This is a genomic window from Ensifer sp. PDNC004 (assembly GCF_016919405.1).
Taxonomy (GTDB): domain Bacteria; phylum Pseudomonadota; class Alphaproteobacteria; order Rhizobiales; family Rhizobiaceae; genus Ensifer.
This window is the reverse complement of sequence record NZ_CP070353.1, coordinates 283600-338382: the sequence shown is the minus strand read 5'-3', so window position 1 is coordinate 338382 and position 54783 is coordinate 283600. Positions and strand designations below refer to the sequence as shown.

At 64.4% G+C, this 54783-nt stretch carries 62 protein-coding genes and 1 pseudogene (2 of these 63 cut by a window edge); 30 read left to right on the top strand and 33 right to left on the bottom strand.

All coding sequences use genetic code 11. The features are described 5' to 3' along the window. The 10 genes from JVX98_RS09540 to JVX98_RS09500 form a co-directional block, all read right to left on the bottom strand. Positions 1–25: the start of a glycine betaine ABC transporter substrate-binding protein gene (locus tag JVX98_RS09540; RefSeq protein ID WP_371826559.1), read on the bottom strand. 911 nt of this gene lie to the left of the window's left edge; the window shows 25 of its 936 coding nt (coding positions 1–25); the start codon lies at positions 23–25; its stop codon lies beyond the left edge, outside the window. Positions 26–560: 535 nt separating this feature from the next. Next, positions 561–2294 (bottom strand): PAS domain-containing methyl-accepting chemotaxis protein, encoded by a 1734-nt coding sequence (locus JVX98_RS09535; RefSeq protein WP_205238426.1) that lies wholly within the window; start codon positions 2292–2294, stop codon positions 561–563. A 118-nt stretch (positions 2295–2412) separates the two neighbouring features. Further along, a complete protein-coding gene (locus JVX98_RS32275) occupies positions 2413–2628 on the bottom strand; it encodes a hypothetical protein (protein WP_246764988.1) in 216 nt (71 codons plus the stop codon). A gap of 97 nt (positions 2629–2725) precedes the next feature. Beyond that, on the bottom strand, positions 2726–2962 hold the full coding sequence (locus JVX98_RS32270) for a hypothetical protein (protein WP_246764987.1): 237 nt from the start codon (positions 2960–2962) through the stop codon (positions 2726–2728). Positions 2963–3053: 91 nt separating this feature from the next. Then, positions 3054–3269, bottom strand: a complete 216-nt coding sequence (locus JVX98_RS09525; RefSeq protein ID WP_205238425.1) for a hypothetical protein — start codon at positions 3267–3269, stop codon at positions 3054–3056. A gap of 138 nt (positions 3270–3407) precedes the next feature. Then, complete coding sequence (ubiA, locus tag JVX98_RS09520) at positions 3408–4322, bottom strand: 4-hydroxybenzoate octaprenyltransferase (protein ID WP_205238424.1); 915 nt, start codon at positions 4320–4322, stop codon at positions 3408–3410. Between the two features lie 450 nt (positions 4323–4772). Then, entirely contained in the window at positions 4773–5435 is a 663-nt protein-coding gene (locus tag JVX98_RS09515; RefSeq protein WP_205238423.1) for a peroxiredoxin, read from the bottom strand. 337 nt (positions 5436–5772) lie between these two features. Beyond that, a complete protein-coding gene (locus JVX98_RS09510; RefSeq protein ID WP_205238422.1) occupies positions 5773–6756 on the bottom strand; it encodes a threo-3-hydroxy-L-aspartate ammonia-lyase in 984 nt (327 codons plus the stop codon). Positions 6757–6819: 63 nt separating this feature from the next. Beyond that, a complete protein-coding gene (locus tag JVX98_RS09505; protein WP_205238421.1) occupies positions 6820–7407 on the bottom strand; it encodes a hypothetical protein in 588 nt (195 codons plus the stop codon). 125 nt (positions 7408–7532) lie between these two features. Further along, on the bottom strand, positions 7533–9062 hold the full coding sequence (locus tag JVX98_RS09500) for a PLP-dependent aminotransferase family protein (RefSeq protein WP_246764986.1): 1530 nt from the start codon (positions 9060–9062) through the stop codon (positions 7533–7535). A gap of 75 nt (positions 9063–9137) precedes the next feature. Between JVX98_RS09500 and JVX98_RS09495 the strand changes: the two genes are divergently transcribed. The 9 genes from JVX98_RS09495 to JVX98_RS09460 all read left to right on the top strand — a co-directional run bounded on the left by JVX98_RS09495 (position 9138) and on the right by JVX98_RS09460 (position 15509). Continuing rightward, positions 9138–9761, top strand: a complete 624-nt coding sequence (locus JVX98_RS09495; protein ID WP_205238420.1) for an FMN-binding negative transcriptional regulator — start codon at positions 9138–9140, stop codon at positions 9759–9761. Positions 9762–9883: 122 nt separating this feature from the next. After that, positions 9884–10516 carry a LysE family translocator gene (locus JVX98_RS09490; RefSeq protein WP_205238419.1) on the top strand — a complete coding sequence of 211 codons (633 nt, stop codon included), beginning with the start codon at positions 9884–9886 and terminating at the stop codon, positions 10514–10516. Positions 10517–10670: 154 nt separating this feature from the next. After that, positions 10671–12257 (top strand): acetolactate synthase large subunit, encoded by a 1587-nt coding sequence (locus JVX98_RS09485; RefSeq protein ID WP_205238418.1) that lies wholly within the window; start codon positions 10671–10673, stop codon positions 12255–12257. A gap of 272 nt (positions 12258–12529) precedes the next feature. Beyond that, positions 12530–12766: a helix-turn-helix domain-containing protein gene (locus tag JVX98_RS09480; RefSeq protein ID WP_043612659.1), complete on the top strand. Its 237-nt coding sequence runs from the start codon at positions 12530–12532 to the stop codon at positions 12764–12766. Positions 12767–13219: 453 nt separating this feature from the next. Then, a complete protein-coding gene (locus JVX98_RS09475; RefSeq protein ID WP_043612661.1) occupies positions 13220–13429 on the top strand; it encodes a cold-shock protein in 210 nt (69 codons plus the stop codon). Between the two features lie 176 nt (positions 13430–13605). Next, positions 13606–13842 carry a 30S ribosomal protein S21 gene (gene rpsU / locus JVX98_RS09470; protein WP_043612663.1) on the top strand — a complete coding sequence of 79 codons (237 nt, stop codon included), beginning with the start codon at positions 13606–13608 and terminating at the stop codon, positions 13840–13842. 41 nt (positions 13843–13883) lie between these two features. Continuing rightward, positions 13884–14105: a hypothetical protein gene (locus JVX98_RS09465; RefSeq protein ID WP_043612665.1), complete on the top strand. Its 222-nt coding sequence runs from the start codon at positions 13884–13886 to the stop codon at positions 14103–14105. A 107-nt stretch (positions 14106–14212) separates the two neighbouring features. Then, positions 14213–14335: a hypothetical protein gene (locus tag JVX98_RS32525; protein ID WP_256364274.1), complete on the top strand. Its 123-nt coding sequence runs from the start codon at positions 14213–14215 to the stop codon at positions 14333–14335. Positions 14336–14594: 259 nt separating this feature from the next. Then, the gene (locus JVX98_RS09460; RefSeq protein ID WP_205238417.1) at positions 14595–15509 is read left to right on the top strand and encodes a pyridoxal-phosphate dependent enzyme; all 915 of its coding nucleotides are present in this window, start codon (positions 14595–14597) and stop codon (positions 15507–15509) included. Between the two features lie 99 nt (positions 15510–15608). On the opposite strand, the gene JVX98_RS09455 is transcribed toward JVX98_RS09460, so the two are convergent. The 3 genes from JVX98_RS09455 to JVX98_RS09445 form a co-directional block, all read right to left on the bottom strand. Beyond that, the gene (locus JVX98_RS09455; RefSeq protein ID WP_205238416.1) at positions 15609–18059 is read right to left on the bottom strand and encodes an arylsulfatase; all 2451 of its coding nucleotides are present in this window, start codon (positions 18057–18059) and stop codon (positions 15609–15611) included. A 223-nt stretch (positions 18060–18282) separates the two neighbouring features. After that, positions 18283–19302: a ketol-acid reductoisomerase gene (ilvC, locus tag JVX98_RS09450; RefSeq protein ID WP_034792899.1), complete on the bottom strand. Its 1020-nt coding sequence runs from the start codon at positions 19300–19302 to the stop codon at positions 18283–18285. Between the two features lie 54 nt (positions 19303–19356). Beyond that, positions 19357–20004, bottom strand: coding sequence for a TetR/AcrR family transcriptional regulator C-terminal domain-containing protein (locus JVX98_RS09445; protein WP_192446633.1), 648 nt, complete (start codon positions 20002–20004; stop codon positions 19357–19359). Positions 20005–20536: 532 nt separating this feature from the next. Here JVX98_RS09445 and JVX98_RS09440 point away from each other — a divergent pair. Then, positions 20537–21115 (top strand): AAA family ATPase, encoded by a 579-nt coding sequence (locus JVX98_RS09440; RefSeq protein ID WP_205238415.1) that lies wholly within the window; start codon positions 20537–20539, stop codon positions 21113–21115. Positions 21116–21139: 24 nt separating this feature from the next. On the opposite strand, the gene argS is transcribed toward JVX98_RS09440, so the two are convergent. Together argS and JVX98_RS09430 are read right to left on the bottom strand one after the other, a co-directional pair. Next, positions 21140–22843, bottom strand: a complete 1704-nt coding sequence (gene argS / locus JVX98_RS09435) for an arginine--tRNA ligase (RefSeq protein WP_205238414.1) — start codon at positions 22841–22843, stop codon at positions 21140–21142. A gap of 158 nt (positions 22844–23001) precedes the next feature. Next, positions 23002–23850 (bottom strand): LysR family transcriptional regulator, encoded by an 849-nt coding sequence (locus JVX98_RS09430; RefSeq protein WP_205238413.1) that lies wholly within the window; start codon positions 23848–23850, stop codon positions 23002–23004. 198 nt (positions 23851–24048) lie between these two features. Between JVX98_RS09430 and JVX98_RS09425 the strand changes: the two genes are divergently transcribed. The 8 genes from JVX98_RS09425 (at position 24049) to JVX98_RS09390 (ending at position 30936) form a co-directional block, all read left to right on the top strand. Next, positions 24049–24657 carry a cysteine hydrolase family protein gene (locus JVX98_RS09425; RefSeq protein ID WP_205238412.1) on the top strand — a complete coding sequence of 203 codons (609 nt, stop codon included), beginning with the start codon at positions 24049–24051 and terminating at the stop codon, positions 24655–24657. Between the two features lie 179 nt (positions 24658–24836). Beyond that, positions 24837–26174 (top strand): efflux RND transporter periplasmic adaptor subunit, encoded by a 1338-nt coding sequence (locus JVX98_RS09420; RefSeq protein WP_205238411.1) that lies wholly within the window; start codon positions 24837–24839, stop codon positions 26172–26174. Between the two features lie 20 nt (positions 26175–26194). Further along, complete coding sequence (locus JVX98_RS09415; RefSeq protein WP_205238410.1) at positions 26195–28138, top strand: MacB family efflux pump subunit; 1944 nt, start codon at positions 26195–26197, stop codon at positions 28136–28138. 92 nt (positions 28139–28230) lie between these two features. Further along, entirely contained in the window at positions 28231–28653 is a 423-nt protein-coding gene (locus JVX98_RS09410; RefSeq protein WP_192446640.1) for a hypothetical protein, read from the top strand. Positions 28654–28954: 301 nt separating this feature from the next. After that, a complete protein-coding gene (locus JVX98_RS09405) occupies positions 28955–29176 on the top strand; it encodes a hypothetical protein (RefSeq protein WP_205238409.1) in 222 nt (73 codons plus the stop codon). A 109-nt stretch (positions 29177–29285) separates the two neighbouring features. Beyond that, positions 29286–29684 (top strand): hypothetical protein, encoded by a 399-nt coding sequence (locus JVX98_RS09400; protein WP_205238408.1) that lies wholly within the window; start codon positions 29286–29288, stop codon positions 29682–29684. Between the two features lie 41 nt (positions 29685–29725). Next, a complete protein-coding gene (locus JVX98_RS09395; protein WP_205238407.1) occupies positions 29726–30427 on the top strand; it encodes a Type 1 glutamine amidotransferase-like domain-containing protein in 702 nt (233 codons plus the stop codon). Beyond that, complete coding sequence (locus JVX98_RS09390; protein ID WP_205238406.1) at positions 30424–30936, top strand: nucleotidyltransferase family protein; 513 nt, start codon at positions 30424–30426, stop codon at positions 30934–30936. Before JVX98_RS09395 ends, JVX98_RS09390 begins: the two co-directional genes overlap by 4 nt. A 120-nt stretch (positions 30937–31056) precedes the next feature. Here the strand turns inward: JVX98_RS09390 and JVX98_RS09385 are convergent, their stop codons facing one another. Then, positions 31057–31281, bottom strand: a complete 225-nt coding sequence (locus tag JVX98_RS09385; protein WP_192446645.1) for a DUF1127 domain-containing protein — start codon at positions 31279–31281, stop codon at positions 31057–31059. A 114-nt stretch (positions 31282–31395) separates the two neighbouring features. Here JVX98_RS09385 and JVX98_RS09380 point away from each other — a divergent pair, with 114 nt between their 5' ends. Then, positions 31396–32301, top strand: a complete 906-nt coding sequence (locus tag JVX98_RS09380; protein ID WP_205238405.1) for a LysR family transcriptional regulator — start codon at positions 31396–31398, stop codon at positions 32299–32301. On the opposite strand, the pseudogene JVX98_RS32660 reads toward JVX98_RS09380, so the two are convergent. Continuing rightward, a pseudogene (locus JVX98_RS32660) lies at positions 32284–32400 on the bottom strand (DUF2280 domain-containing protein); the annotation flags it as partial. The gene JVX98_RS09380 and the pseudogene JVX98_RS32660 sit on opposite strands and share 18 nt — an antisense overlap. A gap of 32 nt (positions 32401–32432) precedes the next feature. Between JVX98_RS32660 and JVX98_RS09370 the strand changes: the two are divergent. Beyond that, the gene (locus tag JVX98_RS09370; protein WP_156134222.1) at positions 32433–32624 is read left to right on the top strand and encodes a hypothetical protein; all 192 of its coding nucleotides are present in this window, start codon (positions 32433–32435) and stop codon (positions 32622–32624) included. Positions 32625–33275: 651 nt separating this feature from the next. Here the strand turns inward: JVX98_RS09370 and JVX98_RS09365 are convergent. Continuing rightward, the gene (locus JVX98_RS09365; protein ID WP_205238404.1) at positions 33276–33503 is read right to left on the bottom strand and encodes a hypothetical protein; all 228 of its coding nucleotides are present in this window, start codon (positions 33501–33503) and stop codon (positions 33276–33278) included. Between the two features lie 145 nt (positions 33504–33648). Between JVX98_RS09365 and JVX98_RS09360 the strand changes: the two genes are divergently transcribed. Next, positions 33649–34398, top strand: a complete 750-nt coding sequence (locus JVX98_RS09360) for an SDR family oxidoreductase (RefSeq protein WP_205238403.1) — start codon at positions 33649–33651, stop codon at positions 34396–34398. Between the two features lie 96 nt (positions 34399–34494). On the opposite strand, the gene JVX98_RS09355 is transcribed toward JVX98_RS09360, so the two are convergent. Continuing rightward, positions 34495–34947, bottom strand: coding sequence for an Lrp/AsnC family transcriptional regulator (locus JVX98_RS09355; RefSeq protein WP_205238402.1), 453 nt, complete (start codon positions 34945–34947; stop codon positions 34495–34497). A 114-nt stretch (positions 34948–35061) separates the two neighbouring features. On the opposite strand from JVX98_RS09355, the gene JVX98_RS09350 reads away from it, so the two are divergent. Beyond that, positions 35062–36045, top strand: a complete 984-nt coding sequence (locus JVX98_RS09350; protein ID WP_205238401.1) for a nucleoside recognition protein — start codon at positions 35062–35064, stop codon at positions 36043–36045. Positions 36046–36070: 25 nt separating this feature from the next. Here the strand turns inward: JVX98_RS09350 and ftrA are convergent, their stop codons facing one another. Beyond that, positions 36071–37105, bottom strand: coding sequence for a transcriptional regulator FtrA (gene ftrA / locus JVX98_RS09345; protein WP_205239416.1), 1035 nt, complete (start codon positions 37103–37105; stop codon positions 36071–36073). 84 nt (positions 37106–37189) lie between these two features. Between ftrA and JVX98_RS09340 the strand changes: the two genes are divergently transcribed. The 3 genes from JVX98_RS09340 (at position 37190) to JVX98_RS09330 (ending at position 39294) form a co-directional block, all read left to right on the top strand. Further along, positions 37190–37621, top strand: a complete 432-nt coding sequence (locus JVX98_RS09340; RefSeq protein WP_205238400.1) for a rhodanese-like domain-containing protein — start codon at positions 37190–37192, stop codon at positions 37619–37621. A 191-nt stretch (positions 37622–37812) separates the two neighbouring features. Further along, positions 37813–38289 (top strand): GNAT family N-acetyltransferase, encoded by a 477-nt coding sequence (locus tag JVX98_RS09335; RefSeq protein WP_205238399.1) that lies wholly within the window; start codon positions 37813–37815, stop codon positions 38287–38289. A gap of 420 nt (positions 38290–38709) precedes the next feature. After that, on the top strand, positions 38710–39294 hold the full coding sequence (locus JVX98_RS09330) for a hypothetical protein (RefSeq protein WP_205238398.1): 585 nt from the start codon (positions 38710–38712) through the stop codon (positions 39292–39294). A gap of 43 nt (positions 39295–39337) precedes the next feature. Here the strand turns inward: JVX98_RS09330 and JVX98_RS09325 are convergent, their stop codons facing one another. Both JVX98_RS09325 and JVX98_RS09320 read right to left on the bottom strand, forming a co-directional pair. Further along, entirely contained in the window at positions 39338–40570 is a 1233-nt protein-coding gene (locus JVX98_RS09325; RefSeq protein WP_192446655.1) for an HlyD family secretion protein, read from the bottom strand. 3 nt (positions 40571–40573) lie between these two features. Next, positions 40574–41032, bottom strand: coding sequence for a hypothetical protein (locus JVX98_RS09320; protein ID WP_192446656.1), 459 nt, complete (start codon positions 41030–41032; stop codon positions 40574–40576). Between the two features lie 270 nt (positions 41033–41302). On the opposite strand from JVX98_RS09320, the gene JVX98_RS09315 reads away from it, so the two are divergent. Beyond that, a complete protein-coding gene (locus JVX98_RS09315) occupies positions 41303–42028 on the top strand; it encodes a bifunctional 2-polyprenyl-6-hydroxyphenol methylase/3-demethylubiquinol 3-O-methyltransferase UbiG (protein ID WP_192446657.1) in 726 nt (241 codons plus the stop codon). 38 nt (positions 42029–42066) lie between these two features. Here JVX98_RS09315 and JVX98_RS09310 read toward each other — a convergent pair whose 3' ends face one another. Together JVX98_RS09310 and JVX98_RS09305 are read right to left on the bottom strand one after the other, a co-directional pair. Next, a complete protein-coding gene (locus JVX98_RS09310; protein ID WP_205238397.1) occupies positions 42067–43335 on the bottom strand; it encodes an NAD(P)/FAD-dependent oxidoreductase in 1269 nt (422 codons plus the stop codon). A gap of 138 nt (positions 43336–43473) precedes the next feature. Beyond that, positions 43474–43788: a DUF1272 domain-containing protein gene (locus JVX98_RS09305; protein WP_205238396.1), complete on the bottom strand. Its 315-nt coding sequence runs from the start codon at positions 43786–43788 to the stop codon at positions 43474–43476. Between the two features lie 70 nt (positions 43789–43858). On the opposite strand from JVX98_RS09305, the gene JVX98_RS09300 reads away from it, so the two are divergent. Then, on the top strand, positions 43859–44893 hold the full coding sequence (locus tag JVX98_RS09300) for a GlxA family transcriptional regulator (RefSeq protein ID WP_246764985.1): 1035 nt from the start codon (positions 43859–43861) through the stop codon (positions 44891–44893). 8 nt (positions 44894–44901) lie between these two features. Here the strand turns inward: JVX98_RS09300 and JVX98_RS09295 are convergent, their stop codons facing one another. Beyond that, positions 44902–45471: an isochorismatase family protein gene (locus tag JVX98_RS09295; RefSeq protein WP_246764984.1), complete on the bottom strand. Its 570-nt coding sequence runs from the start codon at positions 45469–45471 to the stop codon at positions 44902–44904. A 21-nt stretch (positions 45472–45492) separates the two neighbouring features. Further along, on the bottom strand, positions 45493–45957 hold the full coding sequence (locus JVX98_RS09290) for an Lrp/AsnC family transcriptional regulator (RefSeq protein ID WP_043622517.1): 465 nt from the start codon (positions 45955–45957) through the stop codon (positions 45493–45495). A gap of 189 nt (positions 45958–46146) precedes the next feature. On the opposite strand from JVX98_RS09290, the gene JVX98_RS09285 reads away from it, so the two are divergent. Further along, complete coding sequence (locus JVX98_RS09285) at positions 46147–46866, top strand: aspartate/glutamate racemase family protein (protein ID WP_205238394.1); 720 nt, start codon at positions 46147–46149, stop codon at positions 46864–46866. A 66-nt stretch (positions 46867–46932) separates the two neighbouring features. Here the strand turns inward: JVX98_RS09285 and JVX98_RS32655 are convergent, their stop codons facing one another. The 4 genes from JVX98_RS32655 to JVX98_RS09265 all read right to left on the bottom strand — a co-directional run bounded on the left by JVX98_RS32655 (position 46933) and on the right by JVX98_RS09265 (position 50347). After that, positions 46933–47823, bottom strand: a complete 891-nt coding sequence (locus tag JVX98_RS32655) for a GrpB family protein (protein WP_205238393.1) — start codon at positions 47821–47823, stop codon at positions 46933–46935. Position 47824: 1 nt separating this feature from the next. Then, positions 47825–48217 (bottom strand): glyoxalase/bleomycin resistance/dioxygenase family protein, encoded by a 393-nt coding sequence (locus tag JVX98_RS09275; RefSeq protein WP_192446665.1) that lies wholly within the window; start codon positions 48215–48217, stop codon positions 47825–47827. A gap of 52 nt (positions 48218–48269) precedes the next feature. Beyond that, positions 48270–49550, bottom strand: a complete 1281-nt coding sequence (locus JVX98_RS09270; RefSeq protein ID WP_205238392.1) for an NAD(P)/FAD-dependent oxidoreductase — start codon at positions 49548–49550, stop codon at positions 48270–48272. 392 nt (positions 49551–49942) lie between these two features. Then, the gene (locus JVX98_RS09265) at positions 49943–50347 is read right to left on the bottom strand and encodes a helix-turn-helix domain-containing protein (RefSeq protein WP_060605391.1); all 405 of its coding nucleotides are present in this window, start codon (positions 50345–50347) and stop codon (positions 49943–49945) included. A 202-nt stretch (positions 50348–50549) separates the two neighbouring features. Between JVX98_RS09265 and JVX98_RS09260 the strand changes: the two genes are divergently transcribed. Together JVX98_RS09260 and JVX98_RS09255 are read left to right on the top strand one after the other, a co-directional pair. Continuing rightward, positions 50550–51434, top strand: a complete 885-nt coding sequence (locus JVX98_RS09260; protein WP_205238391.1) for an NmrA family NAD(P)-binding protein — start codon at positions 50550–50552, stop codon at positions 51432–51434. A 205-nt stretch (positions 51435–51639) separates the two neighbouring features. Then, positions 51640–52023, top strand: coding sequence for a VOC family protein (locus tag JVX98_RS09255; RefSeq protein WP_192446668.1), 384 nt, complete (start codon positions 51640–51642; stop codon positions 52021–52023). 105 nt (positions 52024–52128) lie between these two features. Here JVX98_RS09255 and JVX98_RS09250 read toward each other — a convergent pair whose 3' ends face one another. The 3 genes from JVX98_RS09250 to JVX98_RS09240 all read right to left on the bottom strand — a co-directional run. Beyond that, complete coding sequence (locus JVX98_RS09250; protein WP_205238390.1) at positions 52129–53343, bottom strand: multidrug effflux MFS transporter; 1215 nt, start codon at positions 53341–53343, stop codon at positions 52129–52131. A 166-nt stretch (positions 53344–53509) separates the two neighbouring features. Then, complete coding sequence (locus tag JVX98_RS09245; protein ID WP_205238389.1) at positions 53510–54304, bottom strand: class I SAM-dependent methyltransferase; 795 nt, start codon at positions 54302–54304, stop codon at positions 53510–53512. 97 nt (positions 54305–54401) lie between these two features. Further along, positions 54402–54783, bottom strand: partial view of a histidine phosphatase family protein gene (locus JVX98_RS09240; RefSeq protein WP_205238388.1) — the 3' portion only. Its footprint extends 275 nt past the window's final position; only the last 382 of its 657 coding nucleotides appear in the window; its start codon lies beyond the right edge, outside the window; the stop codon is at positions 54402–54404.

Genomic DNA, 54783 nt, shown 5'->3' with positions numbered 1-54783 from the left:
ATATGGCAGCCAGCGCCGCTGGCAGAAACCTCGACTTTTCCTTCACAATCCCCTCCGGCCTCGAGCAATCGATGCGAATGACGTCGTGAATGCGTATGTCGTGCTTTTGTGACGCCGAAGCGCGCCGCAACTCTGCTGGTTTCCCTTGATGACGAGACCCTGCAGCTCTTCAGAATGCCATGGCGACCTTGCGAAACGCGCGATCACTGTGGGCGAATGCGAAGCTTATCAATGCCTTGGGCCTTGGGCCTTGGGCCTTTGGCCCTGCTCTTCCCCGTGCCGTATCCGGCATCTTCGTTCGTTGGCCGGCAGGATGCATAGAACCGCGGGCTTCGTCAACGTATCAGCGATACCACACGTTGCACGGACACGTCTGCCGATCGTCAATCACCCGGCAATGCCACGCCCGACTTTGGAGACGACAGTGCCGGAATTCATCGTGGCGTTCGAGCTCGCGTGCACGGACGGTTGCCGTGAAAGGGATGAGGCGGGCCGCACCCCCGGCCCGCCTGCCCGCGAACGGCAGGGCGTGATCGCCCCGCACGTCCCGCTTTGTCGCCTCAGGCGGCGCGCGCGTCGGTCGCGCGGCGACGATCGCCGATGCCGCCCGCAGCCGCTGCCGTTCCCGCCTCGCGCCGCTCGGCACGGCGGTTGAGCTGGAAGCGGTTGACGAGTTCCGTCAGCCGCTGCGCGCCCTCGGCCAGCCGGACGCTGACGTCGGCGGTGCGCTCCACCATGCCCGCATTCTTCTGCGTCATGACGTCGATGTTGTTGACCGCGGCATTGATTTCGCCGAGGCCTGCCGTCTGCTCGGTCGCAGCCGTCGCGATCGCCGCAATCCGCGTGTCGATCGCCGCGACGAAGTCCTCGATCTCCTTCAGAGCGTTGCCGGTATCGCCGACGAGGCGCACGCCTTCAGCGACCTCGGCAACCGAGTTGTGGATCAGCGCCTTGATCTCCTTGGCGGCCTTGGCCGAGCGCTGGGCAAGCTCGCGCACCTCCGAGGCGACGACCGCGAAGCCCTTGCCGGCATCGCCGGCGCGCGCCGCCTCGACCCCGGCATTGAGCGCCAAGAGGTTGGTCTGGAAAGCGATCTCGTCGATCACGCCGATGATCTGGCTGATCTCCTCGGACGCCGCCTTGATGCGCTGCATCGCCGTCACCGCATCGCGCACGACGCCGGAAGAGCTGTGCGCCGATTGCCGCGCATTCTGCACCAACTCGCGGGTCTGCTGGGTGTTTTCGGTCGAGGTGCGCACCGTCGCCGTCGCCTGTTCCAGCGCCGCCGAGGTCTGCTCCAGCGCTGCCGCCTGCTGGCGGGTGCGGTCGGAAAGATGCTCGGCCGCATCCTTCATCTCGTGGCTGTTGCTGTTGAGGTCGCGGGTCTGGCTGAGCACCGCCGACAGCGTCTCCTGGAACATGCCGATCGAGGTATTGAAGTCGCGCCGGAGCATTTCGAGCTCGCCGACGAAGGGCTCGTCCAGTGTCATGCGGATGTTGCACTCGGCAAGGCGGCCGAGCCCGGCGCCGATCTCCTGGACCGCAAGCACGCGATCGGAAACGTCGACGGCGAATTTCACCACCTTCGACACCCGGCCGGCATCGTCGAGGATCGGGTTGTAGGACGCCTGGATGAAGACCGTCTTGCCACCCTTGCCGATGCGCTTGAACTGGTCGGTGACGAAGCGCCCGGCCGCAAGATCGCGCCAGAATCCGGCATAGGCGGGCGAATGGACATCGTCCGGTTCGCAGAACATGGAATGGTGCCGGCCGACGATCTCGGGAAGCGCGTAGCCCATGGCCGAAAGGAAGTTTTCGTTGGCGGTGATGATCTCGCCCGAAGGCGTGAATTCGATGATCGCCTGGGCCCGCGACAGGGCGTCGATCTTGCCCTGGTCGTCGGTGCTCTTTGCCTTCGTCGCGGTGATGTCGGTCGCGAACTTCACCACCTTGTAGGGCTTGCGGCCGCGGAACACCGGATTGTAGGAGGCCTCGATCCAGATCTCCCGCCCGCCCTTGCCGATGCGCCGGTACTGCTGGCTGTCGTATTGGCCGCGGGCAAGGCGTGCCCAGAAATCGGCATAGGCAGCGGACGCCGCCTCCTCCGGCTGCACGAACATGCGGTGATGCCGGCCGACAATCTCGTGGAGATCGTAACCCATCGCGCGGCAGAAATTCTCGTTGGCGGTCAGGATCGTGCCGGAAAGATCGAATTCGATGATCGCCTGCGACCGGTTGATCGCATCGAGCATGGCTTTGGCATCGGACGAAAAAAGAAACGGCAGGCCAGTCATGAGGGCGGGACCTATAGCTAACAAATCGAAAAGGGATACATGCGAATTGTAGCTATTCGTATGATAAATTTCTTAAGCGATTCTTTTCGCGCCCCCTAGAATTGCCCTGCTTTTGCTCTCATGCGGCCTCGGCCCCGATCGTGCGCCGCGCTCGCAAATCGTGCAAAGCGAAATGGCCGGCAAGCAGCCAGAGCAAAACTTCGAGCGCAAAGGTCCAGTGCAAGAGGAAGTTCTGGTACCAGGGTTTGTAGACCGCCTGCACATGCACAAGGTTCACCCTGAGATCGGCGAAGGGAAAGAACCAGCGAATATCGGCCGCGATCGAGTCCATCACGCAGGAGCACGTTCAAAAGCCCGACCCTGACAAGGACGAGCTGCTTGCGCCGCCCGGTGGCGATGAGAAGAAGCGCGATTGCCGCCGCCAGCGCCAGCTAGAAGATCGGCGTGTGCAACCAGTAGTCGTGATGCGGCGTGCGGCGCTGGTCGATCAGGTAGAAATAGGCGAGATCGAAATCCGGCAGAACGGAACAGAGAAGTCCGACACCGAAGATGGCGCGGGCCTGCGACGGGTTGCGACGCGTAAAGGGGCGGCTCAGCAGATAGCCGGCCGGCAGATGGGCAATGAACAGGTGGGCTTCCTCCCGAAGCGCGGCGACAGCTGCGCCCAACAGGCGCAGCGTTGACGCGAACGCCGGAGGATTTGCAACCGAACATGTCGCTTTGATGGCTTCCGCCCACAGCCGTTACAGCCGGCAGACGTTACCAGTTGCCGGGATCGGCGGTGTGGTCGACGCTGGCGAATTCGTCCGCCTTGTCGCGCTCGAGCGTCAGCCTGGTGATGTTCTTCGCCTCGTCGGTGACGGCGTAGGAAAGCGGCGCCGGCTCGCGGGTCAGATACTGGTACATCAGAAGGGCCGCCTCCTCGGCGCTATCGGCCTCGAATTCCTTGGCGACGCTGACGAAGAACCCTTGCATGGCCTGCCCCTGCCCGTTTGACTGCGCTGAACACCTGGATTTGATGTCTCGATATGACATGGAGCGCGCGCGCCGGGCGTCAATGCGTCACCGGCCTGCTTGTCGACTTCCTATGGCGAGCCGGACGCTCGGCGTCCGTCAAAACGTTCCGGCGAAAGCGGCGGCAGCCAAAAGCACGCCGGTCAGGATATTCGCCAGGAACAGACGATAGCTGATCTCGGGGCGATCGAGGTCGAAACGCCAGGCCTGCCACGCGAGATGGGCCGCGATCACCACCATGCCGACGGCATAGAGGCTCGACATGCCGAGCATCCAGCCGCCGAGAGACCAGGCGGCGAGCGTCAGGCCGTAGAACAGGGCGATACAGGCCTTGCCGCGAGCCCCGAACAGGATCGCAGTGGACTTGAGACCGAGGCGCGTGTCGTCGCGCACATCGACATAGGCGTAGGCCGTGTCGTAGCCGATCTGCCACGCAACGGCACCGGCCCACATCAGCACGGCGCCCGCCGGAACATGTCCGGCAACCTGCGACCAGGCCATCAGCATGCCCCAGTTGAAGGCAGCGCCCAGGACCGCTTGCGGCCAGTGGGTGAACCGCTTGCAGAAGGGGTAGAGGAACACGAGCGGCACGACGCACACCGCAAGCACGCGGGTCGCGGGGCTCAGGAACACAAGCAGCGAGGCGGCGAGCGCAAGCTGGGCGATCAGGAAGAGAACGGCGCGGGACATGCCGATCTCGCCATTTGCAAGCGGACGGAACCGCGTCCGCTCGACATGCCCGTCGAAATTGCGGTCGGCCATGTCATTGATGGTGGAGCCGGCGCTGCGCATCAGAAGCGCGCCGAGCGTGAACACCAGAATATCGCGGATTTCGGAAAGGCCGTGCGCCGCCTGGAAAAGCGCCGCCCAGCACGGAAAGAGCGTCAGCCAGATACCGACCGGCCGGTCGAGCCGCGCAAGACGGGTATAGGGCCGCATCGCCCGCGGCAGCCGGCGATCCACCCAGTCACCCCGGTGAATGTCTGTCAGGTCGGGTCGGCTTGCTGCGGTCATGGGGCGGATCATCCAGTCAGTGTACGGCGCGCTCCGGCTACGACCGCAAACAGCGGCACTATAGGCGTGGGCGTGTTCAGATAAAGGAGGGATTCTGTCGCAGAGGAAACAGGCCTCCGGCGCGAGGTTCACGGCTCCACAGCACCGTGGGTGGGGGAACGGTCCCCATCCAAACGACCCGCTTCCCGCAGACAAAGAGAAGCAAACCCGGAGGGCGCGGCAACGTCCCTTCTCCCCGCATGCGGGGAGAAGGTGCCGGCAGGCGGATGAGGGGTAGTCCCCTCACCGCGGGATGAGGGGTAGTCCCCTCACCGCGGGATGAGGGACAGTCCCCTCGCCGCGAGATGATAGCCCCCTCACCGCGGAGTGCGAAGAAACCCTCACCCCAGCGACGAAGGACGAACCTTCAGCGCAGGCGCTTCCGCGCCCTGGCGAAACCTCATCCCCGCCTCAGCCCTTCGGCTGCGGCACGATGCGGATATAGGGCTTCGGGGCCTTCCAGCCCTCGGGATAGACCTTGCGGGCATCCTCGTCGCTGACCGAGCCGGCGATGATGACGTCTTCGCCCTGCTGCCAGTTCACCGGCGTCGCTACCTTGTGCTTGGCCGTCAGTTGCAGCGAGTCGATGACGCGCAGCACCTCGTCGAAGTTGCGGCCCGTCGTCATCGGATAGATGAGGATCAGCTTGATCTTCTTGTCCGGACCGACGACGAAGACGTTGCGCACCGTCTGGTTGTCAGCGGGCGTGCGCTTCGTCGGATCGCCGGAAACCGGCGCCGGCAGCATGCCGTAGAGCTTCGAGACGGTGTAGTCGACGTCGGCGATCATCGGGAAGTTCGGCGCGTGGCCCTGTGTTTCCTCGATGTCGGCTGCCCAGCCGGCATGGCGGTCGAGCGGATCGACCGAAAGGCCGATGATCTTGACGCCGCGCCGGTCGAATTCCGGCTTTATGCGCGCCATGTAGCCGAGCTCCGTGGTGCAGACGGGCGTAAAGTCCTTCGGGTGCGAAAACAGCACCGCCCAGGAGTCGCCGATCCAGTCGTGAAACCGGATCGTGCCGTCGGTCGTCTCGACCTCGAAGTCCGGTGCGAGGTCATTGATTGCAAGCGTCACGATACCCTCCAGTTGTGTATGCACCGCGCCCATCCGGAGCGGTGGCAGCGCTTAGATTTTTGGCAACGCGGCGCGTCCGCCGGGGCGTTGGCCGGTCCGCTGTAAGTCTCCGGTTTCTTCCATTTCCACGCTCCGCCCTGAAATGGCAGGAGGAAATATTTATTGGAATATCAAATTGTTACAGTAACCGTTGCAAGCCCGTTCGGATGCCCGTCGCAATTGGCGCGACGCCCAGTTTGCCACTTTTGCCGTTTAAGGCAACCGGAAAGACGGGCAATTGCAACGCCCCGCCCATGACACCGCTTGGTTGATCGTCGGCCGTCTATGCACGGGGGATCTACCGCAGCAGCGCCCCATAGGTCGCCAGATCGACATTGCCGCCGCTGAGGACGATGCCGACGCGCTTGCCGGCGCAGGCAAGCACCCCTTCGAGCACGGCGGCCGCCGCAAGGCAGCCGGTCGGCTCGACCACGATCTTCATGCGCTCGCCGAAGAAACGCATGGTTTCGACCAGCTGTGCGTCGCTCACCGTAACGATGTCGGCGACCGCGCGCTGGATGATCGGAAAGTTTTGGACGCCGATGCTGGGGGTCAGCGCGCCGTCGGCGATCGACTTCGGGATGGCGATTTCGACGATCCGGCCCTGGCGCAGCGACTGCTGGCCGTCGTTGCCGGCCTCGGGCTCGACGCCGACGATGGTCGCGCCGGGCGAGCGCTCCCGGGCGGCGAGTGCGGTGCCGCCAAGCAGCCCGCCGCCGCCAAGCGGCGTGACGATCAGGTCGAGTTCGCCCACTTCCTCGATCAGTTCGAGAACCGCCGTCCCCTGGCCCGAGATCACATCGGGATGGTCGAAGGGCGGGATCAGCACGGCGCCGCGCTCGGCCGCCAGCTTCGCGCTGATCGCCGAGCGGTCTTCCTTGTAACGGTCGTAGAAGACGACGTCGGCGCCATAGCCGCGCGTGGCCGCCACCTTCATGTCGGGCGCATCGGCGGGCATGACAATCGTCGCTGCCACACCCTGCAGGCGCGCGGTATAGGCGATCGCCTGGGCATGGTTGCCGGAGGAAAAGGCGACGACGCCCTGCCTCGATCCCTTTTCCCTGAGTGCAGCAATGGCGTTATAGGCGCCGCGGAACTTGAAGGCGCCGCCGCGCTGGAAGTTTTCCGCCTTGAAGAACAGCCGGGCGCCGGTGGCGGCGTCCGCCGTGCGCGAGGTCAGGACCGGCGTGCGGTGCGCGACGCCGGCGATGCGATTTCGGGCCAGTTGCACGTCGTCGAATGTCGGAATACGCACTGCCTCGTCCGCCGCTGAAACTGCCATCGAGTCTCTCCCCTGAGCCTGCTTTCCGAAGGCTAGTAAAGACCGCCATGCAAGGCAAGGACGTCAGCCGCGTCGCCCATTTTTGGACACCTGCCCATCGTGGGCCGGGACCGTGCGGTAGTGGTCGACGGCGAAGCTGAAGAGCACCTTGAGCACGAATAGGCCCGAGACCGCCGTCATCGCCGGCGTCAGACCGGGCAGAAGCGGCAGGCCGGTAAGGCCGACCGCAAGCAGCAATCCGCCGACGAAGGTCTGCGCGTGGCGCCCCGCCAGCCGGTTGACGAGCGCGGCCGCTGCGATCGTATAGGCCCAGACGATGGCCGCCGCCGCGATCCCGCTGCCAAGAAGCAGCGCGACGAGAACGATGTGGAAATGGATGGCGATGAAGACCCAGCGGTTGCGCGGCCGGGCGGCGTAGAAATCATTGGTCGACGGCGTGAAATTGGCGACGCAGCCGGCGGCGATGTCGAGCACGAGAACAAGCGCCAGCGCCGCCCGCCACCAGGCAAGATCGGCAAGCATCGACCCCGCCGACAGCGTAAAGACGGCGGCAACGCCGGCTCCGAACAGGAGTATGGCGGCGAGATAGGCGAGTGGTTGCTCTTCACCGAAAACGTCGTGCAGGTGGGGATGGATGCGAAGAGATTTCATGGAAATCGCCTGGGCCAACGCGGAATGGCCGCCACTATGAACGGACGTTGGCCGGGCGCAAGCGGCTAACCGTAACGTACCGCCGCGATGCCAACCCTCACGGGCTCGACATCGCCCGCTCCAGCCTATGATGGCTTCGCGTCCGCGTTCTCGTTGTCCCAGGACCGCAACACCTGTGCAACGGCCGCCACCCCCTTGCCGATCTCCACCGCCTCGAGGCTCGCATAGCCCATGACGATGCCGGCCCGGTCCGGCCGGTGGCCGGCCTCACCCGCCGCATAGAGCGGCGAAACCGGATAAAGGCCGACGCCAGCCGCCCGTGCCCGCGCGATCAGCGCGTCTTCCTGCGCCTTTTCCAGCTGCTCGAACCAGACGACCACATGCAGGCCGGCATCGGCGCCGGATATGCGCACCGCGTCGCCGAGTTCCGCCTTGAGCGCCGCCAACAGCGCCTCGCGCCGGCGGCCATTGTTGCGCCGGCTCCGGCGGATGTGGCGCTCATAGGCGCCGCCTGCAATCATCGCCGCCAGCGCATCCTGCTCGAGGCTTGGCGAATGGCGGTCGATCAGCTGTTTGGCGGCGGCAAAGGCCGGGACAAGCGCCGGCGGCACGACGAGATAGCCAAGCCGCAGCATCGGCGACAGGCTCTTGGAAATCGTGCCGAGATAAAGCACGTTTTCCGCCTGCGCCATGGTCTGAAGCGGCGGTATCGGCCGGATGTCGTAGCGATACTCGCCATCGTAATCGTCTTCGAGCACGTAGGCTCCGGTCCGCCTCGACCACGCCAGAAGCTCCTGCCGCCGCCGCGCCGACAGCACGCTGCCGAGCGGGAACTGATGCGAGGGCGTGACATAGGCGAGCCTTACATCCGCCGATTGTTCGAGGATATCGGTCCGCAGCCCCTCCGCGTCGACGGCGACGGGAACCACCTGCGCGCCGGCAGCCGCAAAGACCCGGCGCGCCATCACATAGCCCGGATCCTCCATCGCCACCCGGTCGCCGGCATCGACAAGCACGCGCACCGCAAGGTCCAGCCCCTGCTGCGAGCCGTTGACGACGATAATCTGATCCGGATCGCAAGTGAGCCCGCGCGCCCGCCAGAGATAGGCCTGCAGCTCTGTGCGCAGGGCAGACGAGCCGGCGGGATGATCATAGGCAAGTCGCGGCTTTCGCCGGCGGAGCGCGGCGTTGACCGCCTGCCGCCACGCCTCCTGCGGAAAATCCGCGGCCGACAGGTCGCCATAGCGAAAATCGGCAATCAGCCTCGAAGAAGCCGGCGGCATCCAGGTCGGCCCGTCGCAAAGGGCTGCCCCCAGTCGCGACAGGCGAACAACCGCCGCCCGATGCTCACGATACCCCTGGCTTGGGAGCCGCCCGGGGGTGCCCGCCGGGCCGGGCCCCTGCCGGGCCGCAAGCAAGGCAACCCGCGAACGCGCGCCCTGCCGGCTTTCCAGATACCCCTCGGACAGAAGCTGCTCGTAGGCGGCCGTCACCGTCGTGCGCGAAACGCCGAGCTCGGCGGCGAGCGTCCGCGTCGATGGCAAAAGCGCTCCGGCGCCATAGGTGCCGTCGAGGATCTGCGCCCTCAGCGCCTCATAGATCCGCCGGGTGATCCCGACCGTCGCTTCGTCCTTCACCGTCACAAACTGGCCCACGCATTTATACGGAAACTGGATGCTTTGGTCCGTCCAGTTTGCCTCTATCACGGGACGAGCACAAGGAGCGAGATCATGTACACACCGCCCGCCTTCAAGGAAGAAACGCTGAGCGTGTTGCACGACATCATCGAGGCCGCTTCGCTCTCGACCCTCGTCACCGCCACGGCCGATGGGCTGCTTGCGACCCCGCTGCCGCTGCTGCTTGTCCGCGACGAGGGGCCGAACGGCACGCTCTACGGCCACGTCGCCCGCGCCAATCCGCAGGGAACCACGCCGGCGATCGGCGCGGCCATGGCGACCTTCATGGGACCGGAGGCCTATGTCACCCCCTCCTGGTACGCGTCCAAGCGCGAACACGGCAAGGTCGTGCCCACCTGGAACTATGTCGCGGTGCACGCCTATGGCGCGGCTGAGTTCTTCACCGACGAGGACCGGCTGCTCGACATCGTCACGCGGCTGACCAACCGGCATGAGGCCGGACGCGCCGAGCGCTGGCAGGTCGGCGACGCGCCCGCCGCTTTCGTCAAGGCGCAGCTTCGCGGCATCATCGGCCTCAGGCTGCCGATCGAGCGTCTCGACGGCAAGCGCAAGCTGAGCCAGAACCGGAGTGCCGAGGACCGCGCCGGCGTCGCAGCCGGGCTTGCGGCCAGCGCCCGCCCCGAGGATCGCCTCGTCGCGGAGGAGATACCGGTCTGACGACGGACCGCCGGCGTCCGACCCGGCTGCCCAGGCACATGTGATTTTCCTTCAACTTTCCCGCGCAAGCCCTTACAACGACTCCCGCAAGGGGCCACGCAGCAGCAGACGAGGTATACCGCATGCCATCGCTCGACATCCTCCTCACCTTCTTCGTCACCACGGCAATCTTCGCCTATATTCCGGGCCCGGCCATGCTCTACGCCGCCGCGCAGACCGTGGCGCGTGGCCGCTCCGCCGGGCTGATGGCTTCGCTCGGCATCCATCTCGGCTGCTACGTGCACGTCATTGCCGCCGCTGCCGGCCTTTCGATCCTGTTTCATGCGGTGCCGACGCTCTATCTGGCGGTAAAGCTTGCAGGGGCCGCCTATCTCGTCTGGCTGGGCTTCACGCTGATGCGCACCAAGGCGACGGGCGACGGCCGCCTGCCCCTGACTGAAGCGAAATCGGCGCGCCGTGCCTTCTTCGAGAGCGTCACTGTCGAAGTGCTGAACCCGAAGACTGCGATCTTCTTCGTCGCCTTCCTGCCGCAGTTCACCGATGCGTCTGCCGCCTTCCCGATCTGGGTGCAATTCCTGCTGCTCGGCGCCCTCGCCAACCTGATGTTTTCCTCGGCCGATATCGTCTGCGTGTTCCTCGCCGGCGCCGTCGTCTCGCGGATGCGCCGCTCCGGCAGGGCGCAGCGCCTGATGCAGCGCGCCGGTGGCACGGTGCTGATCGGGCTTGGCGCCCACCTCGCCTGGCAGCGGACCTGATACCCGACAGGTAAACCGGCCGTGCGCTAACCGAATTGCATTGGCCGGCCGACGTTTGGCCGACTGGTCCTGCGCCGGGCGGCTCGCCATGCCCCGGTTGCACCGGCGCAACTTGCCGCTATCATGCCCTTGAGGGTGATCGAGGGACACGCGCATGGGAGAAGGCAGCCAGGGAATTCGCACCACCGGCGCGGATGTGCTTGTCGATACGCTGCTTGCAAACGGCGTCGACGTCTGCTTCGCCAATCCCGGCACCTCGGAAATGCACTTCGTCGCGGCGCTCGACCGCAAGCCGGAGCTGCGCTGCATCCTGGGCCTCAGCGAAGGCCTCGTCACTGGCGCTGCCGACGGCTATGCGCGCATGACCGGACGCCCAGCGGCGACCCTTCTGCACACCGGCCCTGGCCTTTCCAACGGCCTTGCCAACCTGCACAACGCTCGCCGCGCCAGGGCTGCTGTCGTCAACATCGTCGGCGACCACGCCTCCCATCACCTCCCGCTCGACGCGCCGCTGACGACCGATATCGAAAGCTTGGCCGCGCCGATGTCGAACTGGGTCCGGCGCGTGAAGGATCCGCCCGATGTCGGCCCCACCGTTGCCGCCGCCGTTCAGGCCGCACTGACGCCGCCGGGCGTCGCCACCATGATCCTGCCCGCTGACGCCGCCTGGGGAACGCTTGTCCTTGCCACTCCGCCACAAAAGGCGATCATCGAAGTCCCGCGCCCGGCCAGCACCGAAACCGTGCGCGAAGTGGCGCGTCTGATACGTTCGAATCCTCAAGGGGTTGCCATGGTCGTCAGCGGCGCTGCGGCGCAGGCCGATGGCCTTGCCGTCGCCGGGCGGATCGCGGCTGCGTGCGGCATCCAGCTTTTCAACGAGGTTCTGGTCGCCCACACCCAGCGCGGCCGCGGACGGGTCGCGCCCGCGCGCATCCCCTACCCGATCGACATGGCGCTCGCCACGCTCAAGGACATCCGCGTTCTCATCCTTGTCGGCGCGCCGGAGCCGGTCGCCTTCTTCGCCTATCCCGGCATGCCGGGCCGGCTGGTGCCGGAGGGCTGCACGGTCGCGACCCTTGCCCGCCACGGCGAAGACCTGAAGGCGACGCTGGAGGCGCTTGGCGACGAACTCGGCGTCAGCCCGACCGCCCCGCTGCCGGTGGCAGGCGCTCCCACCGACACCGGCGAGCCCTCGGGGACGCTGACCGAAGACGCGATCGCCGTCATCGTCGCCCACAAGGTACCGGAGGACGCAATCGTCTGCGACGAAGGGGTGACCTCGGCGCGGCGCTTCTTTGCCCTGTCCGCCTTCTCCGCACCGCACGACCTCATCATGCAGACTGGTGGCGCGATCGGCGACGGCATTCCGCTTGCAACCGGCGCGGCCATCGCCTGCCCCGATCGGAAAGTGATCTGCCTGCAGGCCGACGGCAGCGCCATGTACAACATTCAAGGCTTGTGGACCCAGGCGCGCGAAAATCTCGACATCGTCACCGTCATCTTCTCCAACCGCACCTATGCCATCCTGCATGCCGAGATGCGCAATGTCGGCGTCGGGGAGATCGGCACCAATGCGCGGCAGATGCTGAACCTCGACAACCCCGCGCTCGACTGGGTGTCGCTCGCCCGCGGCCTTGGCGTCGAAGCCGCCGTCGCCACCTCCTGCGAAGCCTTCGCCGCGCTCTTTTCCGCAGCCCTGTCGCGACGCGGACCGTTCCTGATCGAGGCGCGCCTGGCGTGAGTTTTCGCGCCCGTTTCGATGGCGATCGGCGCACGAGCTCGGCACGTCAGATTGCCCGGAAACGGACTGCCCCGCACCCGATAATCACAGGGTAAAATATTGATATAAATAGCATTTTTACAAAAATTCGGGCGCAAACTTGCGCCTGCGGACTTCTCGCTTATATTAGCGACGCCCTAGGTTCGCACTCATCTGCCCGAGTCGCATTTCAGTTTTGGGCCCCCTTCAACCGGCAGCGTTCTTTGCCGGTGGACCAACGAAGGAGACACTTCATGTCCTTTAAGAAAGACCTAACCAAGGCTCCAGGCGCATCTCTGTCCCGCGTCAAAATCGGAGCCGCTATCAAGCTTTCGCGTGAAACCGCCGGTTATTCGGTTGACGATCTGTCGGTCACCACAGGCCTGACGGAAATTGAAATATCCAAGATCGAGCTCGGCGCCGATACCGATCCCGCCAAGCTGCAGCGCATCGCCGCCGCATTGCAGGTCTCGCCGCAGACCTTCACCTGAAAAGCGGGGGCGGTGCGCGACAGACATGCGTACCGCCGCCTCACCTTATCTTTGGCCGCGTCGAACCGCCCCGGTTGCGTGACACGGCCAAAGGCCAGGCCAACTTTCCTCAATGAAGATGCCCCGATGTTCGACCTGTGGCCGCTGCTTCGCGCTGCCGGCATCGACAGCATTTCGGCGGCCATTCCGGGGACAATGACATAGAATAGAGGGAAAATTGAAGGCACGAAAAGCCCGCTGTTTCAGGGCTTTGACGAGGTTTTCGCGGATGCCCCAAACTGAATAATTCAATATCTTCATTGAGTTTTGAGGCGTATCGTCTATATATCAGCTCGTCGGATATTGCTTGTGACCTTTGACAGCGCGCTTTCGCGTGGCCAGATCTCCTCTCAAATATCGATCAATTCCAGAGAAATATTTCCTGGAAAACGCAGTGATTGAAAGGAAATCACCATGGCTTCAGGCACGGTAAAATGGTTCAACGGCACCAAGGGCTTCGGCTTCATTCAGCCGGATGACGGCAGCACCGATGTGTTCGTTCACATCTCCGCAGTCGAACGCGCCGGCATGCGCTCGCTCGCCGAAGGTCAGAAGGTTACCTTCGACGTCGTCAGCGACCGCAAGACGGGCAAGAGCTCGGCCGACAATCTGAGGTCGGCATAATTTGTCATTCGCCCTTCTCTGACCACGGATATACCGGCAGGAAGGCGCTTGAATGACAGGAAGAGGTCGGGACAACACCCCGACCTTTTTGCGTCTTTGGACCCCACGTTTCTCGATACGGGAGATAGGCATGTCGGCGCTCAAATTTGCGTCGGCCAACAACAGGAGAACAAGTTTTGCAGGTACTCGTCAGGGACAATAACGTCGATCAGGCATTGCGCGTGCTGAAGAAGAAGATGCAGCGCGAAGGCCTGTTCCGCGAATTCAAGGCGCGCACGAGCTACGAAAAGCCGTCGGAAAAGCGCGCTCGCGAAAAGGCGGAAGCCATTCGTCGCCAGCGCAAGCTGGCGCGCAAGAAGCTGCAGCGCGAAGGCCTGCTGCCCGCACCCAAGCGAGCAGCGCGCACACGCTAACGATCGGGGCCGGCAGACCCGGCCCCTGAAGGAGACAGAACATGACTCCACACCAGGGCGCCAATTCCAAGCCGGCCAAGACCTCCGCAAGTGACAGGGCGGCAGCAACCGACCACACGGCAAGGGCGATCGTCGCCGCCGAGAAACTCGCGCGCGACAGGAAGACCGAAAAGCTCAAGGCACAGCGCCTTGAGCGCGCCGCGGCCGAACCGGCCGTGGATGCGGCGCCATCCAAGCCGCCGCGAAAATCGCAACGCGTGTAATCGCAAGCGCCCGGCAACGTAGGGCGCCAGGGTCGGTTCTTCCGAAACGGAAGAGATCCGCCCGCCGCGGCCAGTCGCTCATGCGAACAATCAAGACGGACGACCACATGCTTCATACCTTCGCACGCAGGATCCGACGCTATGACTATGCGCCGGTAGCCATCAGGCTATCGCTTGCCTTTTCCCTGCTCTTCGTCGTGCTGATGATCCTGAACGGACTTCTTTGGTAGACGGCGCTGCGCCGTCTTCGGCCGCGGCCATCACGCCGCCACGGAGCGCTTCCATTGTTGCGTCGACGCGGCGACCGGAGGCAGACTGCGGGCAGATTCGCGGGCTCCGGCTTTTCGCCGGCCGCCTGCCAACCTCTCACCCTCAGCGCCGCGCGTCTCTTGTCAGTCACGCAAAGATCGCTGTAACACTTTGATTTTTTGCATGCCTTTCTCCTGTATCGAGGACGATCCAGGGAGACAGGCACGGACGGGGCGCCCCATGCCACTTCATATCGAAACGCCGCTCATTCAATCCCTTCCGCTCGGCCTTGCCGTAGGGCAAGACGTCTGGCTGAAGATGGAGGCGCTGCAGCCGCCGGGTTCGTTCAAGATCCGTGGCGTCGGTGCAGCCTGCGAACACCACGCGCGCGCCGGCAAACGGCGCTTCGTCTCCTCCTCCGGCGGCAATGCCGGCATGGCGGTCGCCTATGCCGGGCGCCAGCTTTCGATCCCGGTTTCGGTCTATGTTCCGGAAACGACCACGGAAAGGGCGAAGGCGCTGATCCGCCAGGAGGGCGCCGACGTCATCGTGCATGGCGCCGCCTGGGATGAAGCCAACGCCAAGGCCCTTGCCTCCCTCGACGAGGACTCCGCCTTCATCCATCCCTTCGACGATCCGCTGCTTTGGACCGGTCACGCGACCATGATCGACGAGGCCGTCAAAGCCGGCCTCACCTTCGATGCGGTGGTGCTGTCGGTCGGTGGCGGCGGGCTCTTTGCCGGCGTTGCCGAGGGGCTTCAGCGCAACGGGCTCGGCGACGTGCCGATCCTTGCCGTCGAGACCGAAGGAACCGCCTCACTCGCCGCCTCCATCGAAGCGCGGCAACTGGTGGCGCTTCAGGCCGTCAACGGCATCGCCACTTCGCTCGGCGCAAGGCAGGTGAGCCAGCACGCCTTCGAACTCAGCCAGACGCGCCCTGTCGAGAGCGTCGTCGTCAGCGACGCGGAGGCCGCCCAAGCCTGCATCCGCTTCCTCGACGACCACCGCGTGCTGGTCGAGCCCGCCTGCGGCGCCGCTCTGGCCGTCGCCTACGCCCACGCCAACCGGCTGGCACGCTTCAAGCGCATCCTCATGATCGTCTGCGGCGGCGCGACGACAACGGTCGAGCGGCTGCAGGCCTGGCAGGAATTCTGATCGGGCGGCCCTATCGATGGGATCTGAAAAGGACGGAAGCCGGGGCGGATACCCCGACTTCGGCACCCGCAGATCCCGGCAGAAGCAAGCTTCACACCTTTACTGCCGCGACAGATACACCTTCATGCGCGCCGCCATGTCCTCGACCGCCTCGCCGCTGACGTCGACCAGTGCTTTCTTCACAGTGCCGGTGAACGGGTACGGCGCCCTGTAGGCGGTATCCATGGTCGGCGATCCGGAATCCGCGCCGACGCACACGCCTGCAGCGAGCCCCAGCGAAATCGGGATCGTCACGGGTAAGTCACCGGTGCCCGTCTGCTTGCCGTCGACGAACAGCTTGATGTTGGCCGGCACGCCCTTGCCCTTGGCGACGTCGGCCTTGCCCGTCGGCGTGAATTCGAAGCTGAAGATGTGGTCGCCCTCGGGAATGGCCGTATCCGACTGCACCTTGAAGCGCTGGTCGGCGACATAGTTGTAGCCATAGATTAGCTTGCCATCCTGCACGTAGAACGAAAAGCCGCCATCGACGCCGCCCATGGAGATAAGCACGCCCTCGGCGCCGCCTTTCGGCACGCTTGCCTCCACCGAAATCGAATGGGCGACATTAACGAGATAGGGCGCCGCACTGCCGGGCACGACCTGGGTATCCGGGTAGTAGATGTATTTTTTCCGGCGGGCGGAGATCTGCGGCCGCTCGTCGGCGAAACGCGCGGTGCCACGGCTGTCGATCGGCAGCACGTTGTACTTACCCGCCTCGACATACCACATGCCGATCATCGCGATCAGCCGGTCACGCTCCGTATCGGCGAGGTTCTTCGTCTCGGAAAAATCCTCCTTGAGGTTGTAAAGTTCCCATCCCTTGGCATCGAGCTCGATCAGCTTGTCGTAGGAGATCGGCGCACCGAAAGTCAGGCCCGATTCCGTGAAAGATGTTCCGGGCCAGGGGCACACTGCCCGCCATCCGTCGTGATAGAGCGAGCGGTGGCCGAACATTTCGAAATACTGGGTGATGTGCAGCGACGGTGCATTGGCGTCGTCGAACGAGGATTTGAGGCTGAAGCCCTGGATCGGCGACTGGGTGACGCCGCGGATTTGCGTCGGCGGATCGATGCCGAGCGCATCGAGTACGGTCGGCACCATGTCGATCGCGTGGCAGTACTGGCTGCGGATTTCGCCTTTTGCCTTGATGCCCTTCGGCCAGGTGATCATGAACGGATCGGAGACCCCGCCGCGGTAGGTTTCGCGCTTCCAGCGCCGGAAAGGCGTATTGCCGGCATGTGTCCAGCCGAAGGCGTAGTGGTTGAAATATTTCGGCCCGCCGAGATCGTCGATCGCGGCCAGGTTCTGCTTGATGTCGTCGGGCACGTTGTTGAAGAACTTGCCCTCGTTGACCGAGCCGTTCGGCCCGCCTTCGGCACTGGCGCCATTGTCCGAGACCACCATGATCAGCGTGTTCTCGTATTCGCCCATGTCCTTCAGGAAGGCGATCAGTTCGCCGATGTAATGGTCGGTATGCTCAAGAAAGCCGGCAAACACCTCCATCATCCGCGCAAACAGCCGCCGCTCGTCGGCCGAAAGCTTCTGCCAGTCCTGCACATCTGGATCATGTCGCGACAGCACGGTATTGGCCGGAATGATGCCGATCTCCTTCTGTTTGGCGAAGACCTTCTCGCGATAGGCGTCCCAGCCGTCGTCGAACTGGCCCTTGTACTTGTCGGCCCATTCCTTCGGCACGTGATGCGGCGCGTGCATGGCACCCGGCGCGAAATACATGAAGAACGGCTTGTTGGGCGCGACCTGCTTCGAGTCCGCGATCATCGCCTTGGCTCTCGCCAACAGGTCCGGCGTCAGGTGGTAGCCCTCCTCCGGCGTTTTGTCCGGTTCCGTCTGGCTGTTGTCGCGCACGAGCTCCGGATAATACTGGTGGGTATCGCCGCCGAGGAAGCCGAAGTAGCGCTCGAAGCCGCGCCCCAGCGGCCAGCGGTCATAGGGCCCGGCAGCCGATGTCTGCTCGGCCGGCGTCAGGTGCCATTTTCCAAGAGCATAGGAATTGTAACCGTTCTGCTGCAGGATTTCCGAGAGAAAGCCGTTCTCGAACGGGATCTGGCCGTTCGCCCCCGGAAAGCCCTCCGATCCCTCGGTGATGCAGGCCATGCCGTTGGAATGGTGGTTTCGCCCGGTGAGGAAGCAGGAGCGCGACGGCGAGCAGAGCGCTGTCGTGTGCATGTTGCTGTAGCGCAGGCCGTCGGCGGCCAGCGCATCCAGGTTGGGCGTGCGGATCGGGCTGCCATAGCAGCCGAGCTGGCCGAATCCGGTGTCGTCGAGGACGATGAAAAGCACGTTCGCCGCCCCTTCCCGCGCCCGCACGGGTGCCGGCCAGGCCGGCTGCGACACGTCGAACGTGCGCCCGATGACGCCGGAGAACGCCTGCCCCGGCGGGTATTCCTTCAGCTCCGCCGATGCCGGCGAAGCGCTCAGTCCTGCGGTTGCGGCAATCGCCGTACTGCCGAGCAAAACGCCACGACGCGTGAGTTTGATATCGTCACTCATCAGCTTTCCTCCGGGTCCGGTCATGCTTGAACGAAGCGTATGGGGAATGCGAAAGACTGCGCGCGCGATGGGCGTCGACGCCGAGTGTTGTTTAGCACAGACTAAACTTTTGATCTATGCCGAGCCCGTCCGTGGCCATGCAGGTCCACGCGCCGAGCCCGTCGCCAAACGAAAAAAGCCGGGGCACTGCCCCGGCTCTCTTCATTCGACCATTCGATAAGGCTTAGTTCTTCGCCTTGTCGACCAGCTTGTTCTTGCCGATCCAGGGCATCATGCCGCGCAGCTTGGCGCCGACTTCCTCGATCTGGTGGCTGTCGTTGACGCGGCGGATGCCCTTGAAGCGGGCGGCACCCGACTTGTATTCCTGCATCCACTCCGAGGTGAACTTGCCGGTCTGGATGTCCTTGAGGACGCGCTTCATCTCAGCCTTGGTTTCTTCGGTGATGATGCGCGGACCCGTGACGTATTCGCCCCACTCGGCCGTGTTCGAGATCGAGTAGTTCATGTTGGCGATGCCGCCTTCATAGATCAGGTCGACGATGAGCTTCACTTCGTGCAGGCACTCGAAATAGGCCATTTCCGGAGCGTAGCCGCCTTCGACCAGCGTTTCGAAGCCGGCGCGGATGAGCTCGACGAGACCGCCGCACAGAACGACCTGTTCGCCGAAGAGGTCGGTTTCGCACTCTTCCTTGAAGTTGGTTTCGATGATGCCCGAACGGCCGCCGCCGACGCCGCAGGCGTAGGAGAGCGCGAGGTCAAGGGCGTTGCCCGAAGCGTCCTGGTGAACGGCAACGAGGCAGGGAACGCCGCCGCCCTTCTGGTATTCGCCGCGAACCGTGTGGCCCGGGCCCTTCGGCGCGATCATGACGACGTCGAGCGAAGCCTTCGGCTCGATGAGGCCGAAGTGAACGTTGAGGCCGTGGGCGAAGGCGATCGCAGCGCCGTCACGGATGTTGCCGGCGATTTCAGCCTTGTAGATTTCGGCCTGCAGTTCGTCCGGCGTCGCCATCATGATGAGGTCGGCCCACTTGGCGGCTTCCGCAACCGAGAGAACCTGGAGACCGTCGGCCTCGACCTTGGCAGCCGTTGCCGAGCCCGGCTTCAGCGCGATGCGGATTTCCTTGGCGCCGGAATCCTTCAGGTTCAGCGCATGGGCGCGGCCCTGGCTGCCGTAGCCGACGATGGCGACCTTCTTCGACTTGATCAGGTTGATATCGGCATCACGATCGTAATAGACGCGCATTGTTGTGGTCCTTCCCGTTGTTTGTCAGTCGTTTAAGCGAGGTTCCCCTCGCCGTTACCTTTTCGTGCCGTAAAGCGCGAGAAAGGCGGAAACCGCCTGCTCCGCCTTGCGGCCAAAACCTTGTCTCATCTCCTCGGCTTCTTCGCCGAGCAGCATTTTCAGATGCCAGTCGGAGACGATCAGCCCATAGAGCGCGCCATAGGCCTCCTCGGCATCGTCGAACGTCAAGAGCCCCGCCTTGCGGCCGGCTTCGAGCAGTGCTGCCGCGCGGCGGCCGATCTGCCGGCGTCCGCGCTCCTGCAGCATGTGGCCGAGCTTGGAGCCGTCGCGGCTCGCCTGACCGATCGCGAGACGATTGAGCGCCAGCGACACGTCGCCGGCGAGAACCTCCAGCAGATCCTTGGCAAAGACGATCAGATGGCGCTTTAGGCTCTCGGCATCGAGCGCGCGGGCGGCAACGTCTTGCGTGCGCACCTTGCTCGCCTGGAAGCCGATCATCGCCGAGATCAGCCCATCGCGATCGCCGAACCACTTGTAGAGGCTTTCCTTGGAGCAATTGGCCGCGCGCGCGATGCCGGCCGTCGTCAGCGCCTTTTCGCCGCCGTCGACGAGAAGTCGCAATGCCTGCTCGAGAACGGCGCCCTGACGTTCCGTCAGCCCCTCCCCGGCATTCGCCTCCCTCATCGCTACAGTCATCTGCACGCTGCCTCGCCCCAATCAGTACCGTACGGTACGGTTCGCATTCTTCTAGTGAAGCCTCAAAGAAGCGTCAAGACGATTCTCAAGAAGCGGCAAAATTTCGGCAGTGACGGTGAAAGGCGGGGCCGATAGGCAGGACGACTTAAGGGAGAGACGCCAACGGTGCCGCCGCTTGGGGATGAAATCGCGGCCGCTGCCGCGTATCGCCAGCAACATCTCGCCTCGCGGGAATGCGGGAAAATCCAACTGGGTCTCGGTCTTTCCGAGATTCCTACCATGAGACGGAACGGAAAGGCCACCCTATATAGCCAAGACTAGCGCGGCAGCGATAAAAACGAGCGAAAACAATGCAAATCCAACCCTGTTTTTATCGTCTGATAGCTCCCAACGGTGCGCTTTCGTATCCCAGAGGTTCCACTTGATCTGGATGAAGGTACCGAGGAGAAGCATGACGGTCGGGAAAGCACGTAGCACGCCCGCGGCAAATGCCTGTGCCACGCGCCGGACAAATCAAGTTATGTACGGAGTTCAACGCATGCAGCAGCCAGCCCTCGGTATCCTGATTGGCGGAACCTCGCATGTCGGCAAATCGACATTGGCGGGAACCCTGGCCCGTTCGCTTAGCCGCGAGCTGATCTCGACGGACGCGCTCGGTCGTCATCCCGGCCGGCCCTGGCCTTCGCTGCGCCCTGAGGTCGCCGAATACTATGCCAGCCTGACCGACGAGACGATCCACTGGTTCCTGAAGGTGCACCACGAAAACATGTGGCCGCGCATCCGCCAGATCATCGATAGCCATCAGGAGCGTGGGCAGCCCTTCGTGCTGGAGGGTGCAGCGCTGCGGCCGGAATATGTCGCCGCACTCGAACCCGGCAGCATCATCGCCCTTTTTCTCCATGCGGACGACGATTTCCTGCGCCGGCGGATGATGGACGAAGCCCGCCGTGACGAAGCGTACGATGAGAAGGCCGCGATCATCGAAAAATTCATCGAGCGTTCGCTCCGCGAAAACAGGGAAATGCTGGAGGCTGCCCAAACCGCCAACATCCGGTGTATCGATGTCGCAGTGCCGGGCGCGCTCGACGCTTTGTTGACGGAGTTTTCGGCGGGTTGACCGACGAGATCGGCCACCCACTCCCTACATGCGCCGCACCGGCTCCATCCCGAGAAGCTCGAGACACTTGCCAATGACCCTTGCGACCAGCTTGCAGGTGGCAAGCCGTCCCGACGGGTCGTCAGCCTTCAGCACCGGGCAATCCGCGTAGAAGCGGCTGAAGGCGTCCGCCACCTGGTAGGCCCGATCGGCGATTTCGAACGATTCGAGATGGTGCGCCGCCTGTGAAAGCGCATGCGGATACCAGAGGCATTCGATCAGCACGGCGCGCTCGGAGGGATGGCTGATCGAGACGGTCTCGGCCGGAACCATGCCCGCCTCCGCCGCCTTGTCGAGGATCGATGCGATCCGCGCGTAAGCGTATTGAAGATACGGCCCGGTCCGCCCCTCGAAGGAGGTCATCCGGTCGATGTCGAAAACATAGCCCGTGTTTCGCGGCGTCGAGAGGTCGGCGAACTTCAACGCGCCGAGCCCCACGGCCACGGCCGCCTGACTGTCAGCAACCTTTTCCGACGACTTGGCGAGCGCCAGATCGATCATGTCGGCGAGCGAGGCCGCGGAGCCGTCACGGGTCTTGAAGGGCTTGCCGTCATGGCCGCGAACGGTGCCGAAAGTCGCGTGCCGCAACGTGACGCCATCGGCATAGCCTGCCGCCCGCGCCGCCGCAAAAACGCTGGCAATATGCAGCGCCTGCCGGTCGTCGGTGCAATAGACGATCTGCCTTGCACCGAGATCACGCACCCGCTGGCGCAGCGTCGCCAGATCCGTCGTGCCGTAAAGCGCCGCGCCGTCACTCTTTTGAAGAAGCAGGGGCGGCGCATTGTCGGGAAGTCCGTCACCGGCGACATCGATGACAAGGGCACCGTCGCTCTCGCGCGCCAGCCCGCGGACTGTCAGATCCTCGAGCATGGGGGCGACTTCCGCATGCGCATCGCTCTCCCCCTTGATCAGGTCGAAATGCGCGCCAAGCATCGCCGCGGTAGCCGAAATCGACGCGAGCGAAATCGCCCGCATCCGCGCCCAGGCCTCAGCCAGAAGCGGATCGCCGTCCTGCAATCTTGTGGTCAGCATCCGCGCATGCGCAAGCGCAGTCTCGTCCTCGCAGGCAGCATTGCCCGCCTTGTAAAGACTGCCGAGCGCATCGACGGTCATGGCATCGAAGGCGCGCGGATCGATGAAGGGTGCGGGATCGCCGGCCTTCCATCCCGCGGCTTCAGCCGCACCCAGCAGAAGCTTGCCCATCTGCAGGCCCCAGTCGCCGAGATGGATGTCGGACACCACCTCATGGCCGATCTCCAAGAGGATACGCCGCAGGCTTTCCCCGATGACGAAGGATCTGAGATGGCCGACATGCAGCGCCTTGGCGACATTGGGGCCGCCAAAGTCGATGACCGTGCGCAGCGGCTCGGCCTTCTCGGCGGCAAGCGTGGCATCGGCCAGCATCGCGCTCGCCTCGGCAGCGATGGCCGCATCGGTCAGCCGGAAGTTGACGAAGCCCGGACCGGCGACGGATACATCCTCGAAAGCAGCGCCCCGGACCGCCTTTGCGACTTCAGCCGCAAGCGCGCGCGGGTTCCCGCCGGCGGATTTCGCCAGCCGCATCATGTCGTTGCATTGGAGATCGCCGAATTCGGGCCGTGTCGACCGGACGATGGCGGGAGAGGCATCAATGCCGATCAACTCATAGGCGGAGGCAAGTGCGGTAAGGGCTGCCGATGTGACGGACATGGGTCATTTCCTGAAATTGCATGAGGAAGGGTGCGCGGAAGCGTTGAGAGCTTCAGCGTCGCCGTCCTGCAATTTTCAGTACCATGTTCATGGCAGACCTCTAAAGTGAAGCCTTCAATAGACCGTGCGGTCGCCGCTGGCAATCCTGGCCGTATGCGTCATTTCCAGCCCCGCATCGTCTCCTCGATGAAAGCCGCAACCGCCGCGACGCTCGGTACCCGTGCGCGCTCCGGGTGCATCATCAGGTAAACCGGACGCTCGGCGGTGGCATCCGGTTCGTCCACCGCCTCGAAGCGCGGGTCGCGTGAGCCCGAGACGTCCGGCAGCATCAGTTCGGCGCCGAGCGAAAGGGCAGCCTCCATCAGGATCTCCAGCTTGTCGGCCGTCAGCGCCACGCGGGCATCCGGGCGCAGCCGGTCGAGCGCTTGCATTTCCGGCACATGCGCCAGTGTCGAGCCGTAGCGCACGACCGGGCAAGGCCCTGCCCCCTGGCCCTTGGGCCGGAACAGCCGGAAACGCAGCGTGCCAAGGCTTTTCACCCGCACGCTGTCCTCGCCGGTGCGTGCCATGCGGATGGCGATGTCGGCCTCGCGGCGCTCGATGCTGAGCATCTGGTTGTCGGCAACAAGATCGAGCGTCAGGCCCGGATGGCGCTGTTCGAGGCGGGCAAGCGCCGGCGCCAGGATGGCGCTCAGGACGACGCCGATGCTGGTCACCCGGACCTGGCCCTTCAGTTCCGCTGTCCGCCGCAGAAGTGTGGCAAGCGACAGCGAGGCCTCCTCAGAGATCGTCCTGAGGCGCTCGACGACGGGAGCCAGCACCGGCGTCGGCGTCAGCCGGCCATCGATGCGGTCGAACAGTGCGGCCCCCACCCGCCGCTCCAGCGCCGCAAGCCTTCGCGACACCGTCGTCTGGTCGACGCCGAGCGAGCGCGCCGCCTGGCTGAGCGTCGCGCCACGCACCAGATGATCGAGCAGTTCGAGATCTGCCCATCCCCCTGCATTCATGCAGATCCTCCTCCGAAAACTTCGGATCACTCTGCGCTGACGCAGCCGCTAAGATCAAGCCCATAGACAGACCGCTTCGACGAACCAAACCCAGAGGCCATGGCCCCGGAGCCAACGCCCAGCCAGGGCCGACGTCCACCGACCCGCCTTCCACGAACCCATTTCGACCCTCGCGCGCTTGAAACAAGGAGCCTTCCGATGTCCGATTCCGCCCCCGCTGCAACCCTCTTCACCCTTGCCGGCGTCACGCTCGCCCCGCCGCCGCTTGGGCAGGCGACGCTGGTCCTGATCGACTACCAGAACGAATATCTGGCCGGCCCCGTTCGCCTCGTCGAGCCGGAAGCGGCGATCGAAAAGGCGCGCCAACTGCTGGTCGCCGCCCGCGCTGCCGGCGCAAAAATCATCCATGTCGCTCATAGAGGAGCCGCCGGCGGCATGTTCGACAGGACGGCGCATCGCGGCGCCATCGTCGATGCGCTGACGCCAATCGCGGGCGAAGCCATCGTCGAGAAGATCCGGCCTAATGGCTTCTCGGACACCAACCTCTCGGAAATCATCGGCCCGGCCGGGACACCCGTCATCTTCGCCGGTTTCATGACCCACAATTGCGTGTCTTCGACGGCGCGCGCCGCCAAGGATCTCGGCTACGGCATCACCATCGCCGCCGATGCCTGCACCACCCGCGACCTGCCATCGGCAAGCGGCACGATTTCAGCGCGCGCCCTGCATGAGGCCGAGCTCGCGGGCCTTGCCGACCACCACGGCGCAGTCGTCGACGTCGCCGAGCTGATTGCGCCGCGGGGCTGATAGACCCGTCATTCCCCTTTGAAAACGGGGCGCCCGCAACCGCGGGCGCCTTTGTCCTGCCATGCAGATGGCGAAGATTACGAAAATATAATGATCTCAATGCTTTTCGCCGCGTCCATTCGCTTCTATTTTTGAACCTGTCCATTTTTGGCATCGGCGATGCCGGTTAGGCGCAAGCGATGAACAAGACAGCCAAGACGGCGCGAGCCGATACCACGCCCCGCGACGATGCGGCGCCCAACATAACCTTCATTCCCGGTGCGGTGAAGACGGTAAAGCGCAAGCGCCGCGCGCGGTCCTGGCTGTGGCTGCCGGTCATCCTCGCCGTCGCCGGCGCCGGCTATTACGGCTGGACGCGCTACGGCGAAAACCCGGCCTCGACCGCAATGGTGACCGAGGTGGTGGCCCGCGGCGACATCGAAAACAACGTCACCGCCGTTGGCACGCTGGACGCGGTCAATTCCGTCGATGCCGGCGCTCAGGTCTCCGGCCAGCTGAAGGCGCTGCATGTGGCGATCGGCGACACGGTCACGCAAAATCAGCTCGTCGCCGAGATCGATCCGGCCACGATCGAAAACCGCATCGAGATCGACCAGGCGGAGCTAGCCAACCTCCAGGCGCAGCTGATTTCCAAGAGGGCGCAGCTGGTTTTGAAACAGGCCAATATCGAGCGGCAGCGCAACCTCGTCGATACCCGAAGCGTGGCGCAGTCCACGCTCGACCAGGCGATTGCCGATCTCGCCGCCGCCGAAGCCGACGTCAACGCCATCGAGGCGCAGATCCGCAAGCAGCAGGCGACGCTCGCCGGCGACAAGGTCGATCTCGGCTATACCAAGATCTATGCCCCGATCTCGGGCACCATTGTCGCCAACCCGGCCAAGGCCGGCCAGACGCTGAACGCCAACCAGACGACGCCGACCATCGTCACCATCGCCGACCTTTCGACCATGACGGTGAAGGCGCAGGTATCGGAAGCAGATGTTACCCGGCTGAAGGTCGGCATGGATGCCTATTTCACCCTGCTCGGCCAGCCCGGCAAACATTTTGCCGGCAAGCTTCGCCAGATCCAGCCGATGCCCGACACTGCCAACAACGTCGTGCTCTATTACGCACTCTTCGACGTGCCCAATCCCGAGGGTGAGCTGATGATGTCGATGAGCGCCCAGGTGTTTTTCGTGCAGGCCGCCGCCAAGGATGTGCTGATCGTTCCGAGCGGCGCCCTGAGCCACCCGGCCAAGGGTACCGGAGATGCAACCGGCCAGGACGGCAGCCGGCGCGACGGCCAAAGGAACGGGACCGGAAGCGAGCCCCGCAAGGCGCAGGTGACGGTCGTCACCGCCTCGGGCGCGCTCGAAACCCGCGACGTCGAAGTCGGCATTCGCAACCGCGTTAGCGCCGAGATCAAGAGCGGCCTCGAAGAGGGCGAGAAAGTCGTCGTCAGCACCGGATCGACCGGCAGCGGCAACACCCGCGACAACAGAAACCAGCGCGGCATGCGCATGCCGCCGATGTTCTGATCAGGGCTTAGAGACTGGCCATGACCCCGCTCATCTCGCTCAAGCACGTCAGCAAGACCTATTTCAACGGCGACCTCGCCGTCGAGGTGCTGCACGGCCTGTCGCTCGATATCGAGGCCGGCGAGTTCGTGGCGATCGTCGGCCAGTCCGGCTCCGGCAAGTCGACGCTGATGAACATTCTCGGCTGCCTCGACCAGCCGACCGGCGGCGACTACCTGATCGACGGCGAAAGCGTCGCGACCCTCGACAGCGACGAGCTCGCCGCCCTTCGCCGCCGCACCTTCGGCTTCGTCTTCCAGAGCTACAACCTCATCCCGACGGCAAGCGCCAAGGAAAACGTCGAGGTGCCCGCCGTCTATGCCGGCATGTCGGCGCGCGACCGGCACGACCGCGCCGAGGCGCTCTTGGAAGCGCTGAAGCTCGGCGAACGCCTCGACCACCGGCCGAGCCAGCTCTCCGGCGGCCAGCAGCAGCGCGTCTCGATCGCCCGCGCGCTGATGAACGGCGGCCGGGTAATCCTTGCCGACGAGCCGACCGGCGCGCTCGACAGCCAGAGCGGCTCGGACGTGATGGCGCTCTTGCGCGACATGAACGGTGAGGGCCACACGGTCATCGTCATCACCCACTCGCGCGAGGTCGCCGAGCAGGCCGACCGGCTGATCGAGATCCATGACGGCCGCATCGTCGCCGACCGCGCCAAGAAGGCCCGTGTGAACGCCGAGGGGGCTGCCGCCCTCGCCCGCCATGTCAGCGAAGGCTCGGCCGCGATCGCCGACGTCACCGAAGCGGTCAAGATGGCGTTCCGGGCGTTGAAGGCCAATCTCTTCCGCACCATCCTGACGCTGCTCGGCATCGTCATCGGTGTCGGCTCCGTGGTCGCGATGCTCGCCATCGGCACCGGCGCGCAGGATTCCGTCCTGAGCCGCATCTCGTCAATGGGCTCGGACCTGCTCGTTGTGCGCCCGAGCATGGCGAATTTCCGCGGCAGCGCCGGCGGAAGCAACGTGACGCTGGTACCAGCTGACGCGGACGCGATCCTCGAAGTGCCGAACGTCGCCTTCGCCGTCCCGGAGATGACGAGTTCCGTCACCCTTCGTCGCGGCAATGTCGACTATCAGACGACCGCCAACGGCACCGTGCCGCAGTTTACGACGGCCAAATCCTGGAAGATCGCCAAGGGCGAGTTCATCAACCAGAACGACATGGAGACCTATGCGCCGGTCGCCGTGCTCGGCCAGACGGTGGTGAAAACGCTCTTCCCCGATGGCGACAACCCCGTCGGCCAATATGTGCTGGTCAACAAGATCCCCTTCCAGGTGATCGGCGTGATGGCGGAAATGGGCGCCACCTCCTTCGGCAACGACCAGGACGACGTGGTGCTGGTGCCGCTTTCGACCGGCAGCATCCGCCTCTTCGGCCAGCGCAACATCCGCACCATCACCGTTCAGGTGAAGGACGGCTCGGCGATCGACATCACCCAGCAGACGATCCAGGCGCTGCTCGACCAGCGCCACAAGCGTCAGGACACGCAGATCACCAACATGTCCTCCGTGCGCGAAGCCTTTACCGAGACCTCGAACACGCTGAAGCTGTTCCTCGCCTCGGTCGCCGCGATTTCGCTACTCGTCGGCGGCATCGGCGTCATGAACATCATGCTCGTCTCCGTCAGCGAGCGCACCCGCGAGATCGGCGTGCGCATGGCGACCGGCGCCCGCCAGCGCGATATCCTGCTGCAGTTCATCATCGAGGCGCTGGTCGTCTCGGCGATCGGCGGCACGCTCGGCGTCGCGCTCGGGCTCGGCACCGGCGCGCTCGCCGGCCAGTTCGGCATGCCCGTTTCCTTCACCTTCGGCCCGGTGGCGCTCGCCTTTGCCTGCGCCTTCCTGACCGGCCTCGTCTTCGGCTTCCTGCCTGCCCGCAACGCCTCGCGGCTGCAGCCGGCGGTGGCGCTGAGCGCGGACTAGGCGAGAGCAACGGCCTGCCCGTCAACCGGTAGACAAGGACCGCAACACCACCCAAGATGGCAGGCACTACACGCTTGGGGGGATGATTCGCGATGTGGAAGGCTTTTGCCGTTGTTTACTGCCTGCTTGCGACGTTCGGCATGGTGTTCGGCGGCTATCTGGTGGCGACCCGCGCCATGCTGGCGTCTACCATCGGTCTTGGCCTTGCCAGCGTGATGTTCGTGATGGTGTTTCTGATCACCGTCGGGCTCGTCGCCTACGCCTTCAAGCTGAATGTCCCACCCTATGGGCTCTGGCGGCCATTGAGCTGGCTCGCCGGCGTTTATCAGTTGCTGGTGTCGCTGCTCAGCGTCCTGCGGTTTGTAAAGATGTTTTCCGCCGCCCCGGCTGGGAGCGACCTTGGCGTCACGAACCTGATCTGGCTGATCCTCATCCTCGCCCTCAACTATTTCAGCTGGCTCGGCGTCTGGCGCTATGGGCAGCGCATGGCGCAGCAGCCGGCGCAAGCGCGCTAGAGGCAAGCGTTGCAGGATCTATTCCAGGCCGGTGTGGATCCTGCGGCAAAACCCCGTTCCTGCTGAGAACGGACGAAGCATTCTGGTTGGGAGATACGTGTCGCGTGGTGGAAGGCGTTTGCCGTTCTTTACGGGCTGATTTTCGTTTTCATGCTGTCATTGGCTTTCGTCACGCTACCCCCTGAAATCGCTTCGCAGCTGTCGTCCGCCGACCGGGCCCTGTTCTATGCGGGCCTGGCCCGTGGAATTTGCCGCCATGATTGGCGTCTTTGCCTACGCCTTGGACCTGAGGATCCCGCCCTTGTCATTTTGGCGGCCATTCAGCTGGGTTCTCGCCTGCTGGTACCTCTACACGTCCGGGGCCAAGGCCTGGGATCTCGTCACCAGCCCCCAGCCCGGAGACGGAGGCCTGCTGTCGGCCTCCCTCGGTTTGCTGTTCCTGCTCCTTCTCAACTATTTCGGCTGGCTGGGCGTCTGGCGCTATGGCCGCCGCATAGCGCAGCAACCGGCCGCCATGGCCTAGCGGCGACACGCAGGCCGCTTGGCCTTGCGACGACCTGACCCGCCGAACGATGGACAAGGCGCCCATCACCGCCGAAGCTGCCACCAACGCAGATACAGGATGATTCGCGATGTGGAAGGCATTTGCAATTTTCTACGTGCTCAGCCTTGCTTTCGGCCTGGTCATAGGCGCGACGCTGCTCCTGGGCCTGTGGGACGAGATGGCATACGGGATCAAGATCCTCGGCGGCGTCAGCCTGGTCATGGCGCTGGCAACGGCGGTCGGCCTTGTCGCTTACGCCTTTGACCTGCAGGTCCCCCCCTTCGGGTTCTGGCGGCCCTACAGCTGGCTGCTCGGCATCCTTCTCGGCGGGCTGTCGCTGATCAGCGTCGTGCGATTTGCCGGCCAGTTCGAAGGCGGTGACGATCTTACCCCTCTGCTCTGGCTGTGCCTGTCGCTTCTCGTCAACTATTTCAGCTGGCTCGGGATCTGGCGCTACGGCCGCCGGGTGAAGGCGATCGCGGGCTAACCCGAGAACCGAGCTGTACCCTTCGTTGCGGCAGGAAAGACATGCTCAACCTCGTCCTCTACAGCGACCAGATCGTCCCCGCCTGTGCGGCGATCGACCTCAGGTTCGTGGAGATGGTGGCGGCACACGGCGCCGGAAAACGCATCGCCTATGTCGCCTCCAGTCCGGAACCGGAACGCGACTTCTTCCTCGCCGGGCAGGCCTATTACGGCAGGCTGGGTCTCGATCTCGCGCTGTTCTTCGATCTGGACGAACCGCATTCGGCAGGCGACATTGCGGCGCTCTTCGCCTCGGACGCCATTCACCTCGCAGGCGGTCACACCGGCGGCTTTCTCCAACGGCTGAAGCGAAGCGGCATGCTCGGGCCGCTCAGCGACTGGGCACGGTCCGGCGGCATCCTGATCGGCGTCAGCGCCGGCGCCATTCTCATGGCCCCGACGATCGCGACCGATGCGCTCTTCATCGGCGAACGGCCCGAGGACATCGAGGACGGGGCTGCACTCGGTCTCACGCCCTTCGAGTTCTTCCCGCATCTCGGCGACGACGACAGCTACCTGCCCGCGCTCTTGCGCTACAGCCTGTCGACGCCGCGACCGATCCTTGCCTGCAACGACAGCGACGGCATCGTCGTGTCGGGCGGGCGGATCGAGTGTTTTGGCGAGCCTCTATGGATCGCCGCGGGCGCCCCGCGGCCGCCGACGGAGCACCTGCTCCAGGGCTTCATGCGGATACAGATGCCATGACGGACCTGCAGACGACCATCCTGAAGAGCCCGCTATTGGTTCCGATCCTGGATCGCTGGGACCGGATTGCCCTGCCCGACGCATGGCTGGCGGCCGGCGCGATCGCTCAGACCGTCTGGAACCATGCCTTCGCCTTGCCGCCGACGCACGGCATCGGCGATATCGACATCGTCTATTTTGACGGTGACGACCTCTCGGAAGAGGCGGAGGCCGCGCATGCGAAGCGGATCGGCGGCCTGTTTGTGGACCTGCCCGTGCGGATCGACGTCAAGAACGAAGCGCGCGTCCACCTCTGGTACGAAGGAAAGTTCGGCGCGCCGATCAGGCCCTATCGATCGACGCGCGACGCGATCGCGACATTTCCGACGACTGCAACCGCTATCAGCCTTCGCCCGTCCCGGGACGGACTGGAGATCTGCGCTCCTTTCGGCCTTGAAGACCTGCTCACACCGATCGTGCGCGCCAACAGGAGCCAGATCACCCGCGCCATCTACGAGCGCAAAGTTTAACGGTGGCGCGCCCTTTGGCCAGGCCTTGCGATCGAAAGCTGGGACCTGTAGCCGGCTTGAGGCGAGACGCTCCTGCGACGACCGCTCGCGCCGCTTGCGGCCGTGCGCGGGCTGAAACCGCTACATCGCACCGGCCCGCGCAGCTTCCGCATGCCGGACGGCAATCGACCCTTCGCGCACCGGCAGCGGCGCGGCCTTGCGCCGTCCAAGCTTCGCCTCCGCCTCCGTCAGGCCGATATCGGCAAGCTGCTCCGCATCGAGGTCGCGCAGGTGTTGCAATTGCCAGTACCGCGAGCGCGGCGAGGCAACGAGATAAAGACCGAGTTCCCGGATCATGTCGATCATCCATGTTTCGTTTCCAACCATGGACACAGTCTGCCCCTCGACATCTCCTAAAAGAAGCTTAGCATTCCTATTCCACACATAAGAGAAACTTTTGATAACAAGAGAAACCCGGGCATGAGTGCGCTTGATCTCGACTATCTCAAAACCTTCGCGCTGGTCGCCGAACTCGGCAGCTTTTCGGCCGCGGCCGAGCGCTTGGGTCTGACCCAGCCGGCGGTCAGCCTGCAGGTGCGGGTGCTGGAAAAGCAGCTCGGCGTGCGCCTGGTCGAACGGGTCGGCCGCAGGGCGCGGCCGAGTGCGGCCGGCGAGGAACTGCTTGATCATGCCGGCAGCATCGAGGCCGCCACCAGCCGGGCGATCGAGGCCGTCGCCCGCCACGCCAAGGGCGTGCTCGGCCGCGTCCGGCTCGGCACCGGCGCCACCCCTTGCGCCTTCCTGCTGCCGCCGCTACTGGCCGACCTCAAGCGCCGCTTTCCCGATCTAGACATCACCGTGACGACGGGCAACAGCGCCGACATCGTCCGTGCGGTCGACGAAAACGTCATCGACATCGGCCTCGTCAGCCTGCCCGTCTCCGGCCGCATCTTCGACATCACCCCGCTCTTCGACGAGCACTTCGTGGCGATTGCGCCGCTTGGGACCGCCCTGCCCGATAACGTCACGCCCGCAATGCTCGCTGAACGGCCGCTGATCCTCTACGAGCCCGGCGCCAACACGCGAAGGATCACCGACGAATGGCTGGCGACCTCAGGCACGGCCGTCAAGCCGGTGATGGCGCTCGGCAGCGTCGACGCGATCAAGGAGATGGTCGCCGTCGGGCTCGGCTCGGCCCTGGTCCCGGAAATCGCCCTTCGCCCCGGCGACCGGGAACGCCTGGTGGTGCGCCCCGTCACCCCAACGCTCTTCCGCCGCTTCGCCCTGGTGCTTCGAAGCGACAAGCGGCTCGACCGGGCTCTGCGCGAAACGCTCGCCGCCCTGAAGACGACGGCGACGCTTGGACAGGCTGACATCAAGCCCTAAACCCTTTTTAAGCCTAGCGACGACGGACGGGCTGTCGAAGCATGCCGGAGCCTGAACGATGTAGCACTTGACCTCATCGTTTAGTTTTGGTTTGGCCATTGATCTGTCAAAGTCCGTCAAAGGAGCAAGAAGTGACGAAGTACGATCCCGATAGATTGAAACTCCGCATCCAGGGACGCGGCCTGAACACATGGAACTGGCAGTTGCTGCTCGATGGCAAGCAGATCGTCAAATCCGGAACCATCTCGGGCTCGAGACGCAATGCCGAAGTCGCGGCCGAGGCCGTCTTGCGCGATATGTCGACTGCGCCGGACAAAGACTAAGCAGGTCGAAGCTGGCAGGCGCCGCATGCATGCGCACTCTGCACTCTGGCGATCTCGGGCTTCTGGTTGGCTGCATCGACCATGGCCCGAACGCCGGCAGCATCTGCGCCCTAACGTCTGGCTACTCCGGCGAACGCCTCGACGTGATGTCACAGATGACGAACACCGGGCGGCCAGTCGATCCGCTGACCGCGATGGCGAAGGCAAGACGATCAACGTCAAAAAAACGACGATGTCGTCGGCAGGCGGCTCTCGACTTGATGTTCCGACCTCTTTCCTCTCCTGAGGGCGCAAGTTCAGACATCGGGGCAAGAAATGGAAGGTTTGCTTCAGTTCCTTGGAGACATCTTGGGCAACTTGGTATCGGGCAATCCCTCGAAATCGACAGCTGTGCGCTGGGCTGAACGCACGGTTATCACGATCGTAACGATGCTCATCGCGCTCGTCTTGCATAGGACGTACTTCGATTGACGCCCTGGCATCGTTCGCTTTCGCGACTTCCGTCCTTGCTGCTGTGCCGTCGGCGCCAGCCGTAAAGCAGTCTACCGTCAAGATCGCCGGCCAGATTGAAGTAGCCGAAGGGGTTTCGCGAGGCCTTGGCGCAAAGAGCAGGAACACACCGTAGGCCAAGGGCTACCGCAATCAGTGACACTAGAAAGGGCGACTTCGGCCGCCCTGATTTTTTGGCACAATTCTGCAAGGGCGTGAGGCGGTGACGTCCTCTCTAAGGCCCGGCGCGTTTTCGTTCTCATCGAGGTCCGCGATCAGAACGGCCTGGGTGCGCGAGCCGCACACGTCAGATCTCATGTCGCCGATGTCCAGATCCGCTTCGATCCGCACTGCGCCGCAATGGCAGCTGCCGCTCTCGGTCTTCAGCATCCTTCCCTCCCTCCTTGTCGACCCGGGCTATGCTGCAGGAGCGATTGAAAATCTGCGCCGTCACAATCACCGATCGGAAATCGGGTGGGCGCTGATGCCCGCCGGCAGTAGTCAGGGCGCCTCAATCAAGAGAAGGGAAAAGTCCATGACCATGCTGCAAGACAAGATCGTGATCGTCACCGGTGCGTCCTCCGGCATCGGCCGCGCGGTCGCGAGACTCTTTGCCGCCGAGGGCGCGAAGATCGTCGCCAACGCTCGCGGTGAAGAGCAGCTCGACGCCGTCGTCGAAGCGATCCGCGAGGACGGTGGCGAAGCGATCGCGGTTGGCGGCGATGTCACCGCGGAAGACACCCATATCCGGCTGGTGGAAGCGGCGCTCAAGCATTTCGGCGGCCTTGACATCGCCGTCAACAATGCCGGCGCCGTCAACGTCATGAAGCCGGTCGCCGAGATCACGCTTGAGGAATGGCAGCAATCGCTTGCCACCAATCTCACCTCCGCCTTCCTCGGCGCCCGCCACCAGATCCCGGCGATGCTTCAGCGCGACGGCGGCTCGCTGGTCTTCACCTCCACCTTCGTCGGCACCAGCGTCGGCATTCCCGGAATGGCCGCCTATGGCGCGGCAAAGGCCGGCCTGATGGGCCTCGTCAAGGGCATCACCGCCGACTATGGCGCCAAGGGCATCCGCGCCAACGCGCTCCTTCCGGGCGGCGTCGACACGCCAGCGGCCGGCAGCAAGGAGAACAAGGAATGGGCGGCCGGCCTGCATGCGATGAAGCGCATCGCCCAACCGGAGGAAATCGCCCAGGCCGCCCTCTTCCTGTCCGGCCCGATGGCAAGCTTCGTCTCGGGCGCCGCGCTCTTTGCCGATGGTGGCAACGCAGCGGTCAAGTGACGACAGCCGAAGCGCCGGGGAAACTGTTCCCCGGCGCGACCGCATGCCAGGCAAGCCTATCCGCCGGCGGTCGCCGCTGCTGCCTTTCGGCGCCCCTCACACCGGTATCTCCGTCGTCTCCTTGCCGGTGCGGATCACGAAGGCGGTGTAATAGCGCGCGACGTTGGTTTCCTCGCGAAACAGCCGCTCGGTCAGCGCGTCAAGCTCGTCCATGTCTTTCAGTCGCAGCATCAAAATGGCGTCGGTCTCGCCGCTGACGCTATAGGCCTGGACCACCGCCGGCTCCCTGGTCGCCATGTCGAGAAAACGGCGGATATATTGCTCGCCGTGGCGCTCGAGTTCGACGGTGATGATCGCCTTCATGGTGCGACCGGCCTTGACCGGATTGAGAACCGCGACGATGCGGTCGATGACACCCGTCTCATGAAGACGCCGGATGCGGCGCAGGCAGCTCGAAGGTGACAGGCCGACCTCGGCCGCGAGCTCGGCATTGGTGCGCGACGCATCCTGCTGCAGGAGCCTCAAGAGCTTGCTGTCGATCTTGTCCATGTTCATCCCCGTTTCGGCCTCACGCAATTTTATTGCACAAAAGTGCATATTTTGACCACAACTGCGAAGCGCCTCGCGTTAGTCCTTGGACAACAAATTCAAGGAGAGACCGCCATGCCCGTTCTGATCATTTTTTACCGCAAGACACTCGCCACGCTCGAAGTCTACTGGGACCTGGTGCGCATCATCGTTCCCGTCACCATCGCCACCCATGTGCTGCAGGAACTCGGCGTCATCCGCGCCGTCGCGCCGGTTTTCGAGCCGCTGATGACGATCGTCGGCCTGCCGCCGGAGTTTGCCTTTGCCTGGCTGACGGGCCTGCTCGTCGGCATCTGGGGCGCAGTGGTGGTCGTCTTCACGCTGGTGCCGGTGTCGGAGCTGACGACCGCCGACATGACGGTGTTTTCGGCGCTGATCCTGGTAGCGCACGCGATCCCGATCGAGCAGCGCATCATCCAGAAGGCCGGCCCGAGCTTTCTCGCCACCGCCGTGATCCGCATCGGCGGCGGCCTGGTCTTCGCAGCGCTGCTGCACCAGATCTTCGCGCTGACCGGCTGGCTTTCGACGCCGCTGGCGCCGAGCTGGATACCGGCGAACGAAACGGCCACCTGGACCGGTTTTGCGTGGAGCACGCTGAAGACCCTTGCCACCATGCTCGTCGTGCTGCTCTCGCTGAGCTGGCTGATCGAGATCCTGAAGCTTGTCGGCATTCTCGGCTGGCTGAACCGGGGCATGGCGCCGCTCTTCCGTCTGGCCGGCATCCGGTCGCAAACGGTCCCCTTCACCGCCGTCGGCGTGCTGCTCGGCATTTCCTATGGCGGCGCGCTTCTGATCCGCGAGGCGCGCGAGGCCAACGTCGAGCCGCGCCAGGTCTTCCTCGCCTGCGTCTTCATGGGCTTCACCCATAGCCTGATCGAGGACACGCTGGTGGTCGTGGCACTGGGCGCGGATTTCGCCAGCGTCTTCTTCGGCCGGCTGGTTTTCGCCATCATCGCCACCGCGATCATCGCCCGGGTGGTCGCTTCGGCGCCGGACGCCGTGTTCTTCCGCTCCTTCTTCCGCAAGGACGGCGGCGAGCCTGCCCTGTCGGAGGCTTGAAGCCTGCAATCGAGGCGCGGCGGCGCTACTCCGCCGCGACCTCTGTAGCCGGTGCAGGACCCGGCATCCGCCCGAAGGCGGCGCGATAGGCGGCGGGTGTGGTCGAAAGCTGCTGGCGGAAGTGGTGGCGCAGCGTCTGGGTCGAGCCGAATCCGGAAGCTTCCGCGACCTGTTCCATGCCGAGTGCCGTTTCCTCCAGCAATTGCCGGGCGCGCGACAGCCGCTCGGACAAGAGCCAGCGCGCCGGCGTCGTGCCGGTCGCCGCCTCGAAGCGGCGCAGGAAGGTGCGCTCGCTCATGCCGGCGGCCTTGGCAAGCGCCGCAATCGAAAAATCTTCGCCGAGCCGCGCGCGCATCCGGTCAAGCAGCGGCCCGAGCCTGGCGCTCTCGTGCACATCCGGCACCGCCCGCTCGATGAACTGCGCCTGGCCGCCATCGCGATGCGGCGGCACGACGAGCCGGCGCGCCACGCGGTTGGCCGCCTCGCTGCCGAAATCGCGACGGATCAGATGCAGGCAGAGATCGATGCCGGCCGCACTGCCCGCCGAGGTCAAGACCTGGCCGCCATCGACATAGAGTACATCCGGCACCACCTCGATATCAGGGTAAAGCGCCTTCAGCTTGTCGGTATAGCGCCAATGGGTCGTCGCCCGGAGGCCCGAAAGCAGGCCGGCGGCGGCCAGCACGAAGACGCCGGAGCAGATGGAAAGCACGCGCGCGCCGCGGGCGTGGGCATCGCGCAGCGCCGCGCACACCGATTCCGGCACCGGCTGGTCGGCGCCGCGCCAGCCCGGCACGACGATCGTGCCGGCCTCCCTCAAAAGCTCGATGCCGCCGTCGGCGACGAAGCGCACGCCGCCGGTTGCCCGAAGCTCGCCCGGATCGACCGAGGCGACGGCGAAGCGATACCAGCCCTCGCCCATTTCCGGCCGCGGCAGGCCGAACATTTCGACGGCGACGCCGAACTCGAAGGTGCAGAGCCCGTCATAGGCGAGTGCCACGACGAGCGGGTTTGTGAGTGGCACAGCAGCGGAAAACGACTTTGGCATGATCTTGAGCATATATGGCAATGTTGCCAACTGCCAGCCCCGATCGAGCGCTGCTACACATCTCCTCGTCAACACGCACACCCCAAGGAGAGCCCGATGAGCACCGTCACCGAAATCGCCGCCGCATCGCCTGAAATCGCCATTGCCCATTTCGCCGGGCGCCTGAGCGTCGAGACCGATTGCTCCGACGTCGCCCAGGCGCTGAAGAGCGGCGATCAGGATTTCGTGCTGCTGCACGTCGTCGGCTCGGATGCGGCCTATGCCCGCCGCCATGTGCCGGGCGCGATCCACCTGCCCCACCGCCAGATTTCGGCCGAACGTCTGGCCGAATGGGCGCAAGACACCCTGTTCGTCGTCTACTGCGCCGGTCCGCATTGCAACGGCGCCGACCAGGCCGCACTCAAGCTCGCCCGCCTCGGTCGGCCGGTGAAGCTCATGATCGGCGGCATCACCGGCTGGGAGGACGAAGGTCTCGCCTTTGCGACTGGCGCTGCCCCCGGCGAAGCGCAGGCGCTGCTCGCCGCTTGAGCCGGCGCCGCCGAAGGCCCTTTGCAGCGCCGCACGCCTTGCCGGATGCACGGCACTGCAGCATTCTGGATCGCGGTCGGTTTCAGCCTGAAATCGATCGCGATTGCAGCCGATGATGCGGTAGGATCGCCCCTTCACCGGGCCTCCATAACCCGCGCCGGCCCGCTAACCCCTTTGCACGAGGTATCGCGATGACCGCGTCACCCCTTATCGTCCGCCCATTCGAACGAGATGACGTCGCCTGCGTGCTGCGGCTGATGCGCGACCTTGCGGTGTTCGAAGGCTACATCGACGATTTCCGCGTGACCGAAGGCGATCTGATCGCGCACGGGCTTGGCGACAACCCGCGCTTTGGCGTGCTGGTCGCCGAGCTTGGCGGCCGCGTCGTCGGCATCGCCGTGCACTACGTCATCCCCTGGACCTACGACCTGAAGCCGACGCTCGTGCTGAAGGAGCTTTTCGTCGATGAAACAGCACGTTCCCTGGGCGCCGGCGCGGCTTTGATCGAGGCGCTGAAACGCCACGCGGCGGCGATCGGCGCGCCACGCATCGAGTGGTCGGTGCTTGCGAGCAACGACGATGCGAAGCGCTTCTATCGGCGCCAGGGCGCCGTGCTCGACGCAATCTGGGAGCCCTGGTCGCTGTCGATCGGGAGTGATGACGCCTAAAAGAATGTGTCGGGATCCCGCCTTTGCCCCTACGGGCTATTGTCAGGAAAATCCTGGCCCTATCGGGTGAATAAGTTGGGGATTTTCCCGTAACCCAAATTGACTATTAAAATCCCCTTAAATTCCATTGCTTTCAGCGGCCTGTTTTGCCACACTGTACTTGCGATTGCGCCCCGGAAGTATGCAATCCCCGGAAGAGTATGCATGCTTGCGGTTATATTGCAGTGCAGTTGCTTTATTAATTTAATTGCGCGCTTGAGCCTCCGTCCCCACGGGGGCTCAATCATTTTTGGAGACCCCTTTTGGGTCCGTGACCGACTGGCATTGTCGGGACTTTCCAGAGATCGTTGCAAGATGTAGACGCAACGGAAGATAGCGCCCCAAACCGGTCGCTCCCGTCACGATTGCCGCAGGCCATTCTTGAAAATCAGCCGTCTTTGCACAGCCATCGCCCTGATGCTCCTGGCCTCCCCGAGCGCAGCCGGTTCCTTCGAGACCATGTCCGAGGAGGAGGTCGCAACCTATCTCCTGTTCGGATTGGATCGGCATGCCCCGGCACCGCCCGGGCTCTCGACCTTCTCCCCGTCCGCAAAGCCTTTGACCGTGGCGATCGCCATGGTGGAAGGCTCCCAGCGCGCCGAAATCGGGCGAATTACCGTCGAACGCACGGGCGCTTGCAGCTTCAAGGCGGAGCTTTCGGACACGGGTGCGCTTGCGGTCTTTCGGGCGGGAACGTTCTCTGTCGATTTCACCGCCCTTGAAACCGTCGAGACCAGCAAGACCGACGATGCAGCCGTGACGATCCTTGCCGGGGCGAAGATGCGGTGCCTCGCGTCACAATTCGACGGCGCATGCGGCCGGCTCAACAGCGAGGATGCCCCGCGCGGGCTTTGGCGCTGGAAGATCGGCCCGATGGAGAAGAACAAAAGTGGGAATTTGCAGATCGACCGGGCAAGGCTGAAAGAAGCCGTGGCTTACATGAAGGGCAAGATCTGCGTGCGATAGGCACCGGCCGGGATCGAAAACCCCGGCCGGCCTGGCTTGTCGCTTAGTGCCCGCCGAGCACCAGCGTCTGCACCGGCAGCATCAGCGCCTGGATGCGCAGGATCGCCGCATGCACGAGGCCGACCGCATCGACGCCGTGAAGATAGACCCATTGCAGCGTGCTGATCCCGGGCTTGTCCAGTTCCTCGTGGTTGCTGGTATAGGCGTTGGCGATGCAGCTGCTGCCCGGCGGCACGTCGTCGAGCACACCGGGGTAAAGCGGCTCCATCACCACGGTGAGCGTGCCCGGCTGCGAGATCTGCGCGATGTCGATCAACTGGTCGCTGGCGCGCACCTGGCCGGCGGCGATCACGTCCTGCACCTCGGTGACGACGAGCGGGATGATCGTGAACGGCTTGCCGACGCAGGTCGCCTCCCCGATCATGCCCACCTTCATCACCTGCGCCTCGATCTGGCCGAAGCCGGCGACCAGTCGCGCTCGCCCGGCATCTTCCGGGACGAGCACGCCAGCGGGCCTCAGCAGCGGATTGACGATTTCGCCGACCCTAAGCGTGAACTGCTGCAGCGTGCCCGATACGCCGGCACGCACGGTCGTCTTGGTGATGTCGACCTCCGCCTGTTTCAGCGCCGCTTCGGCGCTCGCCTTCTGCGAGGGCAGCAGCGAGGAAAGCTTCGTCTCCAGCGTCTGCTTGCCGGAAAGAGCAGCCGTCACGGCACCCTTGCGTCCTTCGAGCGCCACCTGACGGCGTTCGATCTCGCGCCGGGCAACGACATTGGGGTTGAGCTTGTTGAGTTCGACCTGCGTGTCGTATTCGTCCTGCGCCTGCTGCAGTGCGGCCTGTGCCTGGACGATCACGCCGTCGGCAGCGACAAGCTCGGTGCGGGCAACGGTGGTCTCGGCGTCGACTTCGGCGATCTGTCGCCGTGCGACCTCGGCCTTCGCCTCCTCCTCCGAGCTATCGAGTTTGAACAGCGGCTGGCCGGCCTTCACCTTCTCAAAGCGGGTGGCGTAAATTTCCGTCACACGCCCGTTGGTCTCAGGCAGCACCGCCACGGTGCGGAACGCCGCGGTGACGTTCTTGGTCGACGGATGGAAGTAGAAGATCAGGGTGATCAGCGAGATCGTCAGCACGATGCAGGCGGTGATGCCCCAGCGCAGTTCGAACCAGACGGAATAGATGGTGATTTCGCGCCCGATGCGTTTTCCCTGGCCGTAACGGCGGAAGAGATAGTCGGGCAGGATGGTCAGCATCGAGCAAAGGATGAACTCGAACATGGCTTATGCCTTCCCTTCCGTCGATGGCTGATCGGGTGACGGGTGGCCGGGCAAGGCGCGCGGCAGTGGCAGCGGCTCGGCCTCCACGTCCCTCGCCTCCGGCACGGTCGGTTGGTCCACCTTTCCGGCAATCCGCTCCAGCGAGCGGGAGATCGAGGAAAGCGGAGAAGAGAAATCCGGCAAATCGATCAGCGCCAGGAGCAACGCTGCACCCCAAAGGATGTTGTTGTGGGTGAGCAGCGACAGGAGCGCCAGGACCGCCACCAGCTCGAGCTGGATCTTGTTGGTCTTGTGCGCCATGAGCTCCGGCAGGGAGTGCAGCCGGAGATAGATCGTGCCGAGCGCGAAGACCGAAACGATCAGGAACACGGCAACCGCCGTGAGCAGCCAGTCGGACTGGCCGGGTGCCGTTATAAAGCCCGGAAGATGGTGAATGGCAGCAGGATGGATGGCTTCGGACATTACGCCTCCGCATATCGGACTGGACCAGGAGAATCGTACATTAGCACACCGCTAGAAAACAAAAACAAAAGCTTGCGCGCAACCGTGACTTGACGCCGGGTTGCTGCGCGACCTATCAGTTCGATGCGCTAGCGCTTTGAAATGACGCAGCTTTCGAGCAGGATCCTCGACGGCGTGCTGTTCCCGAGGGAACGGCGGCAGATGCCCGCCCGTCCTATCGCGCGCCTCATGCACGCGCGCCCCTTGCCCGCTGCCCCGAAGGAGACCGAGATGGCCCAGAACATATACGATAAGCCGGAATTTTTCGAAGGCTACAGCCAGCTCGGGCGCTCTGTGCACGGGCTCGCAGGGGCCGCCGAATGGCCGGCCATCCGTAGGTTGTTGCCGGATCTTTCCGGCAGCCGCGTCGTCGATCTCGGCTGCGGCTATGGCTGGTTCTCGCGCCATGCCCGCGAGGCCGGCGCCGCCCATGTGCTCGGGCTCGACCTCTCCGAAAAAATGATCGCCCGCGCCAAGGCCGACACGTCGGATCCGGCGATAGACTACAAGATCGCCGATCTCGACCAGCTCGACCTGCCGCAAGCGGGCTTCGACTTTGCCTACAGCTCGCTCGCCTTCCACTATGTCGAGGATTTCGGCCGGCTGGTCGCGACCATCCACCGCGCGCTGGTCCCCGGCGCCCACTTCGTCTTCACCATCGAGCACCCGATCTACATGGCCTCGCTCAATCCCGGCTGGCGCATCGCCGACGGCGAGCGCACCTGGCCGGTCGACCACTACTCAGCCGAAGGTCCGCGCACGACGAACTGGCTGGCGAAGGGCGTGATCAAGCACCACCGCACGATCGGCACGACGCTGAACACGCTGATGGGCGCAGGCTTTGCCATCCGCCACGTCGAGGAATGGCGGCCGACGGAAACACAGATCGAAGAGATTCCGGCGCTTGCGGAAGAGGTCGACCGGCCGATGATCCTGATCGTCAAGGTTCAGAAATAGACGCCGACGGCGGCCATGACATTGGCTGCCTCTCGCTCTTAGCCCTTCTCTTTCAGCGTCTCCTTCTGGGTGATCAGCCGGGCGCTGTGCTGGCCGCTCAAGTAGGTCCAGAACCAGCTCCAGGCGACGGCGAAGCGGCTGCGGGTGCCGATCAGGAAGTAGATGTGGGCGATGCCCCAGATCCACCAGGCAAGCGCGCCCTTGAGCTTGAAGCGGCCGAAATCGATGATCGCGGCGCGCCGGCCGATGGTGGCGAGGCTGCCCTGGTGGCGATAGCGGAAATCAGCCGGAGGCTTGGCGCCTGAAAGCCGCGCGCGGATGACGTCGGCCACATAGGCGCCCTGCTGTTTGGCGGCGGGCGCAATGCCCGGCACCGGCTTGCCGCCGTCATAGGTGACGGCAGCCGTATCGCCGATGACGAAGACGTCGGGGTGGCCGGGCGCCGTCAGGTCGGCGCCGACGATTGCCCGGCCGGCGCGGTCGGCCGCAATATCCAGCCAGCGGGCGGCGGGCGATGCCTGCACCCCGGCGGCCCAGACGAGGGTGCGGCTGCCGACGAATTGGTCGCCGATGACAACGCCCTCCTCCGTGCAGGAGGTCACAGGCGTGCCGGTGCGCACCTCGACGCCGAGGCGTTCCAGTTCCTTGACCGCATAGGCAGACAGATCCTCGCTGAAGGCGGCGAGAATGCGCGGCCCTGCTTCGACCAGGATCACGCGGGCCTGCCGGGTGTCGATGCGGCGGAATTCGTCGGGAAGCGTCCGGTGCGCCATCTCGGCGATGATGCCGGCAAGCTCGACGCCGGTCGGGCCGGCACCGATGACGGTGAAGGTCAGGAGGGCTGCACGAAGATCGGGATCCTCTTCCAGCTCCGCCCGCTCGAAGGCGAGCAGCACCCGGCGGCGGATCGTCGTCGCGTCCTCCAACGTCTTCAGGCCGGGCGCGAAGGGTTCCCATTCGTCATGGCCGAAATAGGCATGCGTCGCCCCCGTCGCCAGCACCAGCGTGTCATAGGCGATCCGCGTTCCATCCCGGAGCACCACGGCCTTTCCGGCCTCGTCGACATCGCTCACCTCGCCAAGCAGCGTCGTCACCTCCGGCCGGTCGCGCCAGAGGCTGCGGATCGGCCAGGCGATCTCGGAGGTCGCGATCAGCGTCGTTGCGACCTGGTAGAGCAAGGGCTGGAAGAGATGATGGTTGCGGCGGTCGATGAGCGTGATCCTGACCGGCGCGCCGGCGAGCCCCTTGACGAGCTGCAATCCGCCGAACCCGCCGCCGACGACGACCACGTGATGCCTGTCCTGCATGTTCTTCCCAGTCGGCTTTCAACTGGCCTTCCGTTGGACATGCCACAACATTGGGGTTGTGGCCGCCAAGCACAAGCGCAACCACCTCATGTCACCCTTGCAAAAAGTCAAGAACGGCGCGGAAAGCCGCCGCTCCGGTCAGCGCTCGTTCGGCGCGAGATGCCGGATCCGCGCCACATGCGCCTGAATGTCCTCCGCCGTGAACGGCGAATGGCGACGAACGTCGCTGGCGGGATCAAAGCCGAGGCCAAGGCGCTTTTCCGGGCGAAAGGACCGCAGGGGCCGGATCGGTCTCGGCGCAAATCCGCCGCCGCAGGTCGGGCAGACATTGTGAAGCACCGTTTCCACGCAGCTTGCGCAATAGGTGCATTCGTAGCTGCAGATGCGCGCGTCCAGAGACGCCGGCGGCAGGTCGCGGTCGCACAGTTCGCAGTTTGGTCTGAGTTCCAGCATGGTCGGCTCCAAGGGTGACGGATAATGGTCCCGCTTGCTCCCATGAAAAGCGTTTGGCATAAATGACAATATGCCCTCGCTTTACGCCAAACCCGAGAAAGCCGCGCGAACCGTCGCGATCATGCTCTTCGACCGCACTAAGCTGATCGACGTGACCGGACCGCTGCAGGTCTTCAACGACGCCCGCACCACGTCGGGCTCCCAGGCCTATTGCATCACCCTGGTCTCCGAGTGCGGCGGGCCGGTCGCAACGGATACGGGCGTTGCGCTCGACACAAGCCCCTTTGCCGATTGCTCCCCACCCGACACCCTGCTCGTCTCGGGTGGGCAGAGCGCGCTCGAGGCGGCGAATTCGGAAGGACTGCAGGCCTTCCTTTCCGCCATGGCCGGCCGATGCCGGCGCCTCGGCTCGATCTGCCTCGGTGCGTTCATTCTGGCGCGCGGCGGCCATCTTAATGGGCGGCGGGCAACGACCCATTGGGAAGATTGCGCCCAGCTGCAGCAGGATTTCCCAGAGATCGACGTGCGGGAGGATTCGATCTTCGAGGAGGATCGCGGGATCTGGACTTCAGCCGGCGTCACCGCCGGCATCGACATGGCGCTGGCGATGGTCGAAGAGGACCTCGGCCGCAGCGAGGCCTTGCGGCTCGCGCGCTCCCTGGTGCTTTACGTCAGGCGCACGGGCGGCCAGCGCCAGTTCAGCGCCGCCCTGCACCAGCAGATGACGAGCCGAAGCGACCGCTTCGACACGCTGGTGGCCGAGATCCGCGCCGACCTGGCAGCCGACCTCTCCGTGCCGCGGCTTGCGGAGATGGCGCGCATGAGCGAGCGCAATTTCTCCCGCCTGTTCACCCAGGAGATGGGAGCAAGCCCGGCGCAGTTCGTCGAGGAACTTCGGGTCGATGCGGCCTGCGAGGCGATAGAGCGTGGGGATGTGTCCGTCGCGCAGGCGCCGTTTCTCTTCGGCTTCGGCAACGCCGAGCGCCTGCGCCGCGCCTTTCAGCGCCGCAAGGGCATCGCGCCTTCGGACTATCAGGCGCGCTTCGGCCCTACAGCGCCACGCGCGTTGTCGGACCTGCAATTGGCCGACAGCATGAATCGGTGAGAGGAAACCTACGTGGCCGCGAAGGCGATATCCCCTGCCGCGTCCACCAGCACGATCTCGTCGCCGAGCGACCACTCCGCCGCGCGCGCGGCCAGTCGCGCCGGCACCATCGGCGAGCGGCCGGGACCGGGCGGCACGTCGTAGGTCGCATGCGCATCGTTGGCGAGGATCACGGTGAAGTCCTTCGCCATCGCCGTGCGGGCCGTCGCCGCCAGGCACATCTCCGAAAGCATGCCGCAGATCGCGATCGTCTCGATTTTGCGCGTCCTCAGTTGGTCTTCGAGGTCAGTGCCGTCGAAGCCGTCGTCGTTCCGCTTGCGCACGACAACCTCCCCGGCCTTCGCGGGAAAGAACAGCTGCCAGCCATCGGTCTCCGGTTCGTCGACGGCGCCCTTGGGCCCGTCGTTCTGCAGGAAGATCACCGGCACGCCGGCCGCGCGCGCATTCTGCAAAAGCAGGCCAACGGCCCGCTGCAGGTCGACATGGCCGGGCACGGCTTCCGGCCCGGAAATAAAGGCCCTCTGCACATCGACAATCACCAGCGCATCGGCAACCTCGCCGCCGACCGCCTGGCCCACTGCATCCTTCGTCATTTCGCCTCACACCGCATAATCGACCGGCACCGCCGTGCCGCTCTTTAAGATTTCCATCGAGATCGAGGCGGAGACGTCGAAGAGTTCGACCTTGCGCACGATCTGCTTGTAGACCACGTCGTAATGCTCGACCCGCGGCAGCACGACCTTGACGATATAGTCATGATTTCCCGTCAAACGATGGGCCTCGACGATTTCGGGGATATCGCTGATCGCGCGGCGGAAGGTCTCGATCCATTCGTCCGAGTGATGCGCCGTCTTGATCAGCGCAAAGACGGTGGTCGGCACGCCCATGCGCTCGCGGTCGAGCACGACGATGCGCCTGGCGATGTAACCCGCCTCCTCCAGCCGCTGGATGCGGCGCGAACAGGCCGAAAGCGATAGGTTCACCCGCTCCGCCAATTCGCCGACAGCCACGCTTGCATCCTGCTGCAGCAGCGCGAGCAGCTTCCTGTCTCTATCGTCGAGCACGCCGATCCCTCCCATGATCTGAAATTCATGCGCCTCATATTTGCACATTTACTGATCTATACACAAACAGATCGCGCGAAACACCGTTTTCGATCCGATCAAAGCGAACCATTGCCGCCGACCCTACGGCATAGTTCCTCCCATCAAACGACGGCCGCAACGGACGGCGACAACAGCGGACAGAGAGGAATGGTTATGCGCAAGATCGGTCTTATCGGCGGCATGAGCTTCGAAAGCTCGGCAGTCTACTACCGCATGGTCAACGAGGCTGTTCGCGAACAACTGGGCGGGCTGCATTCGGCCGAGGTGCTGCTGCATTCCGTCGATTTCCAGTCGATCGTCGACCTGCAGAAGGCCGGCCGCTGGGAAGACGCCGCCAAGCGCCTTGCCGATGTCGCCCGCGGCCTTCAAGCGGCCGGTGCGGACTGCGTGCTGATCTGCACCAACACCATGCACCTGATCGCCGGTGCCGTTCAGGCGGCGATCGACATTCCGCTCATCAACATCATCGACGAGACGGCCATGCGCCTGAAGGCGGCTGGCAGCCGCCGGCCGCTGCTGCTGGCCACGCGCTACACCATGGAACACGGCTTTTACGCCGAACGCATGAGAAGCCACGGCATCGACATCCTGGTGCCGGATGCGGACGGCCGCACGCTCGTGCACAACGTCATCTTCGACGAACTCTGCGCCGGCAAGGTGCTGCGCTGCTCCCGCCGAGCATTGATCGAGCTGATCGACAAGGCTGACGCGCAAGGCGCCGACGCCGTCATCCTCGGCTGCACCGAGATCTGCCTGACCCTCGACCCGCGCGCCCTGCCGCTGCCGGGCTTCGATTCCACCGCGATCCACGCCGAAGCCGCGGTTGCGTTCGCGCTGGAGGGCCTCGAGCTGGCGCGAGCGGCTTGAGCGCGGCACTCAGGCCTTGGAGGCTATACCCGAGGATGACTCGTCCGGGTCAAGCCCGGAGATGATTTAAGGGTTGCGCGCAAGCGGCTGCAGGAAGATGCGCTCATAGCTCACGAACGGCGGGGCGTCGGCATATCGCGCATTGGCGGCGATGCCATCCGGATCGGCGGCAACGTCGCTGCGATAGCGCAGGTACGCCGCCTCGTCCGGAAAGGTGAAGAGCGCGACGGCGATGTCGCCGGCGCCGTCTTCGCCCACCCCCGGAAAGCTGGCGCCGACGCCTACGGGTTTTTCGCGCGGCACGAAATAGCCGTGGTGCGTCCCGCCGTGCCGCTCGATCAGCGTCATCCAGGTCTGCGCATAGGCCTCGAACTCCGCCAGGCCGCCAGGCTTCAGCCGGTAGCGGATCTCGCAGGTGATGGATGTCTGTGACATGGCGGACTGATCTCCCGTCATCCGGTCTTCGCGCTCGACGATCGCATTGACGAAGCTCGTCTTCTCGGTGGTGTAGCGATCCCCGTCATACCGGTAGGTCTCGGCGAGGCTGGCCTTCAGCGCCGCATAGGCCAAGGCGGTGTCCGCATGCCCGCGCAGATGGTCGCGGAAGACCAGGCGGCGTCGATGGGTCTCGTTGTCGGGCGGGCAGAGATAGATCCGCTGCTTCGGCTCTCTCCCATGCAGCATGAAGGCCCAGACATCGTCGTCGTAGCGGTTGCCGCGCGCCTGATAGCCGGCCGAAACGAGCAAGGCACTGGCAGCCACAATGTCGGACAGGCCCCTCAAGGTGACATCGATATCGATGACGGCCTTTGCCGGCATGTCGGGAACGGCTGTGCTGCCGATGTGGTCGACGGCAATCACCAGCGCACCCAGGACACGCCGCAGTTCCTGCGCGATCTCCGAGTAGCGCTGCGGCCAGCTGGGATCATAGGCAACGATCTCCACCCGCGTCGCCATTTCAGGGCGCCGCGTCGTTGTCGATGCCGCCCTCTCCCGGGCGCGGCCCGCGAAGGCCGATGCAATTGCCCCAGGGGTCGCGCACCTGGCACATCCACAGCCGCTCCTGGATCGCCAGCGGCCCGCGATAGAGCAACGCGCCGAGCGCTGCGAAATGGGCAAGGGCCCGATCGAGATCCGCGACCGCCCAGTAGACGACGGAACCGGCAGCCCCGCTCGCCACCTTCTCGTCGGCCTGGACGATCTCGAGATCGGTCGCGCCGATCCGCAGATAGGCAAAATCAAAGGCGGCAAGAAACCGGCGTTCAGCGTCAGGAAATGCGCGCTGATACCAGGCAAGACCCGCCTGCGTATCGGCCACATGCACGAGAATGGCCGCCACGCCGTCCGTCATCAAACCCTCCATCCGCCATCCGGATCGCCTTGATACAGGATTCGCGGCCGTCTCAGGTGGAAATCGCCGGGGCGGCCGCCTGGCCGTGCCCGTCCGCGCCGCCCCCCACCGCCTGCCAGTCGCATTCGGCCAGTCCCGCCAGCCTGAACGGATCAACCAGCGTGCCGGAAACGATCGAGGCGAGCAGCGCCTGCATCGGCGAGGTGCGCGCGACTGTGGCCACCAGCCGGTCGCGCAGCCAGGCGAGAGCCGTCGAGTCCGACTGGTAGAAGGGCGTGAAGAGAAGCGACAGAAGCTGGAACAGCGCGACGTGGTTGCGGCGTGCGGCGGCATAGCTGGCAAGTGCGGTATCGAGATCGCCAGCCGTCTCCAGCGCATGCGAAAGTGCTGCGACATCGAGCAGCGCCATGTTCGCCCCCTGCCCGAGCTGCGGGCTCGTCGAATGGGCGCTGTCGCCGACAAAGGCGATGCGGCCGCAGGCCGGCGGGCGCATCGTGCGGTGCGCATAGCGCGCGAGCGTCAGCTGCTCCCAGTCCCTGATCTGATGCAGCAACGGCGCGCAATCCGGCCAGTAGTCGAGAATGCGCGCCTTCCAGCGGTCGAGCCCGGCCTGCCGTATCGCCTCCGCGTCCGCTACCCTGAGGCTCCAGAAGAAGGCGACGCGCTCTCGCTCGCCCATCCGCGCGCGGCCCGCCGGCAGGATGCCGATCATAACTTTCGCCCGGTCGTAGCGCTGCACCAATGCATGTGGATCATGCTTCAGACCGTCGCTGTCGAGCGTCGCCCAGAAGGCGCCATAGGCAAGCTCGCGCACCTTGGGCGCGGCGGTCGAACCGGCAGCGAGCGCCGAGCGCGCGCCGCTCGCATCGATCACCAGATCATAGGCGCCCGCCTCATGCCCCTGCGCATCCAGCAGCACGGCCTTGCCGCCCGCCATGCGAACATCGGTCAGTGTGACACCCGTCTTGACCGGCAGCCCGGCCGCGGCCACGGTGTCGTGAATCGTATTGAACAGGGCCGCGCGCTGCACTGCCAGCCCGAAGCGCCCACCGGCAAGCGCGTCATAGCGCACGTCGAGCACGGTGCGCCCGGATCTGGCATCCGCGCCATAGAGCCGGTCGATCCGGCTGCCGAGTGCAAGAATAGGATCGAGCAGACCGAGCGTGTTCAGGACCGTGAGCCCCGTTGGCTGCAGCATCAGCCCGGAACCGACAGGCGACGCCACGTCGAAACGCTCGAGGACATCCACCCGATGGCCGCGCCGCGACAGCATCAGTGCCGCTGCCAGCCCCGCCGGGCCGGCGCCCGCTATGCCGATATGAAGTGTCTTCATGGTTCCCCGAGGTGACGCGGATGATCGACGAAACTATGGGGAAAATCAAAGTGCTAGGGCAAGGTCACGGTAGCGGGACACGACGTCGCGCGTGATGCCTGAAGTCGCGTCATACCGCAAAGGAACGGCCGCCGCTCATGTGGCCTGTCGGTCGCCTTCTCCCAGCACGTGAGCGAGCGACACCCTCGACGTCCCCAGCGCGGCGGCTCCGTTCGCCAACAGGACCAGCGGACAAGTCCCCTCTCACCGCCTGCGGAGAGAGGGTTAGTGCTCGGGTTAAACCCGAGGAGAGACGCAAGCCCGCAAGCGATCGTCGGAAACACATAAGCAAGGCGCGCGACACAGGCACGCGAACGCGCCCACGCCAGCGAGGCACAGTAGAGCGATCGCCCCTACCCCTCCGCGTCATAGACCTCGCGCGCGGCCCGGATGGCGCCGTGGTTTTCCACCGACCAGTCGACGAAATGCTTGAGCAGGCCGAGCAGCGAGCGGCCGAGATCGGTCAGCGCATATTCGACGCTCGGCGGCTGCGTCGGGTAGACGGTGCGGTGGATGTAGCCGTCGCGCTGCAGGTCGCGCAGCGTCTGGGTCAGCATGCGCTGGGAAATGTCGGGGATCAGCCGGCGGAGTTGTGAGAAGCGCAAGGGGCCGTCGGCGAGCGACAGGATCATCAGCGAATTCCACTTGCCGCCGATATTGTCCATGACGTCGCGGACCGGGCAGTTTTCCATATCCATCGGCACGCCGCAGACGATCGCCACGCGCTTGCCCTTCATGTCCCCGGTCGGCTTGTTCATCGACGGTACCCTTCTTGTAACCACAGCAGAAAAAACTGCCTCCTTTACAGCCCTACGGCGATTACGGGATAAGAGCAAGTCTCAAAAAGAGACCATGTGCCGACGCATCTCCCAGGCGACGGCATGAAGAGCCGGCGAGACCTGCGCCGCGGCGTTCCGCCCGCGTTTTCCGTCTCGGCCCAAACAGGAAAAGGTAAAGACCATGTCCGATACATTGCTCGTCACCGGCGCAACCGGCCAACTCGGCAAGCTTGTGCTCGACCAGCTTCTGGCGTCCGGCGTCGCACCGAGCCGGATCATCGCCACCAGCCGCGACACGGCCAAGCTCGCCGATTACATCGCCAGGGGCGTCCAGGCCCGCGTCGCCGATTTCGACGATCCCGCTTCGCTCGACCAGGCCTTCGCCGGCGCCGACCGCATCCTGATCATCTCGACCGACGCGCTGGATCAGCCGGGCAAGCGACTGAAGCAGCATCTTGCTGCCGTCGCCGCCGCGAAGAAGGCCGGCGCCAAGCACATCGTCTACACCTCGATGCCGAGCCCGGAGACCTCGGTCATTCCCTTCGCACCCGATCATCTCGGCACCGAAAACGCCATCAAGGCGACCGGCATTCCCTACACCATCCTGCGCAACGGCTGGTACATGGAGAACCTGTTCATGGCGCTGCCCCATGCGCTTGAGACCGGGCAATGGTATTCCTCGTCGGGCGAAGGCCGCCTCGCCCACATCGCCCGCGCCGATGCCGCCAAGGCTGCAGCCGCAGCCCTTGCCTCCTCCACCGGCGAGAGCCACACTTACACGCTGACCGGCGGCGAACTGCGCTCGACGGACGAGATTGCCGCCCTCGTCGCCAAGGCGACCGGCAAGCCGCTCAATGTCGTGCACATCTCCGACGAGGCGCTTGCAGGTGGCCTGAAGAGCGCCGGGCTGCCGGACTTCCTGATCCCGATCGTCGTCTCCTTCGACGCCAACACCCGCGGGGGCCACATCGACATGGTGACGAGAGATGTCACAGCGCTGACCGGCGCAACGCCGGTGACGCTCGCCACCTTCCTCGAAGCGAGCAAAGCGCGACTTGCGGGCTAAGCGATAAGCCAACCGGCGGGAGCCCGGCCGTTTGCGCCGGGCTCTTGAAACGATTTGCCATCCTGTCGGCATCGGGCTGGCACCAGGCGCCCGTCCTGCGGCGAGACAATCCTCGCCATGGACGCCGGCATTATTTGTTCTTGCTTTGTTCACTTATTCGCTCTATGAATTCTCCCGGCTTCACCGCTTCAAAAAAGGGGACATCATGAGCGTTTATCTGACCGTCGGTGCTTTGGATTCCGCCAGATCCAATGCCTTCTACGATGCCGCCTTGGCGACGATCGGCTGGAAGACGCACACGGAATTTCCGGACTGGCGCGCCTATTCCGAAGGCGGAACTGGCAATGGTCCCGTGCTGTGGGTCTGCAAGCCCTTCAACAACGAGCCGGCAAGCGCTGGAAATGGCTCGATGGTCGGCTTCATGGTCCAGTCCCGTCAGGACGTCGATGCCTTCTACCAAGCGGGCATGGCCAATGGCGGAACGGATGAGGGCGCCCCCAATCCGCGTCCGCATTATGGGCCGCACTGGTACGCCGCCTACATGCGCGATCCCGCCGGAAACAAGATTTCCGTCGTCTATAACGGTTAGCACGTCGCTGCCTTGGCGGGATACTTTAACCGGCATCCGAAGCGCCGGGCACAACGGCATGGGACGTTGATGCCGTCACGCGGGCTTGGCAGCGTTTGCCGCTCCCTAGCGGTTGGCCTCCACCGGCGAAGCATCGGCCCTTAGCGCCAGCTCGGCCAGAACGAGCGCGCCGACGCCGGCGAGAAAGAAGCCGGCCGCAAGGTTGAGCGTCGTGCCATCGTAGAAGGCCCCCACCGCGATCGAAAACACCGTCGCAACAAGGCTGGAGCCGGAGGCGATCAGCGACGCGCCGAGACCTGCCACCTGCCCCAGGGAACGCATGGCCATGGCGTTGAGATTGCCGAACAGCACGCCGACCGCAAAGAAGGCGGCAAAGCCGAGCATCAGCAGCACCGCAAGCGGCGGCCGCCCGCCCCAGTAGAGCGAGGCCACGAGCATCGCCAGGCCGGAAGCGGCCAGGCCGACGAAGCCCCGGCGCGCCATCGCCTCCGCGCCGAAGCGCTGCACGAGCTTGGCATTAAGGAACGAGGCCAGCCCGATGCCCGTCGCCAACATGGCAAAATAGAGCGGAAAGGTCTCGCCGATCCCGTAGGCGTCGAAGAAGAGGTCGGCCGCCGTGCTCAGATAGAGAAGCTGCGCGCCGAAGACGAGCCCGGTCGCAACGATCAGCAAGGCTACCCGCCGATGCGACAGGATGCGCCGCCCGTTCGACACGAGAAGCCGCGGGCGAAAGGGAATGCGTTTGTCGGCCGGCAATGTTTCCGGCTGCCGCATCACCAGCCAGAGGCCGAGAACGCCCGCCGCCGCGAGATAGACGGCAAAGATGCTGCGCCAGCCGGCCACAGTGATGATCCCCTGCGCCAGTGTCGGCGCCAGCATCGGCACGAGAATGAACAGCGTGAACATGAACGACATGACGCGGGCCATGGCGTCACCCTCGAACTGGTCGCGGATCATCGCCCTCGTCGCGATCTTCGGCCCGGAGACGCCGACACCCTGAAGAAACCGGCCGAGGATGACCATTTCGAGCGAGCCCGCCACCATGGCGATGACCGTTCCGAGCGCATAGACGCCAAGACCCAGGACCAGCGCCCTCTTCCGCCCCATTGCATCGGAAAGCGGCCCGAGCAAAAGCTCGCCGAACGCCATGCCGAGGATGAACAGTGAAATCACATGCTGGGTGGAAAGCGGCGGCGCGACGCCGACATCGGCGCCGATCTGGCGCAGCCCCGGCAACAGCGCGTCGATGCTGATCGAGGTCAGCGATGTCAAAAGCGCATAGAGAACGATGCGCTCGCGAAAACTGGTGGGAGATGTCATTGGCCGCACATTTGGGAGAACTGAGGCGCAACCTATAGCAGTCTTGCCGCAAGATGGGTGCGGCCATCGCAAGATTTCTCCGCAAAGTTTTTGAGCACTTTCCCGCCAGGAAGCGCGTGAAAACAAGACGCTACCGCATCAACCACCCGGCCATCGAAATGCAGGTCTAGTCTTTGACGGCAAGAAACAGGCCGCTTTCCTTCTGCACTTTCAATACGCCGCCGCCTTCGGCGAAGGCAGAGTGGATCGCTTCCTTGAAGGTAGAAAGTTGATCGTCTGCGGCTTGGTCTCCAGGGGGAAAGGAGGTCAAGGCCAGGTACACGTCGTTCGGATCGGTCACTTCCATATGGGCGGGATGAATGTAGCAGTTAACATTTCCAAACCGCTCCTGAAGCAGCGCCTCGGCGTGCGTGAACCCGAAGGCGGCAGCGGCCGGATCATAAGGTGTTCCGCCGAACGTCGTCGTCAATTCGTAGAGGCGGCGCATATTGTTCGTGCCGTTGGTCGTGACCGCCAGGAAACCTCCGGGCTTCAGAATGCGAAACATGTCGGCGACCGCCGCCACGGGATCGGCCACGTGATAGAGCATGTGCATGGCGACAACGCCATCGAAACGCTCATCCTCGAACGGCAACGCCGCCGCATCCGCCACCCCGCCATTCACCGACCCGAACGGCAACGGCGCACAGCGTTTCATGGCTTCATCGACCATGCCTTGAGATAGATCCGTCAGGGTGAGATCGAGATCGCGAGGGACGGCGTCCGTCACCGCCTCCCAAAACCATGCTGGACCGCAACCGACATCCACGATCCTGTCGCCGGCCTTCAAGGGAAGGTGGCTTGCGATCCACGGGAACCATGGGCGATCAGATACGGTGTACTGGGATGCAAGACGCGCTCGTGCTGCGAGGTTTTGGCTGTTGCCGTACTGTTTTGCATTGCCCGTTGTCAGTGACGTCACCTCGACCTCCTCGATCGATTGTCCGCTTCGGCGGCTTCTCACCGAGATGAGACCAGCCGCAAACCACCCCTGTCATCCCTGAAAATACTCTTCCTGATCAATGGCTTGCAACGATACTACCGCCTTCGGCCTGAAGCCGCAGATGCGCGGCATCCGCCAGGCTGACGACGGCTCGGTTCCTGAAAAAATCGTCCTCGCGCAGGTGGGTGATGCTTCCGGATTTCGCCGGGAAGCTCAAGAAACCGGCGGCCTCGATCGGAACCTTCATCCAGGCGGCCATCACCAGCGTCAGCGTGAAGCCGTGGGTGACGATGATCTGCGTTGGGCAAGACCTCGCCACAATCGCTTCGACGCAAGGGTAGACCCGTAGCGCCACGTCGCGGCGAGTTTCCGCACCCTCGATGCCGCAATCATAATCCAGCCTCTCGTCGTCAGGCGCCGCGGTATAGCGCGCATCGAGCCAGGCCTGCGGTTTGCCG

What these genes read in the sequence shown, in the direction of transcription:
- JVX98_RS09535 (WP_205238426.1), bottom strand. Translation starts at nt 2,294, where the DNA reads ATGACTGGCCTGCCGTTTCTTTTTTCGTCCGATGCCAAAGCCATGCTC.
- JVX98_RS09525 (WP_205238425.1), bottom strand. Translation starts at nt 3,269, where the DNA reads ATGCAAGGGTTCTTCGTCAGCGTCGCCAAGGAATTCGAGGCCGATAGC.
- ubiA (WP_205238424.1), bottom strand. Translation starts at nt 4,322, where the DNA reads ATGACCGCAGCAAGCCGACCCGACCTGACAGACATTCACCGGGGTGAC.
- JVX98_RS09510 (WP_205238422.1), bottom strand. Translation starts at nt 6,756, where the DNA reads ATGGCAGTTTCAGCGGCGGACGAGGCAGTGCGTATTCCGACATTCGAC.
- JVX98_RS09505 (WP_205238421.1), bottom strand. Translation starts at nt 7,407, where the DNA reads ATGAAATCTCTTCGCATCCATCCCCACCTGCACGACGTTTTCGGTGAA.
- JVX98_RS09495 (WP_205238420.1), top strand. Translation starts at nt 9,138, where the DNA reads ATGTACACACCGCCCGCCTTCAAGGAAGAAACGCTGAGCGTGTTGCAC.
- JVX98_RS09490 (WP_205238419.1), top strand. Translation starts at nt 9,884, where the DNA reads ATGCCATCGCTCGACATCCTCCTCACCTTCTTCGTCACCACGGCAATC.
- JVX98_RS09485 (WP_205238418.1), top strand. Translation starts at nt 10,671, where the DNA reads ATGGGAGAAGGCAGCCAGGGAATTCGCACCACCGGCGCGGATGTGCTT.
- JVX98_RS09480 (WP_043612659.1), top strand. Translation starts at nt 12,530, where the DNA reads ATGTCCTTTAAGAAAGACCTAACCAAGGCTCCAGGCGCATCTCTGTCC.
- JVX98_RS09475 (WP_043612661.1), top strand. Translation starts at nt 13,220, where the DNA reads ATGGCTTCAGGCACGGTAAAATGGTTCAACGGCACCAAGGGCTTCGGC.
- JVX98_RS09465 (WP_043612665.1), top strand. Translation starts at nt 13,884, where the DNA reads ATGACTCCACACCAGGGCGCCAATTCCAAGCCGGCCAAGACCTCCGCA.
- JVX98_RS32525 (WP_256364274.1), top strand. Translation starts at nt 14,213, where the DNA reads ATGCTTCATACCTTCGCACGCAGGATCCGACGCTATGACTATGCGCCG.
- JVX98_RS09460 (WP_205238417.1), top strand. Translation starts at nt 14,595, where the DNA reads ATGCCACTTCATATCGAAACGCCGCTCATTCAATCCCTTCCGCTCGGC.
- JVX98_RS09455 (WP_205238416.1), bottom strand. Translation starts at nt 18,059, where the DNA reads ATGAGTGACGATATCAAACTCACGCGTCGTGGCGTTTTGCTCGGCAGT.
- ilvC (WP_034792899.1), bottom strand. Translation starts at nt 19,302, where the DNA reads ATGCGCGTCTATTACGATCGTGATGCCGATATCAACCTGATCAAGTCG.
- JVX98_RS09440 (WP_205238415.1), top strand. Translation starts at nt 20,537, where the DNA reads ATGCAGCAGCCAGCCCTCGGTATCCTGATTGGCGGAACCTCGCATGTC.
- argS (WP_205238414.1), bottom strand. Translation starts at nt 22,843, where the DNA reads ATGTCCGTCACATCGGCAGCCCTTACCGCACTTGCCTCCGCCTATGAG.
- JVX98_RS09430 (WP_205238413.1), bottom strand. Translation starts at nt 23,850, where the DNA reads ATGAATGCAGGGGGATGGGCAGATCTCGAACTGCTCGATCATCTGGTG.
- JVX98_RS09425 (WP_205238412.1), top strand. Translation starts at nt 24,049, where the DNA reads ATGTCCGATTCCGCCCCCGCTGCAACCCTCTTCACCCTTGCCGGCGTC.
- JVX98_RS09420 (WP_205238411.1), top strand. Translation starts at nt 24,837, where the DNA reads ATGAACAAGACAGCCAAGACGGCGCGAGCCGATACCACGCCCCGCGAC.
- JVX98_RS09415 (WP_205238410.1), top strand. Translation starts at nt 26,195, where the DNA reads ATGACCCCGCTCATCTCGCTCAAGCACGTCAGCAAGACCTATTTCAAC.
- JVX98_RS09410 (WP_192446640.1), top strand. Translation starts at nt 28,231, where the DNA reads ATGTGGAAGGCTTTTGCCGTTGTTTACTGCCTGCTTGCGACGTTCGGC.
- JVX98_RS09400 (WP_205238408.1), top strand. Translation starts at nt 29,286, where the DNA reads ATGTGGAAGGCATTTGCAATTTTCTACGTGCTCAGCCTTGCTTTCGGC.
- JVX98_RS09395 (WP_205238407.1), top strand. Translation starts at nt 29,726, where the DNA reads ATGCTCAACCTCGTCCTCTACAGCGACCAGATCGTCCCCGCCTGTGCG.
- JVX98_RS09390 (WP_205238406.1), top strand. Translation starts at nt 30,424, where the DNA reads ATGACGGACCTGCAGACGACCATCCTGAAGAGCCCGCTATTGGTTCCG.
- JVX98_RS09385 (WP_192446645.1), bottom strand. Translation starts at nt 31,281, where the DNA reads ATGATCGACATGATCCGGGAACTCGGTCTTTATCTCGTTGCCTCGCCG.
- JVX98_RS09380 (WP_205238405.1), top strand. Translation starts at nt 31,396, where the DNA reads ATGAGTGCGCTTGATCTCGACTATCTCAAAACCTTCGCGCTGGTCGCC.
- JVX98_RS09365 (WP_205238404.1), bottom strand. Translation starts at nt 33,503, where the DNA reads ATGCTGAAGACCGAGAGCGGCAGCTGCCATTGCGGCGCAGTGCGGATC.
- JVX98_RS09360 (WP_205238403.1), top strand. Translation starts at nt 33,649, where the DNA reads ATGACCATGCTGCAAGACAAGATCGTGATCGTCACCGGTGCGTCCTCC.
- JVX98_RS09355 (WP_205238402.1), bottom strand. Translation starts at nt 34,947, where the DNA reads ATGGACAAGATCGACAGCAAGCTCTTGAGGCTCCTGCAGCAGGATGCG.
- JVX98_RS09350 (WP_205238401.1), top strand. Translation starts at nt 35,062, where the DNA reads ATGCCCGTTCTGATCATTTTTTACCGCAAGACACTCGCCACGCTCGAA.
- ftrA (WP_205239416.1), bottom strand. Translation starts at nt 37,105, where the DNA reads ATGCTCAAGATCATGCCAAAGTCGTTTTCCGCTGCTGTGCCACTCACA.
- JVX98_RS09340 (WP_205238400.1), top strand. Translation starts at nt 37,190, where the DNA reads ATGAGCACCGTCACCGAAATCGCCGCCGCATCGCCTGAAATCGCCATT.
- JVX98_RS09335 (WP_205238399.1), top strand. Translation starts at nt 37,813, where the DNA reads ATGACCGCGTCACCCCTTATCGTCCGCCCATTCGAACGAGATGACGTC.
- JVX98_RS09325 (WP_192446655.1), bottom strand. Translation starts at nt 40,570, where the DNA reads ATGTTCGAGTTCATCCTTTGCTCGATGCTGACCATCCTGCCCGACTAT.
- JVX98_RS09320 (WP_192446656.1), bottom strand. Translation starts at nt 41,032, where the DNA reads ATGTCCGAAGCCATCCATCCTGCTGCCATTCACCATCTTCCGGGCTTT.
- JVX98_RS09315 (WP_192446657.1), top strand. Translation starts at nt 41,303, where the DNA reads ATGGCCCAGAACATATACGATAAGCCGGAATTTTTCGAAGGCTACAGC.
- JVX98_RS09310 (WP_205238397.1), bottom strand. Translation starts at nt 43,335, where the DNA reads ATGCAGGACAGGCATCACGTGGTCGTCGTCGGCGGCGGGTTCGGCGGA.
- JVX98_RS09305 (WP_205238396.1), bottom strand. Translation starts at nt 43,788, where the DNA reads ATGCTGGAACTCAGACCAAACTGCGAACTGTGCGACCGCGACCTGCCG.
- JVX98_RS09300 (WP_246764985.1), top strand. Translation starts at nt 43,859, where the DNA reads ATGCCCTCGCTTTACGCCAAACCCGAGAAAGCCGCGCGAACCGTCGCG.
- JVX98_RS09285 (WP_205238394.1), top strand. Translation starts at nt 46,147, where the DNA reads ATGGTTATGCGCAAGATCGGTCTTATCGGCGGCATGAGCTTCGAAAGC.
- JVX98_RS32655 (WP_205238393.1), bottom strand. Translation starts at nt 47,823, where the DNA reads ATGGCGACGCGGGTGGAGATCGTTGCCTATGATCCCAGCTGGCCGCAG.
- JVX98_RS09275 (WP_192446665.1), bottom strand. Translation starts at nt 48,217, where the DNA reads ATGACGGACGGCGTGGCGGCCATTCTCGTGCATGTGGCCGATACGCAG.
- JVX98_RS09270 (WP_205238392.1), bottom strand. Translation starts at nt 49,550, where the DNA reads ATGAAGACACTTCATATCGGCATAGCGGGCGCCGGCCCGGCGGGGCTG.
- JVX98_RS09265 (WP_060605391.1), bottom strand. Translation starts at nt 50,347, where the DNA reads ATGAACAAGCCGACCGGGGACATGAAGGGCAAGCGCGTGGCGATCGTC.
- JVX98_RS09260 (WP_205238391.1), top strand. Translation starts at nt 50,550, where the DNA reads ATGTCCGATACATTGCTCGTCACCGGCGCAACCGGCCAACTCGGCAAG.
- JVX98_RS09255 (WP_192446668.1), top strand. Translation starts at nt 51,640, where the DNA reads ATGAGCGTTTATCTGACCGTCGGTGCTTTGGATTCCGCCAGATCCAAT.
- JVX98_RS09250 (WP_205238390.1), bottom strand. Translation starts at nt 53,343, where the DNA reads ATGACATCTCCCACCAGTTTTCGCGAGCGCATCGTTCTCTATGCGCTT.